Here is a 56353-nt window from a genome sequence, read left to right on the forward strand (position 1 = left end):
TACGTGGGTCAATTTTTGGTGCAAATTATGCGGCTAAGTGGATCCGTTTTCGATGCAAATCAACACGGCCGGCAGCAAACCGCGCGAAATGCGATACACACGCGTGTACGTATCGCATTCCAATGTCCTGCACATAGTTCTAACTAACCTGGTTAAACCATTCGACAGCATCCGCGCCGGCCGGAACGCGGAATGCGGTTGCCTCGTCTTGCACGACTTGCCACACCGCGTCGGCAACATCAATCGAACGCGTCACTGAACCGGTGTAATTCTGAAACCCGGACATCACCGCGTTCATCGTGGGCACGTAATCTTCAGGAAATGTCTGGATGACCCGCGAACCGGCATTGGCGGCAAACGCTGTCTCGGGCGCCATTCCGGGCAGCACCACGCCGACCCGGATGTTGAATTCCTTCAGCTCCAGCGCCAGCGATTCCGTGAATGCGACAATCGCCGCTTTGCTGGCCGTGTAGACGGGAAGCAGCGGCAAGGCTTTCAGCGTCACGGACGAAGCCACATTGACGACAACGCCCGCTCTGCGTGTCCGGAACTGCGGCAGAAATGCCTGCGTCATGGCCATCGTACCGAAGGTATTCGTTTCAAATACTTCGCGCACGGCATCCATCGACGTGCTTTCGAACGGCCCCAGCATGCCAATACCGGCGTTGTTGACCAGGACGTCGATAGGCCCGGCTTCTTCGACCGCACGACGGATGCTTTCTGCGTCGGCCACATCTAATTTCAAGATGCGCAAATGTTCAGACTTTGGCAGAACATCCTCATTCGGGGTACGCATGGTGGCGACCACGTTCCATTTGCGGTCCAAAAAATACCTGGCGATTTCCAGGCCGAATCCGGACGAGCAGCCGGTGATTAAAACGGTTTTCATGTGCATCCTTTCATTGTCGGGGGAAGCACGACAATAACCGGCATGGAAGAAACCATCTACAATCCAAAGTCTTAGATTTGTTTGCGAGAGTCCGAAATGCTTGATCCTTTGACCTCCGTTGTGACGCTTCTCCAGCCCAAGATGTCCTATACGAAAATAGTGACCGGTGCAGGACGCTGGGGAGTGCGCGGCACACTCGAAGAAGCGCCGTTGTGCTGCTGCGTCGTGCTGGAAGGAAAAATCCGCTATACGGTCGATGAGTTGCAACTGGTCGCCGAAACCGGCGATTTTTTGCTGATCCCATCCATGTCGACATTTTCAGCGACCAGCTTCGACATCCCTCTCGAGAATGAATGGCAGTCCGAACCCGTGGTGTTGGACAACGGCGAACATCGCAACGGTTCAGTATCGGCCGAGGCGGATGTGCGATCGCTGGTAGGCTTCTGTCACTTGACTTCACCGGACGCTACCTTGCTGTTGACGCTGCTGCCGAAGCTGGTCCACATTCGCGGCGACGTCCGCTTGTCGGCGCTGGTGCAGTTGGCCATCGATGAGGCGCGTTCGCAGCGCCCTGCCCGGGAAGTGGTGCTCGAACGCCTGCTGGAAGTCCTGCTGATCGAGGCCTTACGCTCATCCAGCAATGCCGTGACGGCGCCCGGCCTGTTGCGCGGTCTCGCAGATATCCGGCTGGCGGGTGCGATCCGCCGCATCCATGAAAGTCCCGAGGAACCATGGACGGTTGCGCTGTTGGCGAAAGAATCGGCGCTGTCGCGCTCCACTTTTTTCCAGCGATTCAGCGCGGCCCTGGGCGTCACGCCGATGGACTACCTGCTGTCGTGGCGGATGGCATTGGCAAAAAGTTTTCTTGAACAAAAAAAGGCGATCGCAGAGGTGGCGGCGCTGGTCGGATACAGTTCATCGAGCACTTTCACGGTCGCCTTCACCCGCCATACCGGCATGCCGCCGGGCCAGTATTCCAGATTGCGGCAAAACGCGGAGGCGGACAATGCCGGCAAGGCGCCTGCCATGTCGTGAATTTCGCTTACTTCCGACCACGGCCGGAAGTGGTTGTTGAGCCATTCAAAGGAACATGAACACATACGCGATTGCGAAACCGCGCCGCAGTCAGCGCCTCTGCATCAGATAGTCGTCAGAAGCCTCCATGCATTGACAGCGGCATAGATGCCGACTTCATGGTGCTCAATCCCGGCAATTGACAAGCCATCCCGGCAAGTAAGAGTAGTATCTGTTTCTTTCCTCAGCGTCGGCTCACATCACCATCAAAAAATGGAACAAAAATCCAGATTGCCCGACGTTCACATGGTGCAAATTCCTGCCGGCGTCATTGTCTTGCGGGACGACAGAATCCGTCGTACATGGAGCGTTGAACTCCAGGCCTTTGCAATCGGTCGCTATCCGGTGACCCGGGCGCAATATGCTGCACTGATGCCGCACCATCCATCGTCGCTCGCAACAGCACAGCGCCCGGTTGAAAACGTCTCGTGGAACGATGCAGCGAAGTTCTGCAATTTGCTTTCGGAGATGGCCAATCTCACGGCTTGTTATGACATGCACGATGACGATACCGGCGCAGCTATTGTTGCCGGCGGCACCGGCTATCGCCTTCCAACAGAAGCTGAATGGGAGTACGCATGTCGTGCCGGGAGCAATGGTCCGAGATATGGAAATCTCGGGGACATCGCCTGGTACCGCGAAAATTCCGAAGGCCGTACACATGACGTCGGCCAAAAGCAAGCCAACCAGTGGGGCTTGTACGACACGCTCGGCAATGTCTGGGAGTGGTGCTCGGATCAGTACGATCCGGAGGTCTATGGTGCGTATCGCCTGTTTCGCGGCGGCGGCTGGTCGGATACGGAAAGAGGATGCCTTGCCACGAATCGCCGCCGCAGCCATCCGACGTTTTCTATCGACGACCTCGGTTTTCGCGTGGCCCGGTCATTGACACCTGGCAGCCGATAAGGGCGCCATGCGTCAGGCCGGCGCATGTCCGCATCACACCGAAAACTGCGTGCGCACCCAGTCCCGAAGCAACATGGTCGAGGGGCGTTCGGCGGCGCGCGGGCTGTACACCAACGTGTAGTCATGGCTTTCAAGCGACAGCCCGAACGGCTGCACCAGGATGCCTGACGCAATTTCCTCCGCCACCAGCGTCAAACTCAGCAAGCCTACCCCCTGACCCGCCAGCGTTGCCTGCACCGCATGGATCTCATCGGTGAAGGAAAGCCCGGACTCGCTTTCAACGCCGGATATTCCTGCTTTAAAAAGCCAGTCCCGCCACATGGGTGCACGCTCGCCGCCCCGTGCGGCAAGACCCCAGTCGAAATGGATCAATGTCATTCCGGACAGGTCTTCCACGGTCTTCAATCCCAGATTGGGACTGCACACAGGCGCAACGCGGTCCCGAAACAACGGTTCTGCGATCAGGTCGGGATAGCGTCCGCTCCCATAGCGTATCGCCGCATCTGCATAAGAATCGAGATCGACCGGATCGTCTGACGCATCGAGTCGTAACGTCCAATCGGGATAGGCACTGCGAAACGAACCGGCTTTGGGGGCGAGCCGTCTTGCCATGAACGCGACCGTGGAAGACAAGGTTGCAACCCTGGCTTTGCCCGTGCTCGTGATTGCAGCAATTGCGCTCTCGAAACTGTCCAGCCCTTCGCGCAACGTCGGGAAAAGCGACCGCCCCGATGCCGTCAGGCGTACTTCACGCACGCCGCGCTCAAACAATTTGACGCCGAGAACATCTTCCAGCTGCTTGATCTGATGACTCACGGCAGTTGGCGTGACGTTCAACTCGCTGGCGGCATCCTTGAAACTCAGATGGCGCGCAGCGGCTTCAAAAACGCGCAGTGTGCCCAAAGGGGGGAGTTTTCTCATGCCTATAGATTAGATCATTTCATCTATCGGCTGAGATATTAACATTTGCGCCTCGCCCCTTCTGCCTCAATACTGGCTTCGAACCATTCATGAATGACATATTCTCAACCATAAAGGCTTCGCATGAAACTCGAACCGGTACACACAGATCCGGACCCATACGCCCCCTACCTTTTGTCCCAGGCAATCACCGCCGGCGGCTTCTTGTTTACCTCTGGTCAGGCCGCCATGGGTAACGACGGCGAAATCGTCGGCAAAGGAGATTTCGATGCCCAGGCTGAGCAAGCCTATCGCAACCTGGAGCGCGTATTGAATGCCGGCGGGAGCAGTTTGAACTCGGTGGTGAAAGTCACCGTATTTCTTACTTCCATGGCGCATATGCCGAAGATGACGGAATTGCGTCGCAAGTGGTTTTCCGCGCCTTACCCGGCTGAAACCCTGGTGGAAATATCGGCGCTATACTCGCCCGACGCCATGATTGAGATTGAAGCCGTTGCCATCGTCGCGGCAAGCCGGAATGAACATCGAGCGGACTCGATTTCCGCCTCATGATTCTGCAGCCGCAAGACGCCGCCAACCTGTTGCAAACTGCGAAAGCCAAAGATATGTCCCTCATTTTGTATGGCCATCCCTTCTCCTCCTACACGCAGAAAGTGCTCATCGCATTGTATGAAAACAGCGTTCCTTGCGAATTCCGTAGCCTTGCCCCGGACATGCCGTTGCACATGGAGGAATGGCGCCGGCGCTGGCCAATAGGAAAATTTCCGCTGCTGGTGGATGGCGAACGCAGCGTGGCGGAGACCAGCATCATCATCGAGTACCTGCAGCTCGCGCATCCCGGCCCGGTGCGCCTGTTACCGGCCGATCCGATGATGGCGCTGGACGTCCGCTTTCTTGATCGCTTCTTCGACCTGCACGTGATGAGCGCAGTCCAGCACGCGGTAGGCGGCGCGCTGACGGGCGACCCGCTGAAGCGCGAAGAGGGCCTGGCTTTTGCCGCGGAAAAACTGGAGCGCGCCTATCGTTGGCTAGAAGGACAACTGGACGGAAAAGCCTGGGCTGCAGGCGAAGATTTCACCCTCGCAGACTGTGCCGCGGCGCCTTCGTTGTTCTACGCGGATTGGACGCACAGGATTTCAGAGGACTTTCCATTGCTGCGCGGCTACCGTGCAAATTTGCTTGCCCGTCCGTCCTTTGCACGGGCGGTGGATGAGGCGCGTTATTTTCGGCCCTACTTTCCACTTGGCGCCCCCGACCGGGACTGATGTATTGTTCGCATGGGCAGCGACGGAATGTTGCTGCCGTGACCGCCGGACACAAACCCTGCTCACATTCCTGCTCCCGCAACATGAAACGATACCTTTCCCTTCCCTTGCTCCTTCTTGTCCTTGGCCAGACATACGCAAGCACGCTGACGACCCCGTCCTTCGTCATCGAAATTCACGAAAATTGCGAAGAAGGCTCAGTGGGCTGCGACAACGTGTCCTACCTCGGCACCAGCAAGAAATCCGGCAAGAGCATCAAGCTGCGCGGCAAGACGATGCATACCTTGTGTGCGGACGGCGTCACGCCTTGCCGCTTCCTTGGGTATGAATTCAGGAATGGCGCGACCTCTTACCAGGTGCAGGAAAACGGCGGCCTGCTGATCATGCAGGGCAAGAAAGTGCTCGTGGAAGAGGTCGGAACATGGGACTGGTAGCGGCCCTCCTGTCGCGCCTGCGCACCGCGCCAAACAAGGCATAGCGTCCGATTGAGATATACTGCCGCACATTCAGCAGACATGCTGTGAAAAATTCTCTCAATCAACTAAAGGAATGTCATGCGCAAATTGCGTCGTATCAAGAACATGGAATCGACTTACCGTATCTTCTTTGACAAGCTGGTCAACAGCATGCTGGAAGAGCTGGGCCTGGAAATGGCCGAGCAAGAAGCCGGCAAGTAAATTGCGTCGCCTGGCGCAACGCCGGGCATCGCGCATGTTGTTGTGGGCAGCCGGATTGCGCTGCTCACAAATCTGTTCAGCAGCCCTGTTGTTCCCTTCCAGCAATACCCTCCTCCGATCCCCGGCCTGCGTAACGTCCTGCACGTCGCATCCTTGCTCACGGCTGTATGCACTTGCCTACACGCACCGGCGCGTTTCCTCACACGCGCTATCGTCATCCGCCGATAGGCGCAGCCTTGCATTGCGCGCAGGATAAGCAATCGCCGCGGAACCTCCGGTCCAATCCGCCGGCGAGTTTGTCTGCGTTCCGGCAACGCCGCGCGCAGACGATCACGAGCAACATTCATGACCGCTCTTCAAGGAGAATCACGATGTCCAATCAAGACAACAAGCAGCAACGCGATAATCAACCTAACCAGCAGATGCAGGCGGGTCAATCCAACCAGGCCGGTCAGCAAAAATCTGCACAGCAGGATCAGGCATCCCAGGGCAAGAATCAACAACAAGGCGGCGCCGACCACAACAGCCGCAACCAGCAGGATCAGAAGAACGCCAACGCCGGTCAACAGCAAGGCGGCGCCGCGCAAAAGCAGCAGGATCAGCAAAATCGCGGCCAGAACCAACAGGCCGGCGGCAACGATCAAAAGACCAACCCAGGATCGAAGCCGCTCTGATATGTTGATGCGCTGACGCCATCATCCTGAGATGCATTGAGGCCGCCATCTTGCCGATGGCGGTTTTTTTCATTGTGCCGGCCTGACCGAAATTACCGCTGAAAAAAATAGCTTTCCTTGTTAGAGTGGCGATCCGCCGGATTTCAACTACATCGTCAGGAGCGCCATGTCGGCCGTACTCAACACCATCCTCATCTACGCGAAAAATCCGTCCGCCACGGCCGAGTTCTACCGCAAGTTCTTTGACTTCGAGACCACCGGCGAAATGGTGGAGGGGCTGATTGAATTGCACTCCCCGCACGCCGGTGCAAGCATCCTGATCCATCAGGCGGCCAAAAGCGTGAAACTTGGACAAGCGGGCGTGAAGCTCATGTTCAGCGTGCGCGACGTCGACGGCTTCAAGGAACAGAGCGCCCGGCGCGGGCTGATCTTCGGCAGCACGCATCAGGCCAACGGCTATGCGTTTGCCAACGCCAAGGATCCGGACTGCAACCCGGTCGCGATATCGAGCCGCGCGTATCGCGACGCAACCTGATGCCGGGCGCAACAACAAAATAAAAACGGCCTTCGTCGAAGGCCGTTTTTCGTTAACACGCCAATATCCTGCTTATGCCTTGGCGCTGGGACGCGCAGCGACAATCTCATACCAGCGCTTGAGTGCCGTGTGGTCTTCCGGAATCGGCAGCTTCGCGCCGCCGGTGGCAAAGTCGACCGTCACCAGCGCCGTGATATCCGCCACCGAAAACTGTTCACCCGCGATGAAGGGCGACTCTGCAAGACGCGCGTTCATGTCGGCATAAAAGTTCTTGATGCGCAGCAGGCTGCGTTCGGCCAGCGCCGGAATCTGCTCGTAGAGATGCGGACCGGACAAGGCGCGGCCTTGCAGACCCGGCACGGTGTTGCGTACCGCTTCCATCACGGCGGCGAAACCGTCGAGCTCGACGCGCCGCTCCCACATGGCGATCACGCCCTGCTCCTTCGCACTGCTGCCCAGCAGAGGATTCGCAGGGTGAATCAATTCCAGATAGCGCCAGATTGCCGGCACTTCAGCGATGGCGGCGCCGTCCTCCAGCACCAGCGCCGGGACTTGCAGGCGCGGGTTGATGGCGCGATAGGCGTCCGAGAATTGCTCTTTCGTGCCCAGATCGACCGGGACGACGGTGACTTGCATGTCCTTCTCGGCGAGGAACATGCGCACCCGGCGCGAATTGGGCGAACCGGACGATTGATACAGCTTGAGGGTGTTGCTGGTCATGATGAAACTCCTGAATGATTGAATGATGAGTTGCGGGTGGTGCACTCTGTTATGGGCGTGTGCGTTATTTACAGCTTCGAACCGCCGTCGACGCGCAAGGTGTCGCCGGTGATCCAGCGCGCCTGGTCCGATGCCAGGAAGGCGATCGCGGCGCCGATGTCGTCCGGCTGCGCCATGCGCTTGAGCGCTTGCATGCCGAGTGTGAAGTCGCGTCCGGCCTCGGTCTTGGCGAAGTTGGACATGTCGGTCGGCACCACGCCCGGCGCCACGGCGTTGACGCGGATGCCGCGTTCGCCCAGTTCCGCTGCGAAATGCTTGACCAGCGTATCGATCGCGCCCTTGGTGGCGGCATAGGCCGACAGCGTGCCGACCGATGCATGCGCCGCCAGCGACGACAGCAGGATGATGCTGCTGCCTGTACACAATGCCGGCAGCAATTGCTGCACCAGGAAAAACGGCGCGCGCACGTTGACCGCGAACAGCTTGTCGAAGTCTTCGACCGTGGTGTCCTGGATCGACGCTGCGTTGGCAACGCCGGCGTTGGCCACCAGCACGTCCAACCGTCCGCCGATGATGGCGCGCACGCGCTGGGCCAGTTGATGCGGACCGTCGGGCTGGCGCAAGTCGGCAGCGACCTTCTCCGCCTTGCCGCCGGCCCGGCGGATTTCTTCGACCACGGTCGCGGCTTCCTGCTCGCCGCTGCTGTAGTGCACCAGCACCTGGGCGCCGGCTTTCGCCAGCGCCAGCGCACTGGCGCGGCCGATACCGCGGGATGCGCCGGTCACCAGCGCGGTCTTTCCGATGAGTGTGTTCATGATGCGACTCCTTGATCGTGAGGTGGTGAATGGGGGAATCAGCCGGCGGTCTTGCCGCCGTCAACCGTGACGATCTGGCCGGTCACAAATGCCGCGCCTTCGGACGCCAGATACAGCACGGCGGCGGCGATGTCGGCAGGCTTGCCGACGCGACCGAGCGGTACGCGACCGGCCAGCGCGGCCTTGTTCTCAGGGGTGCCGGTAAAGCGATCCAGCATGCCGGTATCGGTCGGTCCGGGAGCGACCGCGTTGACGCGTACGCCGCTGGCGGCGACTTCCAGCGCCGCCGATTTGGTCATGCCTTCCACCGCATGCTTGCTGCCGGCATACACCGACGCGTAGGCGGCGCCCTCGTGTCCATAAGTAGATGAGATATTGATGATGCTGCCGCTCTTTTGCGCGCTCATGACGCGCAGCTCGTGCTTCATGCTCAGCAGCGTGCCCAGCACGTTGGTGTCAAACGTGGCGGCGTAGCTGTCGGCGGTCTGGTCCACGATCAGGCCGGGCTGGCCTTCGGTGCCGGCGTTGTTGACGGCGACGTCGATCTGCCCGAAACGCAACACGGCCTTGTCGACCAAAGCGCGCACATCGTCGTCGAGACGCACGTCGGCGCGGACGAAGAGCGCTTCGGCGCCGAACTGGCGCAGTTCTGCTTCGAGCGCCTTGCCTTCCGCTTCGCGACGGCCGGAAACGACCAGATGAGCGCCGTTTTTTGCAAAAGCCAGCGCGGTTGCGCGGCCGATACCGGTGAGCGCACCGGTGATGAGGACAACAGGATGAGCCATGATGCAATTCCTTCGAGGTATGTTTTTTAAACATGGGAAGACGATCCCATGACATCGGCGGGCTTGCGGAACAGATCCGGAATACGCCGCCACAGGAAGGAATATAAGAACTTATGGCAAAATGAAAAAAGACTTTATAAGCTGATAGGCATGCCTGAAAAGCATGGCTATGCAAGAAACAGGAGTAGCAAAATGGAATTGCGCCACCTGCGTTACTTCATCGCCGTCGCCGAAACCGGCAGCCTGACCGTCGCCGCCGAGCAGCGCCTGCATACGTCGCAGCCGTCCCTGAGCCGGCAGATCCGCGACCTGGAAGAACAGGTCGGCGCCGAGCTGTTCAGCCGCAGCGCGCGCGGCGTGGAACTCACGGCGGCGGGCAAGGCCTTTCTTGATCACGCCCGGCTGGCGCTGACCCAGGTCGACGCCGCCATCGAAGCGGCGCGGCGTGCATCCCAGCCGGCCAAGCAAAGGTTCGCGTTGGGATTTCTGACGGGACAAGAGATGAAATGGCTGCCCAGGGCGATGAGCATCTTGCGCGAGGAATTGCCGAACGTGGATGTCACCGTCTCCAGCGATTACTCGCCGGACCTCGCGGAGAGCCTGGCACGCGGCAAGCTGGATCTCGCCTTCCTGCGGGCGGAGCCGGGCTTTGACCTCGCCTATCACGCCGTCAGTCGCGAGCCGCTGGTAGTGCTCATGCCCAGCGACCACCACCTCGCCGCCCGCGAGAGCATTCGCGCGCAGGATCTGGTCGGTGAAAAATTCATCGCGATGGCGAACAAGGCCAAGGTGCTGCGCGCCGCCATCGATGATTATCTGCAGCGGGAAGGCGTGGATATCGTGCCGACCCAGGGCGTCGACAATCCGGCCATGGTGATGTCGCTGGTGGCGTCGACGCGCGGCGTCACGCTGATTCCCTCGTATGTGGAAAACCTGATGCCCTGGTCCGTGATCAGCCGCCCGCTGGCCGGCACGCCGCCGACCGTCGAGCTATGCGCCGGCTACAGCAAGGCGAATGCCTCGCCGATGCTGAAGCTGTTTGTGTCGCGGCTCAGTCAGTTGATCGATCAGGACGCTGCGTAAAGCATCCGCCAGCAAACCCCGCAGTCCCTGAGTCGCACTGCGCGGATGTTATTTGTCGTAGACCTGCGCCAGATCGGCAAACCCTTTTACTTCAATCGGATTGCCGGACGGATCGCTGAAGAACATGGTCGCCTGCTCGCCGGCTTCGCCCGCGAAACGGATGCTGGGCGGAATGACGAATTGCACTTTGCCGCTGGCAGACAAGGCGTCGGCCAGCTTGCGCCAGTCGTCCATCTGCAGGATCACGCCCAGGTGCGGCATCGGCACCATGTGCGAGCCGACCTTGCCGGTGTTCGTCACTTCAAACGGCTTGCCCAGGTGCAGCGAGAGCTGGTGTCCGAAAAAGTCGATGTCGACCCAGGTCTCGGTGCTGCGTCCTTCTTCGCAGCCGAGCAGCTTGCAGTAGAAATCGCGGGCGATATCCAGATCGTGGACGTGATAGGCGAGATGGAAGAGTGACTTCATGGGAATCCTTGGTGTTGAAACATGGGTTTTCGTGCAGCGGCATTGACGACCTTGCTCGGGCAAGCTGTGCCAGCGTATTGGTACGTAACGATACCGGATTTGGCGCAAGATGGCTTTCAGCGACCGGCAATCATGGGACACGCTCGTCGGCGTTCCTCTTCCCTGTTTCCCTGCATCAACACCTCCTCAGGAATTCCCCGATGAAATTGGCAAGCAAGTAAGGTTTCCCCCGATACCTGCGGGTATCCCTAAAAAGTAAAGTTCACCTGTGCCCGGCGAATTCCACATTCTCGTAATAGGACAAGAATGAAACGCCAAAAATCAGGAGAGACTGCCATGTTCACCATCAAGAAAAACCGTGTCATCTGCGCCACCCTCGCTGCCGCCATGCTGGTTTCCGGCGCGCCGGTTTTTGCTGCAACAGCGACCGGCACCCTGGTCGTCACCGCAACGGTTCTGGCATCCTGCACCGTAGTCGGCTCCACGATTGCTTTCGGCAACTACACCAGCTCGCAAGTCGATCAAACCGGCAACATCGCCGTACTGTGCACCAACGGCACTTCCTACACCATCGGCCTGGATGCAGGCGCCGGCACCGGCGCCACCACCAGCGTGCGCAAGCTGACCGGCTCGCTGGGCGGCACACTGAATTACGCCTTGTATCGCGATTCCGGCCGCACCAATAACTGGGGCTCGACCATCGGCACCGACACACAAGCCGGCACCGGCAGCGGCCTGGTGCAAAACCTGACCGTGTATGGCCGCATCGCCAGCGCACAGACTCCGCTGGCCGGCGTCTATACGGACACAGTGACGGTTACGCTGACCTACTAATCCGGTTTCACAGCAAGCAAAAAGCCCGGCAGATGCCGGGCTTTTTTCATGGTGCGACGAGGCGGCGGTGCCATCTGCCTTGCGTCAAGGCCGCGGCAACGCCTGCAGCGCTGCCTCCATGATGGTGCGGATCACCGGCGCCGATTGTTCCGCCAGGTCTGGCCGGTAACCGAAGGGCGGCGTTTCGTCCATGTAGGTCGACTGGCACATCTCCAGCTGCACCGCGTGGATGTTGTCTTGCGGCTGCCCGTAATGGCGCGTGATGTAACCTCCTTTGAAGCGGCCGTTCACCACCGAGGTAAAACTCCCGCCGACGGCGACGGATGCTGCACGCCCCACCGCGTCCTGCACCGCCGGCGCGCAGCTGCGTCCTTCGTTGGTGCCTAAATTGAAATCGGGCAGTTTGCCGTCAAACAGACGCGGCAAGCGGCTCGCGATGGAATGCGCATCCCAAAGCAGCACGGCGCCGTGCAGCGCGCGCAAGCGCGCGAGTTCCGCCTGCAACTGGTCATGGTACGGACGCCAGTATGTCGCCAGACGCCCGGCGATCTCCTCTTTGGAAGGCGCCTGGCCGTCCCGATAGATGGATTCGCCGGGAAAGGTTTCGGTCGGGCAAAGCGAGGTCGTCGCTTGTCCGGGATACAGGCTCTCGTCGCCGGGCGGGCGATTGAGATCGATCACGTAGCGCGAGTGCGTCGCCTGCAGAATGGTCGCGCCCATGGCTCCGGCGAAGTCGTACAACTGCGCCAGATGCCAGTCGGTGTCGGCCAGCAGATTCGCGGCCGGCGTCAGGCGGCCGGCGATCCCGTCGGGGATATGCGTGCCCATGTGGGGAATGGAAATGAGCAAGGGCTGCTCTCCACGTGTGAGATTGAAAAAATCGACTGCCATTGCTGCTCTCCGTTCATCATTCGGTCAAAGTGTCTTCCGGCTGGTTTGCCGGCAAAGACACTGCGCCAGTGTCGCCGGGCGCCGTTTGCTTCAAGCAACCTCCATGCCTCCTGCGGGCCGTCGCTTCACCGCTGCGCTCTCCGGCCATCGCCAGTTGCGACAGCACGCGCCTGACACACGACGCGTAGAGGTGTCAGCTCACTGCGATCAGTTTGATGATTTCCAGATCGGCGCGATCCTTCAACGCCTGGCCGAGCGTGGCCAATGCCGCGCCGTGTCCGTGGGCTTCCAGCGCTGCGGCGCTGCTCCAGCGTTCGATCATGATCAGCCGGTTGGGCTGATCGATATCCTCGTGCAACACATATTGTTCGCAGCCTGGCTCCAGGCGCACCGCGGCGACGGCTGTGCGCAGCGCGTCGATGACCGCGTGGCGCTGACCCGGATGGGCGGTGATGGTGGCGACGACGGCGATGGGTTGAGTCATGTCAGTTCCTTGGCTGGTGAGTACGTCCGGCCATTGTCGCTGATATTGCGATCCCGGGTAGCCGGCCGCGATTTGTTTCAGTTTCAACGGAAAATGAAAAATCGCCGCCCTCGGCAGGCGGCGATTCAGTGGTGATACCGCTCGCGATCAGACCGGAATCGGATTCTCAATCAGCGACAGGTTGAAGCCGTTGAACATGGCGTGTTCGCCCGGTCCCGGATTGGCGCGCAGCGGACGCACCGCTTCGACGATCACTTCTTCGGCGTCGCTCTCCAATGCGACCATGGTCTCGGCGATGAAGGCATCCAGCGGCATGGCGCGCGGATCGCCGCTCTTCTTGACCAGGTCGGTATCGACCCATGGCGGCGCGATTTCCTGCACGCGCACCGTGGTGTCGCGCAGCATGAAGCGCTGCGACATCGCATACGAATGCAAGGCCGCCTTGGAAGCGGAGTACACCGCCGTCGCCGCCAGCGGAATGAAAGCCAGCACCGAAGTATTGTGGATGATGGTCGCGCGCGGCTGGCGCTTGAGCTGGTCGATCAGCGCGGAGGTCAGGCGGATCGGGCCGAGCAGGTTGGTGTCGAGGATGCTGCGCGACACCTTGTCGTCGATCTGCGCGCCGGCGTCGTCGAACGGCATGATGCCGGCGTTGTTGATCAGCACGTTGAGCGCCGGATAGCGGGCCATCAGTGTCTTTGCCGCGGCATCGATGCTGGCCGGGTCGGCGATGTCGATTTCGATGGCGGCCATGCCGGGATTGGCGGCGACGACTTCGTCCAGCAATGCCTTGCGGCGGCCGCCGATGATGACGGTGTTGCCGCGGGCGTGCAGCGCTTCTGCCAGTGCGCGGCCGATGCCGGAGGCGCCGCCGGTGATGAAGATGGTGTTGTCGGTGAGTTTCATGATGGGTCTTTCGTTAATTGAGTAAATAAATTGGAGGAAATCAAAGATCACTTCGCAGCGATGTAACGCGGGGCGACGGCCTTGTTCGACAGGCGCGGGAGCATGACCTGGCGCGCTGCCTCGTAGGCTTCCCACTCGCTCGCATCCTGCAGCGACGGAATCGTGATCAGTTCGCCGCGATCGAAGCCGACCAGGGCGGCGTCGACCATGTTGTCTGCGGTCATGACGATGTTCGGATCGAGGTTCTCCACCGGCAGGCCGCCGATGTCCCAGAATTCGGTTGCGGTCGCGCCGGGCAAGACGGCTTGCACTTGCACGCCTTGTTTGGCCAGCTCGTGATGCAGCGATTGGGTGAAGGCGTAGACGAAGGCCTTGCTGCCGCCGTAGACGCCGTTGAGGATTTCCGGTCCGATGCCGACGATGGAGGAAATATTGATGATCCGGCCCTGGCCGCGCGCCACGAAGCCCGGTACGGCGGCGTAGGTCAGGCGGGTCAGCGCGGTGACGTTCAGGTCGATCAGTTGCGTCATCTTGTCGACGTCGCTCGACAGCAGCGGCGTGTGAGTGCCGATGCCGGCGTTGTTGACCAGCAAGGTGATGCTGGCGTCGCTGCGCAGCTTGGCTTCCACCTGCGCCAGCGAGGACTTGTCATTGAGGTCGGCGGCCAGTACTTCAACCGTGCGGCGGGTTTCGGTGGTGATGCGGTCGGCCAGTGCGTTGAGGCGATCCCGGTTGCGGGCGACCAGGATCAGGTCGTAGCCACGCTTGGCCAGGCGGTCGGCGTAGATGGCGCCGATGCCGGAAGAGGCGCCGGTGATGAGGGCAGTACCTTGGTGTGCCTGGGTCATGATGTTGCTCCTGTGTTGTCTGTTGAGATGAACCGGTCAATCCGGAATGTGCAAATGCATGGACGCATCATAGGAGTACTTGACGATGGCTCAAATGACGTTTATGGTCATGTTTTAGGACATGCGCCAAAAATCGAACAAGTCGGACAAGTCGGACAAGTCGGACAAGCCGGACAAAACAGACGAGGAACAGACATGCATCGCATCGGATACCTGCTTCAGGATGGATTTCAGATCATGGCGGTGGCGACACAGGCCGTGTTCGAGTACGCCAACATGGTGGCCGGCGAGCAGTTCTATCAGATCGAGAACTTCTCTCTGGCCGGCCGCGAGGTGCGCTCCTCGCTGGGCCTGAGCATCACGACCCGGGTGCCGACCGCGCGCACCCAGGTGGATACGTGGATCGTCAGCGGCGTCGGCGATCCGGTGAGTTCGCCTGCGTCGGCGCAAGAACAGGCCTTCCTGAAAAAAGCCGCGACCCGCGCGCGCCGTATCGCGGCCATCTGCACCGGCGGCTTCGTGCTGGCGGAATCGGGTCTGCTGGAAGGACGCCGCGCCACCACGCACTGGTACTTTGCGCGCGAGATGCAGAAGCGCTTTCCGGACATTCAGGTGGAAGACGATCGGATCTATATCGTCGACGGTCCGATCTGGACCTCGGCCGGCATGACGGCGGGGCTGGATCTGGCGCTGGCGATGGTGGAGAAGGATCTCGGCAGCGACGCGATGCGCTCGGTCGCGCACAAGCTGGTGATGTATCAGCGCCGTTCGGGCGGACAATCCCAGCATTCTGAAATCCTGGACCTGTCGCCCAAGTCGGACCGCATCCAGAATGCACTGAACTATGCGCGCAAGAATCTGGGCAAGGAATTGACCGTCGATGAGCTGGCGGAGTCGGTCAACCTCAGTCCGCGCCAGTTCAGCCGCGTGTTCACCGAAGAAACCGGCCAGTCGCCGGCCAAGGCCATCGAAGGATTGCGCCTGGAAGCGGCGCGCTTGATGATCGAGCAAAGCCGGCATCCGCTGGAAGTGATCGCCAGGGAAACCGGCTTCCGCGACCGGCGTCACATGCGGGAAGTGTTCATGCGCGGATTCGGCGTGCCGCCGCAGGCGATCCGACGCGATGTGCGCGAGGCCAGATAACGAGGACGGCTGAGCGCCCCGTCCGCCTCACGCGTGGGCTCACGCTGCAGCCATTGCCTCCGGCATGAACTGCGCAATGTTCGCCATCATGCGCGCCACGTATTCCTCTTTCTCGCCCACTGGCGCGACATAGTGGATGGCGCTTTGCGCGGCATCGATTCCTTCCAGCCGCGCAATCACCCACGCCGCCAGATAGCTGGACGCCAGGCAGCCGCCCGCCGTGGCGAGATTGCCTCTGGCGAAGAAAGGCTGATTCAATACCTCCACGCCTACCTCCTGCACCCACGGTTTGGTCGTGAGATCGGTGCAGGCAGGCACTTTGTCGAGCAGGCCGAGTTTTGCCAGCACCAGCGTGCCGGAGCATTGCGCACCCAGCAATTGCCGCGACGGATCCAGCTGCAAGCGCGCCATGATCGCTTCATCCGCCACCACTTCCCGGGTTTTCATGCCGCTGCCGACGAGGACGGCGTCGGCGCGTCCGGCCTCTTCCAGCGTGACGTGGGCATTGATCTCGAGACCGTTCATGGAGCGCAGCTGCTGGCTCGGCCCGGCGATCGAGACGCGCCAGTCCGGCTTCCTGATGCGGTTGAGGATGCCGAAGGCGATGAGCGAATCAAGCTCGTTGAAACCGTCGAAGGTCAGAATGCTGATGTGCATGGCGTGGTTTCCCTGTTCAAGTCTGGTGGCGATGAAGCATCATAGGATCCGCAATCAGTACAATCAAATTATTGTCATGGATACATAAGGCTTCAGGATATGGCCCACGCCCGCTACAAACAGCTGGTCGATCGCTTCGCCGCCGACATCCGCGCCGGTGCGCTCAAGCCCGGCACGCGCCTGCCCACGCACCGGCAGCTCGCCGTAAAACAAGGACTGGCGCTGGCGACGGCGACACGGGTCTACGCCGAGCTGGAAGCCATGGGCCTGGTCAGCGGCGAGACCGGCCGCGGCACCTTCGTCAGGGAAACCGCCCTGCCGCCGGATCAAGGCGTCGACCTGCACGCGGTCGCCGCCGGCGTGGTCGATCTCAACTTCAACTACCCTTCCCTGCCCGAACAAACCCGGCTGCTGAGCAGCGCCCTGCGCCGGCTGGCTGGCTCCGGCGACCTGGAAGCCTTGCTGCGCTACCAGCCGCATGCCGGACGACCGCATGAGCGCGCCACGGTAGCGCGGCATCTGCTGTCGCGCGGCTTGTCGGTCACTGCGGATCAGGTGCTCATCGTCAGCGGCGCGCAGCATGGCCTGGCGGCGACGGCGATGGCCTTGCTGCATCCCGGCGACGTGGTGGCGACCGATGCACTGACTTATTCGGGATTCAAGGTGCTCGCCGAAAACCAAAGGCTGGAGCTGGCGGCTATTCCGCTGTCGGAAGAAGGCCCGGATCTGGATGCCCTCGAAAAGCTGTGCAAGAAGCGCCGCGTGCGGGCGGTGTACGCCATGCCGACCTTGCACAATCCGATGGGCTGGGTAATGAAGCTGGAGCAGCGCAAGAAGCTGGTGGCGATCGCGCGGCAATACGGCTTGCTGATCATCGAAGACGCGGCCTACGCCTTCCTCGCGGAGAATCCGCCGCCGCCCCTCGCTGCGCTGGCGCCGGAACTCACGGTCTATGTCTCGGGACTCTCAAAGAGCGTCGCAACCGGCCTGCGCGTCGGCTTCGTCGCTGCGCCTTCCCACTGGGCGCCCAAGGTAGAACGCGCCATCCGCGCCACCACCTGGAATACGCCCGGCATCATGACCGGCATCGCCTGCGGATGGATCGACGACGACACCGTTGCCCGCCTTGAAGCGGAGAAACGCGCAGATGCGAGAAGCCGGCAGGCGATGGCCCGCAAAACGCTCAGGGGCCTGCACACCATCTCGCATCCGGCGTCCTATTTCCTGTGGCTGCCTTTACCGGAAGAGGTCCGCGCCGATCAGGTCGCCATGGCGCTGCTGCACCAGAACGTCTCGGTCTCGACTGCCGAGCCGTTTGCGGTTTCGGAACATGTGCCGCATGCGATCCGGCTCGCGCTGGGGTCGGTGGAACCGGAGGCGCTGCAGGCGGCGTTGAAGATCGTGCGCAAGGTGATTGAAGGCTATGCGTATTGAGAGCAGACTGGGATTTTTATTCCAAATTGGACAGAGATTTTTTACAAGGAGCCGCACATGGCGATGGTGAAAATGGTTGAAGATGGCGCTGCGCCGAAAGAGGTGCAGGCGGTGTTTGATGATATCAAGGCCGCCCGCAATACCGATTGGATAAACAATTTCTGGAAAGTCCTGGCCAGTTCTCCGACCACGCTCCAGCGTATCTGGTCCAACGTAAAGCAGGTGATGGCGCCGGGAGCGCTCGATCCGCTGACGAAGGAGATGCTTTACATCGCGGTAAGCGTGACGAACAACTGCGAATATTGCATCCATTCGCACACGGCGGCGGCGAAAGCCAAAGGCATGACGGACGAGATGTTTGCAGAGATGCTTGCGGTTGTCGGTTTGGCGAACGAAACCAACCGGCTGGCAAATGGTTACCGGGTTCCGGTAGACGAACGCTTCATTCCGGAAGTGTAGTATCGACGGCAAACCGCGGGTGATGTCGGCCGGAAGCGGGCGTTCAACACGGAAGAAGCCCGCTTGCGCGGGCTCCTCATCCGGCTTCAAGCGGCATCGCGCTCCCTCAGCAGCTCAACCCGCCGTCGGTCAGCAGCGGCAGGACGCGCCCCACGATCGGTTCCCAGTAATGCGCCGCTGGCCGGCTGCCGGCGCGCGAAAATGCGTGATGCAAGAGGAGTAAGGCGTCGCGCGGTTTGCTGGTGAGGTATTCGGTGACGTGCACCGGTCGGAACAGGCAGCGGCTGTCGCGCTGGCGGAGCGGTCCGGGCGGGTCCGGGCGATTTAGGTCAGAGGCCTTCCGCCTCACGGCGTGCACACTTCTTGGCTTCGTACTGCGCGCGCATCTGCCGCAAGCGCCGTCTGGCGACGACCTGACGCACGACGGCGCCCAGCCCGACGACCAGCATGCAGGCAGCGGCCAGCAGCACCCCCAGCAATGGCATTCCCATTTGATCCATGATTCCCCCGCGGCCCGTGATCGGGTCCGACGTTTACGCTTGTTTTAGGAACATTATACCGATCAGTTTGTAAATTCCAACAACGCCATGTTGTTTAGCCGCCAATAAGCAACAACGCAAGACGTCCCTCGGATCATGCAACTCGCAAGGCTGCCGGCCCGCATGACCCGGCGCGGCACAAAACCGGCGGCGGCGGGAGCGTTTGATATGATGCAATGGCTGCAGCGCGACATGCGTCTGCGCCATCCCACCTTTCCGAGTCCGCCATGATTTTTCGCCAGCTGTTCGACCCCGGTTCCTGTACCTACACCTACCTGCTGGGCGACGGCGGCGAGGCCTTGCTGATCGATCCCGTCTATGAACAGGTGCCGCGCGACCTGGCGCTGCTGGAAGAGCTCGGCCTGCGGCTGGCGGCCACGCTCGATACCCACGTGCACGCCGACCACGTCACCGGCGCCTGGCGTCTGCATGAACGCTGCGGCAGCCGCATCGCACTGGCCGAAGCGGCCGCTGCCGATACCGCACTGGTGGGACAAGCGCTGCGTCACGGCGACCGCATCGGCTTCGGCAGCCGTCATCTGAACGTGCGCGCCACGCCCGGCCACACCGGCGGTTGCCTGACCTACGTGCTGGACGATCAAAGCATGGCCTTCACCGGCGACAGCCTGCTCATTCGCGGCTGCGGCCGCACCGACTTCCAGCAAGGCAGCCCGCAGCAATTGTTCGCGTCCGTGCGCGAGCAGATCCTGAGCCTGCCGGCCGAGTGCCTGCTCTACCCCGCGCACGACTATCGCGGCATCACCGTCAGCAGCGTCGCCGAGGAGCGCCGCTTCAACCCGCGCCTGGGCGGCGATGCGGACGTCGGCGATTTTGCCGGCTACATGAACAACCTGAATCTGCCGCATCCCAAGCTGATGGACGTCGCCGTGCCGGCCAACCTGCGCTGCGGCAAACCCGAGGGCGATCTGCCGACGCCCGATACGCCGGCGTGGGCGCCGCTGACGCTGCGCTTCAGCGGTATCTGGGAAATCGAACCGATGAGCTTGCTGGAACACGCCGCCGACGTGCAAATCGTCGACGTGCGCGAAGCCGCCGAGTTCATCGACGGCATCGGCCACATTGCCGGCGCGCAACTGCTTCCGTTGTCTCAACTGAAGGACCGTTTGACCGAAATCGACCCGGCGCAGCCGGTCGTGGCGGTCTGCCGCTCGGGCGTGCGTTCCGCGCAGGCCAGCGCCCTGCTGGCCAAATCAGGTTTTGGCCAGGTCGCCAATCTGGCCGGCGGCATGCTCAGGTGGCGCAGCGAATCGCTGCCGGTGATGTCGGATGGCGAGCCGGATGGAACGGCAGCTGCGCCGACCGATGTCCAGGCCCGCCCCTGAGGCTGCCGCTGCCGCTGCCGCCACGAAATGCGCCGGGCAAAACCGGCTTTTCCCAGAACATCTACAATCGCCGCTGATACGTTGCGCAGCCAATCAACCTGAGAAAACCATGCCCTCCACCACCACCGATCTCCTTGCCCCGTTTCCACGCATGCGCCTCGTCGACGGCGCAACGCCCGTTTATCAGCTCAAGGAATTGGCGCGCGAGATCACCGACCTCGGCGACGTCAACATCTTCGTCAAACGCGACGACCTGATGGCGCTCGGCGGCGGCGGCAACAAACTGCGCAAGCTGGAATTCCTGCTCGGCGCCGCCATGGCCGAAGGCGCCGACACCATCGTCACCATCGGCGGCCTGCAATCGAATCACGCCCGGCTCACCGCCGCTGCGGCCGCCAAGGCCGGATTGCAGTGCGAGATCATCCTGGGACGCCAGGTGCCCAAGACCAATGAAGAATACGAACTCGGCGGCAACGTGTTCCTGAACAAGATCTTCGGCGCCCGCGTCGAAGTGGCGGAAGCAGGTACAACCCCGTTGGAGCGCGCCCGTGCGCGTGTGGCAGAGCTGATTCAGACGGGCCGCAAGCCCTACCTGATCCCGACGGGCGGATCCACGGAAATCGGCGCCCTGGGCTACGTCAGCTGTCTGTATGAAATCCTGGAACAGCAGAAGGAACTGCCGATCGAATTCGACCACATCGTGCTTGCCAACGGCAGCTCCGGCACCCATGCCGGCCTGGCGGCAGGATTGCTCAGCGCAGGCAAATCCCCGCGCCTGGTCCAGGCATTCTCCACCCTGCACGACGGCGACACGGCCCGCCAGAAAACCGCGCAGCTGACCGAAGCGACGCTGGCGCTGCTCGGCCACCAAGTCGCGCTGCCGGAAGACGACGTCCTGGTCGATGGCAGCCAGCGCGGCGCCGGCTACGGCATCCCTACCGAAGAAATGAAGACCGCCGTGCTGGCGTTGGCGCGCTCCGAGGGGATCTTGCTCGATCCGGTCTACTCCGGCAAAGCATTCGCCGGCATGCTGGCCTATATCCGGGAGGGCAAATTCAAGTCGGGGGCGAACGTGCTGTTCATCATGACCGGCGGCACGCCCTCGATTTATGCGTATCGCGATGCGTTTGAATGAGCCATCGGTTCAGCGCCGGCAGGCGCACGTCACGCCGCGCTTAATTCGATTGCCGATGCGTCCCGCAGCAAGGATTGCCGGGCAATGAATTCGCCGGCGCGACTGATAAATTCGCCGGCGCGATTTGCGGTCAATGGCTTGCTGTAGAAATATCCCTGAATCTGATCGCAGCGCCATGCGCCGAGCAGATCCAGATGCTCCTGCTCCTCCACGCCTTCGGCAATCACCGCGACATTCAGATTGTGTCCCAGCGTGATCACCGCCTGGACGATCGCGGCATCGCTCGATCCGGCCTGCAAACCCCGGATGAAAGACTGATCGATTTTCAGTTTGGTGATCGGGAAATGCTTCAGGTACGAGAGGCTGGAATAACCCGTGCCGAAATCGTCGATGGCCAGCTGGATGCCGAGGTGGCGCAGGTGTTTCATCAACAGCGCGGTCCTCTCGGGCCGCTGGACCATGATGCCTTCGGTGATCTCAAGCTCGATCCAGCTCGGATCGACGCCGGACTGCGTCAGGCTTTCATGCACCATCAGCATGAAACCCGGATGATTGAACTGGCGCGGCGAGATGTTGATCGCCATCAGCAGTTTTTCGTCGGCGCCCTCGTTCCAGATCTTGATCTGGCGGCAAGCCTCTTGCAAAATCCAGCTGCCGATTGGCACGATGAGGCCGGAGCTTTCCGCCACGGGAATGAAGTCTGCCGGCGACACCAGCTGCCCGTCCCGCCGCCATCTGACCAGCGCTTCGAAGCCGATCAGGCGGGCGTTCGCCACGTCGTATTGCGGCTGATAATGGAGTTCCAGTTCGCCCTGTTCGACGGCGTGCCCGAGCGCGGCTTCCAGCGCCAGCTTTTCCTGGGAGCGTTCGTTCAGCGATTGCGAATAGAAGACGTAGGTGTCGCCGCCCGCTTCTCTTGCCGCAGTAAGCGCGGCGTCGGCGTTCTTCAATAAATCGGCAGGATCGGCGCTGTGGATCGGATACTCCGATGCACCCAGGCTCAGCGTGACGTGCATCTCCTGGTTTTCCAGCTGGAACGGCGACGTGCCCAGCGCCTTCAGCGCATCGAGCGCGGCGTAAAAATCGGGATGGCCGTTCGACAGCCGATAGAGGATGGCGATGTTGGCGCCATCCATACGAAACACCTCGCCTGCGTGCCGGCGCGCCACTTCCTGCACGCGCCGGGTCATCTCCAGGATGAGCCGGTCGGCGCGCCGATGCCCGATTCCGCCGACGATCTGGTCGAAGCGGTCGGGGACGCACAAGACCACGGTGTAAGGCTTGTCGTCGAGGCGCGTTAACCGCTGTTCGAAGGCGAGCCGGTGCGGCAGTTGCGTCAGCGGGTCATGCCAGGCCTGAAACGCCAGCTTTCGTTCCGAAGCGAGTCTGGCTCTGAACTGATAGATCAGGAACAAGGCAATCAGCAGGGACGCTGCGGTATAGAGATGGACCAGGGAGGAAGAGTCGTTCACCTCCTTCACCACATCGCTGGCGCCGTCGACGGAGGTGCTTTCCAGCCGGCCCTGCAAGCGGTCGAGCTGCGTGCGGATATTGTTCGTGTTGGTGTTGAGATCGCGCAAAATCACGCGCGCCGCCTCCGCATTGACAGCCGGGCGCATCATTTCGGCCTCGAACTTCGGCCCCAGCGCCAGGACCGAAGCGTAGCTTTGCCTGATCGCCTGCATGTCGTCCGGAGTCTGCAATCTGTTCAGCAGATAGCCGAAGCGCATGTCCATCTCCATGCGGGCGTCGCGCTCGATGAGAAGGAAACGGTCTCTGGAAATCGACCTCGCGAAATACTTGTTGAGCGCGAGCTGGTAGCGCAGCAAGGCGCTCTCGAAGTCCGCCAGCCCGTTCAGCGAGGGGATTTTTTCCTTGAGCAGCGGCGTCACCTTCGCCCTTACCGAATTGGACGTGCGGTTGACGGCGATCGACAGTCAGACGCTCGCCACAATCAGCAGCGCCAGCAGTCCGTACATTCCCCATCGGTACGGCTTGCCCTTGACGGCCGGACCCGGTGCGGCGCTGGTGGATTTCATGACGGCCTTCGCTATTCGATTTTTCATGCCAAAAGACTAACGGATTGCCCCGCTTGAGGAAAATTGTTTGTCTGCATCGGATCGATAGCGAAAATAAAAGCGATCAGCGCGGCAGGGGGTAATTCACCGGATACAGCGATATCCCTTGCGTCGGGATCGTGCGAGATGCGCCGGGGGGAGTAAAACGATGGGGAGAATTTCAACGCAGCCCGGGCGCCGCCAGAAATATTTTGACGACTCGCCTGCGAACTCTCATTGAACAGGGCATACTGATCACCTGCCTCGGATGGCAGCGCCTGCCAGGAATAGCTGCCAACGCCCAAAGGGCGCCCGCTTGTCCCTGTGTTCATTGCCTTGTCGCAGTGGAGCGATGCGCAGGTCTTCCAGCCGGGCCAAACCAGTCTCGTCCCCTTGGATACCCAGAATATGCAAAAGCTTGCCCCGTTGGAAATCCGCGCAAGCGACGGCAGATTAATCGATATCGACAAAGTCCATCTCAGCTCGGGTCTCGGCACACCACGTGAAGAACTTCCATGAGCTCAGAGCCCCTCTTTGTTTTCGATGCACTGGCAGATCCCAAAACCGCCAGACCGGCGCAGAACGATATCAATGTTGTGCTGGACATTCCGGTAAGGTTGTCCGTGGAGCTCGGGCGAACGCGCGTCAACGTCAAACATCTGCTGCAGATGACCCTGGGCAGCGTCATCGAACTCGATGGCCTGGCAGGCGAACCGATGGACGTCCTGGTTAACGAATGCCTGATCGCCCAGGGCGAAATCGTCGTCGTGAACGACAAGTTCGGCATCCGCCTGACCGACATCGCGACGCCGGCAGATCGTATCCGCAGCCTGAAATAAGCGCCATATCGGACGACTGCGGTCGTCATCCCTTCCCCGCTGCCCATAAAAAAGCCGGACCTTCTCAGGTCCGGCATCGGCATCACACGAGAAGCCGACTGCGCACAACGTTGCGCAGCCTCACCTGCATCAGAATTGCATCAGAAGTCGACCTGGGCCGACAACACAAACGTGCGGCCGGAGGAAGTGCCGACATAACCGTTCTGCATCACCCAGTAGTTCTTGTCGAACAGGTTCTCGATGTTGGCGCGATAGGTCACGACCTGGCCGGCGGCCTTGGCGATATAGCGGGCGCCGACGTCCACGCGGGTCCAGCCTGGCACCTTCAGGGTATTGGCGTTGCTGTACCACATGGCGCCGGTGCGGGTGACGCGGGTGTTCAAGGCCAGTCCTTGCAGCCACGGGGCATCCCAGTCCAGTCCCAGGTTGAAGTTGTTGCTCGGGATGGCGCCGACATCCTTGCCGTCAGTCGCGCCGTTTGCCGTGTGATATTGCTTGGCGTCGAAGAAGGTGCCGCTGGCGTTGAAACGCAGGCCGCGCAGCAGTTCGCCATAGGCCGCCAATTCCAGACCGCGCACGCGATTGCGGCCGTCTTGCGTGGTGTAGGTGACGCCGTTGACGAGCGTGCTGGTGCGGCTTGCCTGCTCGATCTGGAACAGCGCCGCCGTGGTCGTCACGCGGCCCCAGTCGGCCTTCACGCCGGTTTCATATTGCTTCGACTTGTAAGGCGGGAACACCTGGTTCGGATTGCCGTCGCTGGCGGAGGTGAAGCCGCCGGTGCTCAGCGCTGCGGTGTAGTTGGCGTAGAGCGAGAGGTTGTCGATCGGCTTGACCACCACTCCCAGCACCGGCGAGACGGCGCTCTTGTTGGAGTTTTGCGGAACGGCGGCGAAGGTGTGCGTATACACCTGCTGGCGACGCAGGCCGCCGATCAGGCGCAGGCGATCATCGGCGAACGACAGCGTGTCGGTCAGCGCAAAACTGGTCAGACGGGTCTGGCTCTGCGGCGTCGGGTCGCCGCGGTTGATGGTGACCGCGGGCAGCGCGGTCGGGTTGTACAGGTTGGACGTGATGCCGGTACTCTGCGTAAGGAAGAAGTAGTCGGTCTGCTGATTGAGCATGTTCGCCCCCAGCATCACGGTGTGCTTGATGCCGCCCGTGTTGAAACGCGCACGCATGCCGACATCGGCCGAGGTCGACGTGACCTTCTGGTCGTAGTAACCGTTGGTCAGGACGTTGGTGTCGCCCTGCGCATTGAGGATGGTCGCGCTGGGCCAGCTCTGGGACGATTGCGCCACGTGGTAGCCGACGGCGCCATAGGCGGTCAGCTGGTCGTTGATATCGTATTCGAGACGCGTGGCGACGGCCTTGTCGTCGGATTGCAGCGTGGTGCCGGGGTACAGGTTGGTCTTGCCGGACGGCGCTTCAGGCATCACCAGGCTGCTGATGCTGAACTGCGGACGGAAGTTGCGGGCGTCTTCGTGCTGGGTGTAGGCGTCCAGGCTCCAGCGCACGCGGCCGCCGTTGTAGTCCAGCCCGACCGAACCCATGCTTTGCTGCTGGTTGCTGCCGGACAGGCCGGTGTTGCCGTCGGCGTACAGCGCATTGACGCGGATGCCCCACTCCTGGTTCTCGCCGAAACGGCGGCCGATGTCGCCCTTCAGGCCGAACTGGGAGTTGGACAGATAGGTCGCCGTCACGCTTGAGATCGGGTCTTCGTGCGCGCGCTTGGAAACCAGGTTGACCGCGCCGCCGACGCCGCCGGCCGGGCCCATGCCGTACATCAGGGTGCCCGGCCCCTTCAGCACTTCGATACGCTCGACCATCGCGATCGGCATGCGCGTGAGCGGCACCATGCCGTACAGGCCGTTGAACGCCACGTCGTTGGCCGACATCGTGAAGCCGCGGATCTGATAGCTGTCGCCGAAGCCGCCGTTGCCGTTGGTATTGCGCACCGAGGCGTCGTTGGCGATGACGTCGCCGATGGCGCGCGCCTGCACGTCTTCGATGCCTTGCGAGGTGTAGTTGGTGGTGCTGAACGGGGTGTCCATCACGCTGGCGGTACCGAGCACGCCCAGACTGCCGCCGCGGGCGACCAGGCCGCCGGCGTAGGGCGCGGTGGGGTCGGCGCTTTCGGTGATGGTGACGGTGGGCAGCACGGCGTTGCTGTTGCTGCCGGTGGCCGCAGCAGTAGTCAGCACGTAGCCGCCGTCGGCGTTTTTCACGGCCAGCAGGCCGGAGCCGGTCAGCAGGACCGAGAAGCCTTCCGCCACGGTGTAGCGGCCGGACAGGCCGGCGGTCTGACGGTCATGGGTGACGGCCGGGTCGAACGACAGCAGGACGCCGGCACGGCGGGCGAAGTTGTTCAGGACGCGGTCCAGCGGACCGGCCGGGATGTCGTAGGCCAGACGCTGGCTGTCGACGGCTTGCGCCTGCAGGCCGGCCACCGGCATGGAGAAGGCGGCCAGTACGGCCAGCCGCGCCAGGGTCGGGCGCGAAGGGAAACGGGTCAGGTTTTTCATACGGTTTTTACGTTGATTGGCAAAGGTGCTATCAGGTAAACCGAACGAGCCAAGAAAACCTGCAGAAGAAAATTGAAAAGATGTCCTGACCTGATTTCCAGCTCAGGCGCCGGCGCGCGGACGCAAGGTGATCCAGTAGGAAGTGAAGGTGTCGATCTGCACCGGCAAGGTCCGCGCAATCGCCGCCAGGATGCGCGCCGGCTGGTCCAGGGGAAACACGCCCGAGATGGTCAGCCCGGCGATAGCCGGATCGCAGCGCAGCTTGCCGGGCATGTTACGGTCCAATTCGGCCACCAGTTCGCCCAGCGGCATGCGGTCGGCGACGATGACGCCGTCGGTCCAGGCCACCGTTTCTTCCGCGGCCGGCGACAACTTGCCGACCAGTCCCCGGCGGTCGAACAGCCCCTGGCGTCCGGCGTCGATGCGGATGGACTGAGACGCGCCGGCCGGCTGAAACGCCACCGCGCCTTCGAACACCGCGACCCGCATGCCGGCCTCGCTGTCGCGCACCTGGAAACGGGTGCCCAGCGCACGCGCCTGCCCCAGCCGGGTCTGCACCACCAGAGGACGATAGGCGCGATTGTTTTCATGCGCCGTGGTCACCAGCACTTCGCCGCGGTGCAGGCGCAGCAGGCGGCGCTGCTCGTCATAAGCGGCGTCGACGGCGGTGGCGGTATTGAGTTCGACCACTGTGCCGTCGGCCAGCACCACGCGCCGACGCTCGCCGGCCGCGGTCGAATATTCGGCCATCAGCGCGCGCCACGGCACCATCTCGCTGCCGCCGGCGACCGCCAGGCCGACGCCCATGGCCACGCACAGCGTCTTGATGGCGAAACGGCGGTTGTAGCGATGCCGGCTGTCGCCGGCGCCGATGCTGCCATGGGTCAGCGCGCTGGGCAGGCTGGAAACGCGCTCGCTCAGCGATTGCAGCCGTTGCCAGGCCAGCTCGTGACGGGCCTCCGCGGCGCGCCAGCGGCGGCAGGCTTCGCGTTCCTGCTCAGTGGCGGCGCCCGATTGCAGCTTCACCATCCAGTCGATGGCGACCGTCACGATATCGTCGCCGGGGGCGACGGGATTGGTCGCCTTGTCAGCCACCCTGTCAGTCGCCATACTGCACGCGATAACAGGCCAGGAAGGCGCGCTTCATGTATTGCTGCACCGAACTCAGGGACACTTCCAGACGAACGGCGATCTCGGCATAGCCAAGGCCGTCCAGCTGGGACAGCAGGAAAGCGCTGCGCACCTTGGCCGGCAAGGCGGCCAGCATGGCGTCGATTTCGTTGAGGGTTTCCAGCACCAGCAGCCGCGCCTCGGGTGAAGGGATGTGTTCGGGCGGCAGCTGCGCCAGCATCTCCAGAAAGGCGGCTTCCAGCGCGCAGCGGCGGAAGTGATCAATCATCAGGCCGCGGGCGATGGTGGCCAGCAGGACGCGCGCTTCATCCAGGTAGAAATCGCGGCGCGACATCATGATCCGGACGAAGGTGTCCTGCGCCAGATCGGCCGCCAGCTCCGGATTATCGGTGCGGCGACGCAGCCAGCCCAGCAGCCAGCGATGATGGCCGGCGTAGAGGCCGGCCATGTCTTGGTGATGCGGTTGAACGGCGGCGGTCATGACAGCAAAAATAATGAGAATAGTTCTCATTATAATATGCATCGTTCTTCGCGCCAATGTGGATGCCTCCTTAGTTGTTTTTCGAACATCCGGCACTACGCTGCCTGGCCGCCCGATGTCGATGCAGATCCGACCGTTGCAAGAGCTGCACTACCCCGGCGATATCCCCATCCTCCCGATAAATGCCGCCACGCCAACTGCCTGAAAACAACACGGCGCAACCGCATTATTTCCCATTGATCCGGCAACACTGCGCTAGAATCATTCGGACAAGTATCTTGTTTTGATCAAATCAAATAACGGGGAAATAAGATGCCGCAGAACAAATATGCTTCCCGCCGGCGGCTGCTGTCCGCCTTGTTTGTCTGCAGTTTTTTGCTGCCGGCCGCGGCCTGTGCCGAGGATGACCGTATCGCCCGGCTCGGTTTTGTGGCGCGCATGCCGGATGTGCTGGCGCAAAGCGCCCGCCAGGGTGCGGCCATCGCGGTGGATGAAGCCAACGAGCAGCGCGCCAGGACGGCAGACGCCATCCGTTTCGAGCTGGTGCCGCAGGATGACCGCGGCAATCCCAACATGGCTGCCAACGTCGCCAGGTATTTCGTCAAATCCAGTGCCAGCGGCGTCATCGGCCATTGGAGTTCCGACGCAGCATTCGCCGCAGCAGATATTTACGAGCGGGCAGGCATCGCCCAGGTGAACTTCACGTCGACCAGCAGCGAACTGACCAGCCGTGGCTATAAAACGGCGTTTCGCGTGGTCGGCAGCACGGCAGGCGTGGCTGCCTCGCTGGCCGATGCGGCGATTGACGAGTTGCAAGGTCAACACATTGCGGTGATCGGCAACGATTCGTCGTCCAGCAAGGCGCTGACCGAGGCCTTTATCGGGCAGCTGACGGCGCGTTCGAAAAAAGTGTTGCAAACCGCCACGGTGGGCGCGACGACCTCGGATTTCAATACGGTGTTGAAATCGGCGACCGAGATGCAGGCCGACGTGATCTTCTTTGCCGCGTATGTGGCGCAAGTTCCGGCGTTTCTGGCGGCCGTCAAACGGCTCAACGTCAAGGCCAGGATCTTGCTCAACACGGGCACCACCAATCAGGATGTTTCCGCCGAGGACAACGGCCATTTTTATGCGCTGGAAGCAGACATTCCCCAGGACCAGTGTCCGTCCTGGAAAGCCTTCAATCAGAAATATCAGGCCAGGTACGGCCGCCCGCCCAGCACCTATTCGCGCTATGCCTACAACGCGGCGGGCGCGCTGATACAGGCCGTGCGCCAGGCCAATTCCACCGAGGCAGCGAAGGTGACCGCAGCCTTGCACGATATTCGCTATGCCAGCCTGAGCGGCGAGATCGCTTTCGACAAGGCCGGCAATCGCATCAACCCGCCCTACACGCTGTATCACGCCGAAGGGGCAAGCTGGCGGCCCATACGGTTTTTCTCCGCCGACAAGAACAGCAACGCCCGCTGCGCAAAATCGTGAACACTCGCCAGCCGTACGAATGAAGTCGATTGCATCTTGTTTTTCCTGATGCTGCCGGCGGCCTTGGCCGACACGTTCGTAGAAGCCGGCGCAGTGTCGTCATCTGTACCGGCTGAAGAATCAACGGCGATGAACAGCCGGCCTGCCGTGGTATATTGCGCGCCACCCGGTCCGGCCCGTCACTACACTTCCCTTGCCTTCCATGTCACCCCTGAAGTACCTGAGCGCCTACCCCGAACAAACCCGCGAGCAAGTGTCGCTGCTGCTGGCGCAGAATCGCCTGGGTGAAGTGCTGCTCAAACGCTATCCGAAAGCGCATGAACTGCGCACCGACAAAGCGCTGTATCAGTATGTCCAGGACCTGAAGACCGAATACCTGCGCAATGCCGAGCCGATCAACAAGGTCGCCTACGACAGCAAGATCCACGTGATCAATCACGCTCTGGGCCTGCACACCTCGATTTCACGCATTCAGGGCGGCAAGTTGAAAGCCAAGCACGAGATCCGCGTGGCAGCCTTGTTCAAAGAAGCGCCGCTTGAATTTCTGCGGATGATCGCGGTGCACGAACTTGCACATATCAAGGAAAAGGAACACGACAAGGCGTTCTACAAACTCTGTTCTTACATGGAGCCGAACTATCATCAGTATGAGTTCGATCTGCGTCTTTACCTCACGGAACTGGATGCCTCCGGACGACGGCTCTGGAGCGCAGAAAAACCGGAGCGTGCATAGACCTGCCGGTCGGCAACCGCATCGGATGCCCGGCGCTCGCGCCATCGTCCCGACTTTTTCGATCTCGTCAAATTGACGTACACTCACGCAATCGTTGCCCGCAACATGGTGTTGTGAAGCAACAAACATGCATCCCTCTTCTTGCATCATCGTCGTCGCGCCGGCATGCGCGCACGCTGATTCAACCTGCATCGGATCCAGCCATGCCGCGTGTGACCGGAGCACACAAACCTGGATTCAATTCTTACCCGCAAGTCCCCTGACCCTTTCCTGCGCCTGAGCGCGCAGGCAGGCGAATATTCGAGCGCCGGTGCGCAATGCGTCAAGAAAGAGCGACATGAAGCTGTACTATTTCATCACCAAACACATGAACGACATCCTGGCGGAGTGGGAACGCTTCGCGCATGTCTTGTCGGGTAACGCACATCAGAAACCCGATTTGGTCTTGCGCGACCATGCACGGGAAATTCTCCAGGCCATCGCCGTCGATATCGAAACGCTGCAAAATCCTGAACAGCAGCAATTGAAATCGCAAGGGCTGGCGCCGGGATTGTATTCGCAGCGCAGCGCCGCATCGATACACGGCGCCTTGCGCCAGGCCGGCGATTTTTCCTTGCTGCAGGTCAGTGCCGAATATCGCGCCTTGCGCGCGACGGTGTTGCGCCTGTGGCTGCCGCAGGTAGAGACGATGTCCGGCGAGACGATACAGCAGATGGTGCGCTTCAACGAAGCCATCGACCAGGCGCTGAGCGAATCGGTGCTGACGTTTTCCGCGCGCGCCGATCACACCAGGGAATTGTTCCTGGCCATTCTCGGGCACGACCTTCGGGCGCCATTGACCACGATGGGATTGACCGCCGACCTGATGATGCATGCCATCCTGCCTGCGGAAAAAGTCATGGAACTCGGCGCCCGCATCAAGCGCAGTGCGCGCATGATGAACGCCATGGTCGACGATCTGCTCGGCTATACGCGCACACAGCTGGGCAACGGCATGCCTACGCTCTGCCTGCCGACCGATCTGCTCGATGTGTTCCGGTCGGTGGTGGAAGAAGCCGGTTCCATGCATCCCAAGATGCGATTCGAATTGCACACCGACGGCGACCTGAATGGTTCTTTCGATGCGGTACGCATGCACCAGCTGTTTTCCAATCTGCTGCTTAACGCCGCCCAGTACGGCACCTCCGAGCGGCCTGTGACGCTCGATGCGCGCAGCAGCGACATCGGGATTGTGGTCAGCGTCAAGAATTACGGCACAGAGATTCCGTTCGAATCGCTGCAATCCATCTTCAGGCCGCTGGTGCAACTGCCGACCGAATCCGGCAACGACGGACGCCCGAGAACAAGCCTCGGCCTGGGACTTTTCATCGCGCGCGAAGTGGCGCTCGCGCATGGCGGCAGCATCAAGGTGGAATCGAGTACGGAATCGGGGACCATCTTTACGGTCGAGCTTCCGGCAAATCGCGCTTAAGGAATTGCGTCACGACGGACCGCGCTGCATATTTTGCAGACCGGCAAGCTTGACGAAGTGCAAAGCAAAAACGCGCATCAACTCCCTTGCCGATCTCAGCATGGCGAACGATACTGGATATGGCCTACTCTTCACGGAGGACATATGGAGCGGTCGCACGATGCATTGACGATGCAAATGCTGCATTGGATTGAACAAGGCAAGCCGTCTTACTCTGAAGTCCTGGAAGTCTGGAAAAGCACCTGTCCCCGGCTGACCATATGGGAAGACGCCTGCGCCGACGGCTTCGTCGACTCTGCTGCGGGAATGTCCGGCATGGTCTCGCTCACCGAAAAGGGACGCAGTTTTCTGTCCCGGCAGTCGCCGCCGGCATAGACGCCCTGCCCGTTTCGACGCAGCCGTCCAGCTTATTCCGTGCCGGCGCAGATCCTGAACAGGGATTCTGACATCTGAAAATCTGCGCCGGTCTTCACTCTTGGTTTTACGCCTGTTCCAGCGCAGCGTACGCATCCAGCACGCGCGCCGAATACGTCACGGCGGCGCCCGCATTCAATGCAATCGCCACGCCCAGCGCTTCGGCGATTTCTTCGCGCGACGCACCGTGCCTGACCGCCGCCTGCGTGTGCACTGCGATGCAACCGTCGCAACGGGTCGTGACGGCGACCGCCAGCGCGATCAGCTCATGCGTCTTGCCGTCGAGGTGGCCGGTTTTGGCGCCGGCGCCGTCGAGGGTCTGCAAGCCGCGCACCACATCCGGGCTCAGTTTGGCGAGATCGCCGACGCGCGCCAGCAATTGGTCGCGATAGCCGTTCCAGTTCATCATCATGTCGCTGCTCCTCTATCTGATCAGTTGCGGCCGGCAGTGACGCCGCCATCCACCGGCAAGACGGCGCCGGTAATCCACGAGGCATTGGTCGACGCCAGGAACAGCATCGCCTCGGCGACGTCGGCCGGCTGGCCGTTGCGCCCCAGCGGGTGGAAACTGTTGAAGGACGGCAGCGTTTCCTTGACCTGCTCGTCGCTCATGAAAGTGTTGTAGACCGGCGTCTCGACCACCGCAGGCGCGACGGTGTTGATGCGGATATTCAGCGGCGCCAGCTCCAGGGCCAGGTTGCGCGTCAGCGCATGCACGCCGGCATTGGCTGCCGAATACGCCGCCGACGGCGTCGCGCCGATGGCTTGCAATGCCCACAGCGAGCCGGTCTGGACGATGGCGCCGCCGCCGCGCAGTTGCATCGCCTTGGCTGCGGCCTGCGCCATGAAGAATTTGCCTTTGAGAATGATGTCGAGGAACCAGCTGTATTCCTGCTCGTTGACGTCAAGAAAGGCTTTCGGTTTGAACACACCCGCGTTGTTGATCAGGATGTCGACGCCGCCGAACGCTTCCGTCGCGGCGGCGACCAGCGCCTGCGCGGTTGCCGGTGCGGCGATGTCGCCCGCCACGTAGCGCACTTTAGCGCCGCTGGCGTCGATCTCTTGTGCCGCCTGTTTCAGTTTGGCGGCGTCACGGCCGCCGATGACCACCGATGCGCCGGCCGCTACCAGACGTTTGGCGACCTCTTTGCCGATGCCCGAGCCACCGCCGGTGACGATCGCGACCTTGGAAGAAAAACTATGCATTTGATGTATCCTTTCAGAATGAGTGTTTGCCTGTGCCTGGCAGAAATCGCGTCCGCTCAGGCTGATCTGTTGCAGTAACGGACACAGTATGAAATTTCGGCAAGACGCCGACAAATCAGATATTCCATTGCACCGACAAAGAAAAACTATCTCATCAGATGAAATACCCCATCTATCTCAACGCCCTGCGCGCCTTCGAGGCGAGCGCCCGGCACCAGAGTTTTTCCGCAGCGGCGGCGGAGCTGAACGTGACGCCGGCTGCGGTCGGACAACAAGTGCGCGGGCTGGAAGAGTGGCTGGGTGCGCCGCTGTTCTCGCGCAGCAGCAGCGGCAACGCACGGCTGGTGCCGACCGACACCGCGCAAAAGGCCCTGCCGGATATCCGCGCCGGCTTCGACCGTCTGGCGACCGGGCTGGGGTTGCTCAGGGAGGGGTCGACCAGCGGCGTGCTGACGGTAACCGTCAGTCCGGCGTTTGCCGCCAAATGGCTGCTGCCGCGCATTGAAGCTTTTCAGTCGGCGTATCCGGAAACCGATCTGCGCCTGGACACCAACCTGAAGGCGCTCGACTTCCTCGCCAACGGCATCGATGTCGGCGTGCGTTATGGCGCAGGCGCATGGCCGGGGCTGACGGCGGTCAAGCTGATGGAGGAAGAAATCTATCCGGTCTGTTCCGCCGGCTATCTGGCGCACCACGGCGCCATGCACGATCCCTCGGCGCTGGTCGGCCACACGCTGATCCACGATCTGTCGATGCAAAACCATCCCGGTTTTCAGACCTGGCGCAGTTGGCTGGATGCTGCCGGATTTTCCGGCGTCGATTCGGAACGCGGCCTGCAGATCAATAATTCCGCTGCCGTACTGCAAGCCGCCGTCGACGGCCATGGCGTGGCGCTGGGGCGCAGCGTGATGGTGCGCGACGACCTGGCCTCGGGCCGCCTGGTGCGTCTGTTCAAGACCGTCTCGTGCGCATCGCCGCTGGCGTATTACGTGGTCTCGCGCCCGGAATGCGCAAGCTTGCCGCGCATCGCGGCCTTCCGCGACTGGCTGCTGTCGGAGGCCGCCGCCATGACCACGGCGCGGTAAATCCGCCAGCTCCACACGCAAGCCCGCGGTGTATGCTCTCGCCATGGATTCCCTGATCGCCGCATCTGCGCGTGCGCTCGCCGCCGGCGATGCGCTGGGCGCACTCAAACACGTCGCCCTGCGCGACGACCCGCCGGCGCTGGCCTTGCGCGGCATCGCCATGGCCCGGCTGGGCGAACTGCTGCGCGCACGCGAGTTGCTGCGGCGCGCCGCGCGCGGCTTCGGTGCGCATGAAGAGCTGGCCCGCGCCCGCTGCGTCGTCGCCGAAGCGGAAGTGGCCCTGGCCGAACGCGACATCGGCGGCTCGCCGCGTACGCTGACGGCGGCGCTGGCCACGCTGGAAGCGCATGCCGATCGCGCCAATGCCTTGCAGGCGCGCTTGATTACAGCGCGCCGTCTGCTATTGCTGGGCCGTCTGGAAGAAGCCGAAAGTGCGTTGGCGCCCCTCAATACGCTCGATACACGCGGCCTGTCGCCGTCGCTGGCGGCCGTTGCCGCATTGACGGCGGCGGAACTGGCGCTGCGCTCCTTGCGCATGGAGCCGGCGCGGCAGGCGCTTGCGCGCGCGCACCTGGCGGCCCGCCATGCACGCGTGCCGGCGCTGCTGGCCGAAGTCGCCGATGTGCAAGCCATACTGGATCGCCCTGCCGCCCGGCGTCTGGGCGCAGACGGCGAGCAAACCCTGCGGCTCGATGAGGTCGCGGCGCTGCTGGCTTCCGACACGCTGGTGGTGGATGCCTGCCGCCGCAGTATCAGCATCGGCGTCGGCGCCGCCTGGCAATCGCTGGCGCGGCGACCGATACTGTTCTCGCTGGCGCGCGCACTGGCCGAAGCCTGGCCCTGCGAAATGACGCGGGAAGACCTGATCGCCCACGCCTTCCGCACCCGCGATCCGGATGATTCGCACCGGGCGCGCCTGCGCGTTGAAATCGGCCGCCTGCGCGCGCTCGTCGCCGCGCTGGCGCAAATCGAAGCGACGCCGCGCGGCTTCGTTCTCAGGCCGCTCGGTCAGCGCACCGTGGCGGTGCTGGCGCCGCCTGTCGACGGCGACCAGGGCGCGCTGGTGGCGCTGCTGTCGGACGGCGCCGCGTGGTCGACTTCGGCGCTGGCGCTGGCCCTCGACGCCAGCCAGCGCACCGTGCAGCGCGCACTGGCCGAGCTGGAAGCCGAAGGCCGCGTGCGCTCGATCGGCCGGGCGCGCACGCAGCGCTGGCTGTCGCCGCCGCTGGCAGGATTCACGACAATCTTGTTACTCCCCGCTGCGCTGCCGATGGCATAAAGTTGCCTCATGTTGTTTTGCAGCGCCGGGGAACGGCGCACACCACACTGCCGACAAGAAACCGAAGGAGCCGACGATGAGCCAGAAACGCAGCAAAGCTGAAGTAGCAACCCGACCCGCCGAGATCGTGCGCGAATACGGTCCCTTCCCCGGTACCGACCGCGTGGCCGGCGTGACGCACGACGGCAGCCAGGTCTGGGCCGCCACCGGCGCCGCGCTGATCGCCTTCGACCCGGCCAGCGGCGAAGCCACGCGCACACTCACGCATCCCTGCGACGCCGGCACCGCCTTCGACGGCACTTACCTGTATCAGATCGCCGAACAGCGCATCGACAAGATCGACCCCGCCAGCGGCAAGGTGCTGGCGTCGATCCCGGCCCCGGGCCATGGCAACGACTCGGGACTGACCTGGGCCGAAGGCAGCCTGTGGGTAGGCCAGCATCGCGACCGCAAGATCCACCGGATCAATCCGGCCACCGGCGCCATCATCCGCACCATCGATTCCAACCGCTTCGTCACCGGCGTGACCTGGGTCGACGGCGAGCTGTGGCACGGCACCTGGGAAGCCGAAGAAAGCGAACTGCGCCGCATCCATCCCGACACCGGCGACGTGCTGGAACGGCTGGCGATGCCGCCCGGCACCGGCGTCAGCGGGCTGGAATCGGACGGCGCCGATCTGTTCTACTGCGGCGGCGGCCTGAGCGGCAAAGTGCGCGCCGTACGGCGGCCGAAGGCAAACAGCGCCTGATCTTCCGTCAGCCGGGCGCAGAACTCTTCTGCCGACGCCCGCTGTCACTTTTTCCTCCAGCAACAACGATCTTGTCGGCCTCACGGCGGGATCGTGCACGTCCATCGACAAGCTTAAAGACTCTTTAAATCAGGAGAACACCATGAACAGCATCACCGACCAGGCAGTCACCCAACCCCACCCCGTCGTCTCCGCTGAACAATGGCTGAGCGCGCGCAAAGCGCTGCTGGCGCGCGAAAAAGAACTGACCCGCCTGCGCGACGAGATCGCCCGCGAACGCCGCGCATTGCCGTGGGAGCGCGTCACCAAAGACTATGTCTTCGACACGCCCGCCGGCCGGCGCACGCTGGCCGAACTGTTCGACGGACGCAGCCAGCTGCTGGTGCAGCACTTCATGTTCGGGCCGGGCTGGGAACAGGGCTGCCCGAGCTGCTCTTTCATGGCGGACCATGCCGACGGCATGAACGTGCACCTGAAGCAGCGCGACATCACGCCGGTCGCCGTCTCGCGCGCGCCGCTGGCCGAGATCGAAGGCTTCCGCCAACGCATGGGCTGGCAATTTCCGTGGGCATCCTCACACGACAGCGATTTCAATTTCGACTTCGCAGTCAGTTTCACGCCGCAAGAACAGGCCAAGGGCGAGGTCTATTACAACTACGGCGCGCGCTTCTTCCCTGCGAGCGAAGCACCGGGCATCAGCGTGTTTTACAAGAACGAGGCGGGCGAAGTGTTCCACACCTATTCCGCTTTCGGCCGCGGCGTGGAAGTGATGATCGGCGCCTACAGCATGATGGACCTCACGCCCAAGGGCCGCGACGAAGGCGACGTCGCTCACAGGATGGCATGGGTGCGCCATCACGACCGCTACGAATCAAGCGCGGCCAAACCGGCGGCAATGAGTGGCGCATGCTGCCACTCACGCACCTGACTTCGCCTTAGCGCGCGAGCATGTCATGTCGACATTCTGGCCATGGCTGGCGGTGGCAGGCGCAGGCGCCCTGCACGGATTGAACCCCTGCACCGGCTGGATGTTCGCCGTAGCTTGGGGCCTGCGCTCGCGCAACCGGAGGCAGGCCTTGCGCGCGCTGTTGCCCACACTGATGCCGATCGCCGTCGGACATGCCGCATCGGTCGCGCTGGTGGCCGTTGCGGTGGCGCTGGGCATGGAGATGGAGCGCATTACGTGGAAAGTCGCGGCGGGCGTGTTGCTGGCGGCCCTGGCGTTATACGCCGCCTGTCGCTTGTCGGGACACAAAGCCAGGCCGGCCCGGACGCCGTCGACGCATGCGGGACTGGCGCTCTGGTCTTGCCTGATGTCTACCCTGCATGGCGCCGGCTTGATGCTGGTGCCGGCGCTCGTGCCCCTGTGTCTGAGCAACTCACCGGCGCGTGAGATCACGGCATCCGGCTCGCTGCTGCTGGCGCTGGCTGCGGTAGGCGTGCACATGGCCGCGATGCTTGCCGTCACCGCTGCGATGGCTGTTGTGGCAACCGCTGCCGCCGCTTACCGGCCACGACACATCATCACCGAACTCGCCGCGCCCATCACCGGCACGCCGAACACCAGCAGGAAGTACGGCAACTCTTCAGCAAACGAATAGCCGGCGCCGTAGATCCCTATCGCCATGTTGACGACCGCGGCTGCAAACCACAGCGCGCAAAAGACGATGTACAGCGCGCCGTCGCCCGCGCGCAGGTCGCACATGCTGCGGGCGAGCAGCAGGCTGGTCCACAGGGCGAATCCGCCGAGGATGACTTGAACGCTGTGCATGTCGATCTCCTTCACTCAAGGCAATAGGGCTGCAATCGATCGGATGAAATCAGGCGATCACTGCGGGATGCAGCAGGTCGTCGATGCCGATGCGCTGTGCGAATTCTTCGCGCACGCGCTCGGCCACATCGGTCACCGCGCCGGCGCCGTCGTCGATGAAATCCACCACCGCGCGGAACGGACGCTGGCCGGCCGGCAAGTTGACGATGCGCGTCATCTCGTCGGCGACCGCCTGCGGATCCGCATCGGCGGGCGACAGCGCCGACAGCCGAGCGCCGACCTGATCCATCAGCCCGGCATAACGCGCATAGGCATCGGCGGTCTTCTGGTCGGCAGGCTTGCCGGCGTTGGGGAAATGATCGGTGCCATGCGTGAATGCGCCCGGCACCATGATCGAGGTTTCGATGCCGAAGCGCGCCAACTCATACGACTGCGTCACGGCGATCGAATCCATCGCGGCCTTGGCGGCGGCGTACGGCCCCATGAACGGCGGAAAGCCGCCGCGCACCGTGGTGCTGCTGACCCACAGCAGCAAACCCGACTGGCGTTCACGCATATAAGGCAGCGCAGCGCGGTTGACGCGCTGAGCGCCGAGCACGTTGGTGTCGAAGACCTTGATCATTTCTTCCGGCGTGAAGGCTTCAGTCGGACCGACCACCAGATGGCCGGCGTTATGCACGACCACGTCGATGCGGCCCTGCTCGCCGATGATTTTTGCCGCGGCGGCGTCGGCGGAATCTTGCGACAGCACATCGAGTTCCACGGCGCGCACATCGAGACCGAGCGCAAAACTCCAGTCTTGCAGTTCGCGCACCTTGGATGCGTTGCGGCCCTGGATGTCGCGCATGCTGGCGTAGACCGTGTGACCTGCTTGCGCCAGCGAGCGCGCGGTGAGCTTGCCGATGCCGGCCGAAGCGCCGGTGACGAGGATGATTGATTTGTTCATGATTTTTCCTTGAAATTCCGTCTCGGGTTTACACCAGGCCGCCATTGGCGCGCAGCGTCTGGCCGTTGATCCAGCTGCCGGGCGCCGCTAAAAAAGCCACTGCCTTGGCGATGTCATCCGGCGAACCCAGGCGTTCCAGCGGTGCAGCCTTGGACAAGCGCTCGACGAGTTCCGGCGTCTTGCCGTCGAGGAACAGCGCGGTGGCGGTCGGGCCAGGTGCGACGGCGTTGACGGTGATCTGCTTGCCGCGCAACTCCTTGGCGAAGATGTTGGTCATGACTTCGATCGCGCCCTTGGTAGCGGCGTAGACCGCATAGCCCGGCATCGCCAGGCCGATCACGCTGGTCGAGAAATTGACGATGCGGCCGCCCTGTTGCAAGCGGGTGGCGGCGGCGCGCATGGTGTTGAAGCTGCCCTTGAGGTTGACCGCGATCAGGCGGTCGAAGGTGGCGTCGTCGGTGTCGGCCAGCATCGGCAGCTTGGGCGGCATGATGCCGGCGTTGTTAACCAGCACGTCGACGCGGCCGAAGGCGGCGATGGCCTGGTCGAACAGGGCATTGACGGCGGACGAGTCCGCGACGTCGGCCTGGATGGCGATGGCCTTGCCGTTATCGGCAGCGATGGCGTCGACCACCTTTTGCGCTTCTGCCGCGTTGCCGGCGTAGTTGACGACGACGGCGTAGCCTTCCTTGCCGAGCTGTCTGGCGATTTCAGCGCCGATGCCGCGCGAGGCGCCGGTGACGATGGCGACTTGTTGTGCTTGTTCCATGATGTGCTCCTGATCGTGAATAAATGGGTGGATTTACTTCTTGTGACCGCTGCTTAGCGAGTCAGTGAAGCCATTGTGGACTCTGGTTGGTTTTGGATAAATATGCTTAAATTGCTATCACTATTCAAAATTCACCAACAATAAGCGCGAGGCTTGCCCATGGATCGTTTCGACGCAATGCGCGTGTTCACCCGTATCGTGGAGCTGGGCAGCTTCACCAAGGCGGCCGACGACCTGCACATTCCGCGCGCCACGGTGACCCACACCATCAAGCAGATGGAGGCGCGGCTGGGCGTGCGCCTGCTGCAGCGGACCACGCGCCAGGTCAGCGCCACGCTGGACGGCAACGCCTATTACGCGCGCTGCGTGCAGCTGATGGCCGATCTGGAAGAAACCGAATCGGCCTTCAGCGCCGCCGCGTCCAACCCGCGCGGCAAGGTGCGCATCGACTTGCAAGAATCGCTGGCGATGCATTTCATCCTGCCGCGGCTGCCGGAGTTCTGCGCGCAGTATCCCCAGATCGAGCTGGAAATCGGCATGGGCGACCGTGCCGTCGATCTGGTGCGCGAGGGCTACGACTGCGTGCTGCGCGCCGGCGAGCCGCGCGACTCCAGCCTGGTGATCCGGCGTGTGGCGCGGCTGCAGCAGGTCACGGTGGCCAGTCCGGCGTATCTGCACAAGCACGGCGAGCCGGATTCGCTGGAAAGCTTCGGCAGGCATCAGGCGGTCAATTACTTTTCGTCGGTCAGCGGCAAGATCCTGCCGTTCGACTTTCTCGCCGATGGCGAAACGCACAGCATCGGCCTGCCCGGCCAGGTCGCCGTGAGCCATGCGGAGGCTTATGTCAGTTGCTGCGAAGGCGGCCTGGGGCTGGTGCAGCTGCCGCGCTATCACGTGCAGCAGCAGTTGAATGACGGACGGCTGGTCGAAGTGATGGCGGCGTTCCGCCCGGCGCCGATGGCGGTGTCCATCCTGTATCCGCATCAGCGGCAGTTGTCGCGGCGCGTGCGCGTGCTGGTGGATTGGATGGCGAATCTGATGCGGCAGGGCGAGAGTGCGACCTGACACGCCGGCATCCCGGTTCGCGCCCTTCCCTTGATACGCTATTCCCTTGCGGAAAATTGGCGTTGCCAATCCCTTCCACAGCTTATATGATGTACGACAACATATAAGTATGGACGGGCTGGCCAAACGCCAAGACCTGCCACCCAGGAGACAGCCTCATCCCCTCTTTGCGACATGCCGCACCGGCATTGCCGTCGCAGCTCATGCCTATATGGAATAGCAGGATCAAGCCTGATTTCTCCGGATTGCCGGGCCCTCTCCGACGCCGGAAGAATCGGGTTTCTTTTCCCACATGGAGACAACGATGAATCAAGAAGACAAGAAGAAAACCAGCAATTTCGACGCAACTCGTCGTACAACATTGCTCGGCGGCCTGGCCATGGCCGCCACCGCCCTGACCGCCAGGGCCCAGAGTTTCGACTTCAAGGCCAGCCAGCGCTACCCCGATCCCAACGTGCAGGTGCTGGACAACAGCTTCCTGAAATACCGGCTGTACAGCTCGACGGTCGAGCAACTGGCGACCGGTTTCCGCTGGGTCGAAGGCCCGGTCTGGTTCGGCGACGGCCGCTATCTCTTGTTCAGCGACATCCCCAACAACCGCATCATGCGTTGGGACGAAGTCACCGGTACGACCTCGGTGTTCCGCAATCCGGCCAACTTCACCAACGGCCTGGCGCGCGACCGCCAGGGCCGCCTGATCGCCTGCGAACATCTGACCCGCCGCATCACCCGCACCGAATACGACGGCCGCATCACCGTCTTGGCCGACAACTACAACGGCAAGCGCTTCAACTCGCCCAACGACATCGTCTGCAAATCGGACGGCTCGATCTGGTTCACCGATCCGCCGTTCGGCATCGCCGGCGAATGGGAAGGCGACAAGCAGGCCTCGGAACTGCCGCACGCGGTCTATCGCATCGACGGCCAGAGCGGCAAGCTGAGCCTGATCACCGACGCCCTGGCCGGCCCCAACGGCCTGGCCTTCTCGCCCGATGAAAAAGTCATCTACATCGTCGAATCGCGCGCCACGCCGAACCGCGTGATCTGGGCGTATCAGCTGACCGACAACGGCACCAGGCTGGGTTCGCGCACGCTGGCGGTGGACGCCAACGGCCCGGGCGCCATCGACGGCTTCAAGGTCGACGTCGACGGCAACCTGTGGTGCGGCTGGGGCAGCAACGGCGCGCTCGACGCCAACGCGGCCGAGCTGGACGGCGTGCGCGTCTTCACGCCGCAAGGCAAGGCCATCGGCCACATCCACCTGCCGGAACGCTGCCCGAACCTGGTGTTCGGCGGCGCCAAGAAGAACCGCCTGTTCATGGCCAGCAGTCATTCGCTGTATGCGGTCTACGTGGATACGCGCGGCGCGGCGTAAGCCTCTGCGACATCGGTAATGTCCTTCGCGCTTCACTGCCTGAGTACTCAATCAGGCAGTGAAGCGCGGCTCCTCTTTTCCATCTTCCCTCCCCCCTGCCCGCATCGACGACGCAACATCCGCGAATAAATCCGCTGCGCCTCAGCGCAAGGCCGGACGGATAAACTAGAATGGCAGCCAGTAACGCATCCCTGCAGACGACGCAGCGCCAGACCCGATTCCAAACCGGCAATCCCACACACCACACATGCTGCGCTGCTCAACATTCGGCTTGCCGCATCGCTACCGATACCGGCGCCTGCGTTCCGTTTTTCTTTTGCTTGTCCTCTCTTCGTGCGGCGCGTTGCTGGCGGCCTGCCAACGCGTGCCGGATGTCCTCCCGCAGCAGGCTTATATCTGGCAGCGCCAATGGAGTCCTGCCGTCGCCGGCGCCATGCAGGCCAGCGATCAGCTGGTCGGCGGCTGGCGCGTGCTGGCTGCGGAACTGACTCCGCAGCGTCAGTGGAAGACTGCCTCCCCCGACTGGCAAGCGTTGCGCACGACCACGCATGCCGTCGTGATGGTGGTGCGGCTGGACGGCCAGACCGACAGGCTCGATGCCGCCACGCAAACCCGCGTCGCCGACCTGCTCACGCGCTGGCGGCAACAGAACGTGACGGTGACCGGCGTGGAAATCGACTACGATTGCCCGACGTCGCAGTTGCCGGCCTATCGCCATTTTCTGACCGGTCTGCGGCAAAGCCTGGATCGCGACACCACGCTCTCCATCACCGCCCTGCCGACCTGGCTCAACAGCCCCGAGCTCAGCAAGCTGCTGGCCGTGGCGGACGAATCCGTACTGCAAGTGCACGCCGTGATGAATCCACGCCAGGGCTTGTTCGACGCCGAGCGCGCGCATGCCTGGCTGAAAGCCTATGCAAAGCAGACCGCACATCCCTGGCGCGTGGCGCTGCCCTCTTACAGCACGCGCGTGAGCTGGGACGACAACGGCCGCATCAGCGCGGTGGAAAGCGAGCGCCCTCTGCTGGCTTCCGGCGAGACTTCGCAGGAACTGGCGGCATCGCCGACCGCGGTGAGCGCCTTCCTCGCGCAACTGGACAAGGATCCTTCGCCGGGCCTGATCGGCGTGGTCTGGTTCCGCCTGCCGACCGAGGACGATGTGCGCAACTGGAGCCCGACGACCTGGCAAGCTGTGCTGGCGCGCCGGCCATTGACGTCGTCCCTCACGGTTGAGGTAATGCCCAACGCGCAGGCCGGCCTGCACGATCTCACGCTACGCAACACCGGCAACGCCGACAGCGCGCTGCCGCCGGTGGTGCGCATCGATGCGGCATGCAGCGCCGCCGACGGCATCAACGGCTACGCCCTGGAGGCGGACGCCAAGGGCAAATATCTGCGGCGCACGCGCGAAGGCTTATTGCGCGCCGGTTACCAACGCAACATCGGCTGGGTGCGCTGCCAGCAACCAGACATCCAACTCCATGTGGAACGCTAACTTGAACATGAACGTGAACATCAAACACCTTCGTATCGCCGCTGCATTGGCGCTCCCTTTCGGCGCCGCGGTCGTGATCGCCTGCGGCCCTGAGTTTCCGCTGCAGGTGCTGGACGACCGTGCCGGCACGCTGAAGGCGACGCCGGCCAATTCCTTTGCTTACGAGGCTTCGCATCTGGTCAAGGTTAGCGACCAATTGCAAGTCAACGAAAATGAAAACGCCTACGCATCGCCCGACAAGCTCACCGCCGCCGACGCCGTCGATGCGACCTTCATGACGCCCGCGCAACGTGCGCAGCTCAAGGCCGTACGCGCGCTCAAGGACGGCGACGCTGCGTACGCGCAAGGCGCCGACCTGCCGCCGGCGGTGCGTTTGTATGCGGCCGGCGCCGTGGATTATCTTGCCGCAGGCGACAATGGCGCGCGTGCGGTGAAGCGCTTCCAGGCCGTGCTCGATCTGCCCAAGGCGGATGGCGACAAGCGCGCCGTGTGGGCCGCTTACATGCTCGGACAGAGCCATGCCGGCGCGATGTTCGGCGCCGGCGGCAAGCCAACCGAAGAACGTACGAAAGCGACGCAGGCCTACGCACTGGCGCGTACTCGTGCAGCCGACGGCGCGCTCGATCCCAACGGTCTGGCGGTAGCCAGCTACGGAGAACAGGCGCGCGTGTTTCTCGCCAGCAGCGCGGCCCTGTGCAGCTACACCGACTTCGTCAACGCCGCGCCCTGCGCCGACGCCATCCCCGCCGTCGATCTGAAGCAAGCCATCCATCTGTACGCCCAACAGGCGGCGCACAATTCCGACAGCGGCGTGCAATCGCTGCGCAGCATCGCGGCCTGGGCGCTGAGCGATACCGAGCGTGCGCAAAAGCTGATCGACGATCCGCTCTCGCAGCGTCTGCTGGTCAGCTATGCGCTGGCGCGCGTGGGCGACATGAGCGGCGACAACGCCAGCCAGCCCGCTGAATACGATGCCTCGTGGGGCGGCTACGGCTACGTCGACGCTGCCAGAGGCGACAAAGGCGCCAAGGTCAATCCGGTGCTGCCGTCGCTGGTGGCGGCATTGCAGAAGCAAGGCATCGCCCGCATCGCCGACGCCGACCGCGTAGCGGCGCTGGCCTATCGCAGCGGCTACTACGACCTGGCGCAGACGCTGGCGGACAAGCAGCACAGCGCGCTGGCCAGCTGGGTGCGCGCCAAGCTGGCCCTGCGCAAAGGCGACGTCGCTGCTGCGGCGCAGGCTTACGCGGAAGCATCCAAAGCCTTTCCGCAAACCGACGCCAGCGTCGAACCCGCTTCGCTGGGCCTGATCAAGGCCGAGCAAAGCGTGCTGACGCTATCGCGCGGACAATACGTCGAAGCCTTCGACCAGTTGTACAGCGTCACCAAGGCCAGCCAGAACCGCGACGGCAAGGACGCCAGTCTGAGTCATCCTCTCTACAGCGACTACAGCGGCGACACCTGGTATCTGGCCGAGCGCGTACTGACGGTCGACGAGCTGAAAACCTATGTCGATGCGCACGTCCCCGCTACACCGGTGCCGGCGGCGCCGCAGAATTTTCCGACGACGCCCGACAAGCAATACTACGAATGGCTGAGCGCGCATCCGGTACAGATCTCCGACTACCTGCGCCGCTTATTGGCGCGCCGGCTGGTGCGCGAAGGACGCGTCGCCGACGCCTTGCCCTACTTCCCCGACGACCAGGACATGCGCTACGCCCCGATGGAACAGAACTACAGCGACGGCAAGAGCACGCTGGCGAACTGGCGCTATCGCGCGACCGCCAAAGCCTACGGCGATGCGCTGGACGACGCTGCCCATGCATGGCGCGCCGTCAATCGCGCCAAGGCCTGGTACGAAGCGGCGACGCTGGCGCGCCGGCGCGGCCTGGACATCATGGGATACGAGCAGGCACCCGACTACGCCGGCATGGACGGCATGCTCGGCTTCGGCCCCGGCCGTCGCACCGTCGATAATCTCTACTATGGCGACGCCAAAAAAACCGTCACCATCGACACCCCGGCGCAACGCGCCGCACTTGAACTGCCCGGTTCCTTCGTCACCGACGACGAACGCAAACGCTACGCCGCCAGCGAAAGCAAACCCAACGTCCGCTATCACTACCGCAACATCGCCGTCGACTACATCATGAAATCGGCAGATGCCTTGCCGCCGCGCTCGCAGGCGTTTGCTGCGGTGCTGTGCCAGGGCACCGGCTTCGTCTACTACGACGCGACGCTGGCGCCGGCGCTGTATCGCCGCTACGTGAAAGAAGGCACGGCCGTGCCGTTTTCCGCAGACTTCGGGCAGAACTGCGTGGAGCCGGATTTCAAGGCCGCCAGCCGCTTCCCGTATGTGCAGGCGTGGAAGAAGACGCGGCACTGGGTGGCGACGCATCGCGCCGTCAGCGTCGCGCTGCTGCTGGCCTTCCTGGCCGGGATCGGCACGCTCGGCGTCATCGTGGTGAAACGCTTGCGATCACGCCGACCGGGCGACGCTATCAAGCAGGATTGAAACACGCTCCCGTCGCGCTACGGAAAAGGCCTGCCGGATTATCCGCGCAGGCCTTTTTTCATCGGAATAGCGAACCTCGCGGCAATGCTATTTCCGCAGGCTCTGCATACGGCGCACATCGTCCAGCACCGGCACCAGCGTGACCAGGATCAGCATCGCCGCCAGCGGCAGCGTGAAGGTGAAGCCGATGTGGCGAAAACCGAGCGCGCCCGCCACGCCGCCGGCGAAGAACAACAGCACCAGCGTCGACAGGTTTTTCAGTTTGCCGATGTCGGCATGGACGTGCAGATCGGGATGGCGCTTGCTGTTCCAGTAGAGCGCCTTGCCCAGCTCGATGCCGATATCGGTGACCATGCCGGTGACATGCGTGGTGCGGATTTCCGCGCGCGAGAGTTTGGTGATCATGGCGTTTTGCAGACCCATGATGAAGCACAGCAGCATCACCGTCACGGGCACGAACAGCCATTCGACGCTGGTGATGTTGCCGCCGAGCAGCGCGAAGAACAGCAGCAGGATCGCTTCGGCGATCAGCGGCATGGCGTATTCCGCTTCCAGCCGCCGCTTGCGCGCCCAGTTGATCATCACCGCCGAACACGCCGCCCCGGCGATGAAGCAGAACATGCTGGCGGCGCCCGCCATCAGCAATCCCACCGCCCCGATCGCGACATCCTCCGCCATCAGCGACAGAATGCCCGACATATGCGAAGTGAATTGCCCCACCACCAGAAAGCCGCCGGCATTGATCGCGCCGGCGATCGCGGAGAGCACGAAGGCCAGGTGCCGGTTGCCGGTCAGGGTGCGGTTTTTTCCTGCAAGGCTTCTGAGGTAGGAGACTGGCATGGCGGCTCTCTCGGACGAAGTGAGGTGGAAGTGGAAAACACCGACAGTGCGCCGGCCCGGTGAGTATAGATGATGCGACGCATGGTCCGCTGACCGGCGACTCCGGCAATATTGGCGTTCAAACGGCGCTCCATCCGCACCTGCTATGCAGCGTGGATAAGCGGACCGAGTATCAAGATGCCGGCTCTTTATCGGCTGGCGCATCCAACGAACTACTACCCCGCATGTTTGATTCCATGTGCAATTTTTTCTCAGACTTCATGCAAATGCATGAGGCGCCCGCCTCAACAGCTTGCTAACCTGAGGTCGTGTCTCATAGGGGTATGAAGATGGCCCCTTCTGCATCTCGCAACTTTCGTTAGCCCGATTCTTCGTGTTCGCGATCTACCTCTGGAGAACACCACATGCCCAATCATCCAACGCTTATTGTCGACTTGCATACGCATCTGTTCAATGCCCGCTGTCTCCCGCTTGCCGGCATCATTGCCAATGCCATGGAAAAAGACGCAAGTGAAAGCCGTCTTGCCAGGGGTGCTGCAAAGCTGCTGGAACGATTGACCGAATCCGAATATCGGCCTCGGATCTATTTCAAGCAATTCGATGATTCGGTCAACGCCTATATTGAAGCGCTATCCGACTTATCCGCGAAGACGCTCACAACGCCGTTCGCACAGAATTTGTCGCAGGCAAAAGAATCCTCTCCGGCCACGGCGTCGGCGATGGTGCAAATTTATAGTGATGAACTCTATGCCGATCTGCGCGAACTCGAAGACATACTCATCGAAGAAGGTGGCCTGGATTCCTCACAACATTCATTTGTCGGCGTTGACGATATCAGCGAGTGGGCAAAGAAAATCGTCAGAGCCACCTTTCGTCGGCTTGAAGAGCTGATTACATTGCGCGACGAGATCGAGAACTATGCAGAGTTCTTCTTCAACATGCTGCATGCAGAAGAACATATGGCGCAGACTTTGATAGACGACTACGGCGATGACCTTCCGCCATTGCAGTTCGTGCATCATATGATGGACATGCAGATGGCCTATGTCGTCAATCAGACGCCGGCGCAAATGGTAAAACCAAAATACGATTTTTATGGCGTTCAGCTAGGACGAATGCAAGATCTTGCCGACCGCTATCAGACACGTGTTTTTGGTTTTTCGGCCTTTGATCCGCGACGTCCAGATTGGAGGGAAATAGTTGAAAGTTCCTGCGCCAAAGGATTCAGAGGATTTAAGTTCTATACCGCCATGGGTTACCTGCCTATTGGAAATGAGGACCCGGCAATCGAACAGCGTGTACTTGAATTCTTTCGTTTGTGCATTGCACGTGACATCCCCGTATTTACCCATTGCACACCGGTCGGTTTCCAAACAAGATTTCGAAAAGGCTTGAATGCAGATCCTAGAAATTGGGAAAAATTACTCGCCGCCAATAACGGTGAATTTGCAAAACTCAGATTGTGTTTTGGCCATGCCGGTGGCGGTCGTGCCGATAACAACGGTTTCAGCTCGCCAGGATGGGTGGCCAGTGAGGCTGAATGGAACTCACCGGGTAATTACGCATGGAATGTTGCGCGTCTCTGTCGGAAATACGAAAACGTCTATTGTGAATTCGCCTATATCACCGAGTTGATTGAAGGATCTGCGGCCGAGCAGAATGCCGCATACGCACGCTTCGAAGCAAATCTATTGAACGCATTAACCAGCAATGATGGCGAATCCTATGATTTTTCTCAAAAGATTGGTTACGGCTCTGATTGGCACATGCCCTCCATGGTCGATCACCCTCGCGCTTACTTAAACGTCTTCCTGAAAATGTTTGATGACAATCGGCCTTTGGCAGCCTATCGCGAGAATTTTTTCTGGGGAAATGCCTATCGCTATCTGAAGATATAGAACTCATTTCATAAATAGGCGTGAGTGCGAGCTTGCCATGTTTGGGATGAAGTGCAAGGCGCGACTCGGGGTCAAGACTGGGCGTCTTGACCCCGAGTCGTAACGCGGCAATTCGCCCAAACAGGCCGCTCCCTCCGGGTTCTTTCCAGAAAGGGCGCTGGCCGCGTTGCGCTCCTTGCGCGTGGCACCGCCACGCGACGCGTCGCACGCCTTGCCAGCACCCTTTCTGGGAAGAACGCATCTCATGCCTATTTATGAAATGAGTTCTAGTAATGGCGACAAATGGCCGGTAAAGAAGAGGATCGTTAATGCAGTCATCCTCCTTGGAGAATTTTTCCGGATTTATTTCTTGCCGCCGCTTTTTACGCGGCAACCAGCCAGGGACGCGAGTCCATGTAATCGTTTTTGTTTTAAAGGCTTTCCGGCAACGCATGCTTCTTAAGTTTGCGGAAACCGCTCAGGTATAATCGCGCGGCCTTTGTACTTCTGTGCGGCTTGTCTGTGGATGTGTCGACACGATAGAGAAAGAACGCATTTCACGCCTGTGGATGGCATGCGTTCCACATGACAGGTCCGCAACTTGAAACGCATCTCCGCCGCTTTATCTGTATTGTCAGCGATTGCTGTCGCGCTCAGCCTGAGCGGCTGCATCGCGCCGCCGATCGCGCTGACGCCGCTGACCGAACAGCGCCTGCACGTGCAGGCGCCGATTCGTTTCCTGCTGACCTTTGACGACGGCCCCAGCGCATCGAGTTTTTTCAATCCGACGCTGTCTATCCTCGACGACCTCGCCAACAACCCGATACAAGCCGGCATCAAGGCGGTGTTTTTTGTACAGACACGTGCGCACGGCGCCGGCGGTAGCGAACTGGGCCGCCGGATCATGCAGCGTGAGCACAACGAAGGCCATATCCTGGGCTTCCACACCAGCACGCCGGGACATACCAATCACCGGCATCTGAACCCGCAGGAGCTGGAGCAGTCGCTCACCGACGGCAGCGCCGATATTGCGTCCATCACCGGCGCAGCCCCGGTTTTTCTACGGCCGCCTTTCTGGAATTTCGATCAGCGCACTTTCGCCGCGTATCAGCAGCATGGCTTTCACGTGCTGATGACCGATGTCAGCCTGAACGACGGCAAGATCTGGGGCTACAACTTCAGCCTGCGCCGCCGCTCGAATATCGTGCGGCAGTTGTCCGAGGTGCGCGAACGCATTGCCGACGGCGAATTGCCGACGGTCGACGGCGTGATCCCGGTGGAAGTCACCTTCCACGATCTCAACCGCTACACCTCGCGCCACATGCAGGAATACCTGCAGATCCTGCTCGACAGCGCCCAGGAGACCGGCCTGACGGTGGCCGCGAAACCGTTTTACGACGACAGCGCGGCCTTGCAGCGCGCGGTCATGGCGCGCACCGTCACAGACCGCTCCAAGCCGCTGCATTTGCCGGGGCTATGGGCTTGGATGTGGGATGGCAATTCACACTGAGCATGCTGAGCATTGCGATGTGAAATCTGAAGCACAATAAAAAAGGTCTGGTTCATTGAAGAACCAGACCTTTTTTTATTTTTCTCTTACATGAAAGATCTTTAAAGACTCAAGAGAAAGATAGATCTTTGTATCTATCCAGAACGTTGTACATTCCATCAAAATTGATATGCCGTCGCCAATTCCACATTCGAATATCGCCAGCACACTGCGAGTATAAATATCTCAGAAATTGTGAAGGCAACAGTGGATCGTTACACATGTAAGACTGACTGTCGGTATCTCGATACCAGACATAACCGTGAACCAAATCCGCATCCGGGTAATGCTCTCCTTTTATCAACGTAAAAGTAATCTCTTCGAATATGCGACGTCGAAATTCATCCGACTCAATCAAACAATGAATATGCGCATGCACAATACAACCACCCGCGTGAGACGTTCCTGTACCTGACCCACTTTCAAAGAAAATAAGACGTTGATTAGAAATTAATTCTGTATAGCGCTGCAGCTTCTCAATTATGTGCATAGCCTCATCAACCAAAGAAGGAGGCAATATTGCGAATGAATTTACATGCAGTTTTGGAACTAACATTACGTGAGAGTCATTAAGCGGCCCAGCACTGGGTACAACTACAAAATTATCGGACTCAACAATCTTGTTTTTTCCGGCACTTACCAATCCCTTATAAATTCCGTCCCAATCATCTGGAATCTGCCCTGATAACTCTGAGCATAAATTGCATTTATTGATCATGATTCGTTGATTTAGGAATAATCTTTTCTGCCCACGCTGCAAGTCGACTTAAGACCAAATCAGAGAAATAACCAAGTAGAAAACTTGTCGCGAATGCAGCACGTGCTGAGTCTTTATGTTTTATTGAAATCGGTAAAAAATCCGAAGTGGCTAAGAAGAAAGTTGCGAGTGCAACTAACCCCGAGAGGAATGGCGTAAGAACTCTCCAATAGAACTTATGGGGCTGCCATCGAAAGGGATATTGATTGTTTTTCCCTCTTGCGGTCACTCGATAAAACCATTTGGTGTCATAAACCCATCCGCCTAAGAAACCACCGAGATACGCAAACACTACCAGCTTGTCATCGTGCCTTATCCCAAGCCAATTGTTACCAAACTGCAAAAATAACATCGCGCCAACTGACAATAGGAAGATGGCCACTAAATACCAGAACTCAAATTTTATTTGAGCCTCGTCCGTTGAAAAGAATGGCACGCAGTCTCTCCCTGCCAATCCTTCATCTGTTCTCGTTTCTCCGGCCATTTCTCTCTCTTATTTTTTAGGTTTTGGCGTGATGTAAGTCCGTAGATTATTACTTCTATAGCCCACTACCGATTTTGAAACTTCTACGTTGCTTTAATAAGCTCGTTGCGCTGTCGAAATTACTAAATATGTCTTACGACAAAACGGCCTGGTTCACTGAAGAACCAAGCCGTTTTTTTACGCCGTCACTACTGGCAAAAAGACTCAATGTGAGAGGCGATAAGAAAATGAGAATTTTTGTTTTGTTTTATCGCAATCTTTCTACAAGTTAATGAGATTTTTTCTATGAGTTGGTGAGATGTTGTTGGGAGCATTCTATGTCACGGCATCAGGTTTTTTGAAATTCCCGGTCGCAGCTCTTCCTCGGCAGCCTTGTGTTCTGAGCTTCTGCGGTTGGTCATCAATCATCATCTACTAGGCCTAACCATTTGAGCTTCATTTCAGACCTAGATAGGTCCGAACATGCCTGTGTAAATTAGCGCTTCCCAAACCTTCTTTATTGTTGTCCCGTTTCTCGCGTCACAAATAAAGATGAACGGCTACCGTGGGGCTCACCAAGAAAGTAAGGCCGCATGCTCTCCCATGTTTCTGCCACTTCCGACTATTGCTAGCAGGGAACTTCCTTTTCCAGAATAAGGGGCACAACTTCTGATGCCGGGATCATTCCATCTAAAGGAATAGATTTATGCCATTCATACTCGACCAATATAGGCGTAGCGTCTATGTTGTAGAACTTTACGTTAAGCCTTGTCGCGGTGATGTTTGCAGCATGGTGATGAGGCATCTTGGTCACGGAATCGCGAACTTCCTGCCAATCGCCATAAGGACAGGTTATAAATCCGTTAGCGAAATATCTGATGTGATCGAGGCTCTGATATCCACAGCGCTTATCAGGGATATTCCGTGTCGACAGTATAGGGAGCGGTTATTGATAATGGCACACATCATTAGCAAAACAACAAGATTACTCACGAGAGAGAAAATATCGTCGCCAATCAAAAAATTAATTGGCGCAAAAAACAAATATAACCCTATGATTTTAAATATATATTTTTACAAAAATTAAACTATCATTAAACATATGTGTGCAGGCACGAAAAAAGGGTAGAATCAAGTCGTCGTAGGTCTTCCGGAAGAAGCCTTCCTGCGGCAAATTGAACAACACCACCCTTTAGAGAGAGTTTACCATGGGAAAAGAAGCTGAACGCGACTACCGCATTCAACAGTTGGAACGCAAGGTTACCGGCTTGCAACGTCAAGTCGGTGTAATGAATGCTCGTTACGAGGTTGACTCCAGCAAGATGTCTCGCAAGATTCGAGACCTAGAAATCAAAACTGCTGTGCAACAAGGTGTTCCACAGAAAAAAGTTGCGGAAATCTACGAAATCAGTACTGGCCGTGTCAGTCAGATCATGAAAAAAATTGCTTGATAAAAAACGGGCTACTTCGGTAGCCCGTTTTTCATTGTTGGATCAGGGGAACCAGTACGGCAGCGATGCCTGGCGACGCTTCTGTAAGGCGAATTGTTGATTTTCATCAGGAATTGACTCACGTTTAAAACACAATTCTGCTTATCACCACAAGCAGGAGATCGGAGTGATCGACGTGGCATTACTTGGAATTATTCGACGCTGGCACCTTCGTGACCAGGTCCCATTGCGAGAGATCGCCAGGCGTTTAAGCATCTCACGCAACACCGTCAGAGGGTATATCCGCGCGGAAACCATTGGGCCAGCTTATGCAGACAGGCGTCCCCAGGGGCTCTCGGGACGAGTACACCCTCAAACTCTCGACCTGGCTAAAGACCGAAACGGTCAAGTCACGCAAGCAGCGCCGTACCTTACGCAGCGGCACTTTGAGCTGCGATCCTTGGGTTACGAGAGGTCGTACGATCGCATCGCTGCCTTCGCAAAGCGCTAGAAGGTGGATCAATTGGAGAGGGTCAATTCCGCGAGAAAATCAACATTTTCATGGCGCCTACTTTCGTCTAGCCTTTATCTTCGTTGAAACAATGGACGTTCATGAATTTTACAAGGGACTCTGGTAAAGTGGCCTGTCCGGAAGAACCAATACAGATCCAAGCGTCAGCACTGTAATAGACCCTTAACATGTGCCCTTCGGATTGAAGTATAAGCGCAGGCTGGGTGTCATCATAGGTTTCCGCATAGTAGTAAGTCATTCCCGGTAATGCGTACTTTGATCGTTGCAATGCAAGAAAGAGCGCATAACTCCTTATCTCTGCGTGATATCCAGAAAGCCGTTTTCGTGACAACAAATAAATGTCACCCGCCCCTTTACGATGTACGAGACGTTCTCTGCAATAATCGATAAGTTGAGGCTCTGCCACGACATACTTTCGCCAATCATTGCAGACAGCAGTATCAATGATTTCCTGTAGCGAGATAATGGCGTTGTTCCCAACGCGATCGAGTAAATTTCGAAACTCACGCCGGCCGATTATTCTTAACCAGTTCTCTGACCTATCGCGGTAAGTACCCGCATCGGGCTGGCAGAATGAGAATTTTGACGAACCGCGCTCGATCAAGTAGTCACTCATGGACAATAATGCACGCTCCAGGATGTGCTGCGTAGAGTCACGTATACCTGTAGCAAGTACAGCTCTTGCTCGCTCCGAGTAATAGGCAAATGCATCATGGTCAAGAGATCCTTCGGACGAAGTGCTAAAGTCAAGCAAAAATCCTATCTTTCCTTGCAGATAGGGATGTATCTCGGCCTCAATGAACAGGGCTTCCCGTGCTGGATCTTCTAAAATAAGTCGCGCTTTGCGGACTTCTTCTTTTGCCTGTTCACCACTGAAGCCGGAAGGAGGTACTGATGCTTTCGATAATGATTCATACAGATTTCCGATATAAAGATTTAGTGCCTGCACGCCCTTGATTGCCAGGATAGCTGTATAGATATCATCGATGCGCTGATTGGCGAGAAGGTTTGACGTGACACGGTCCCACCGGGAGCGCTCTTTCTCTAGACCTGCTACTTCCGACTTCACGACAGGGCTGTCAATCCATCCAACGAGGCAGAAAAACTTTATAAGATCGAGGTAGTCACTAGTGGGCCCCAAGGCTCGCTCTAGCGTTGTCAAGTCCGCCGTAGAGACAGAGCCGCTGAAGTGGTCCAACACCTTTGTGGTGATTAGCGCAGTAGTAGGGCTAAAGGCTCCATGGCTCTCGAGCTCTCGTAGGGGGATGTAGCCACGCGCTTGGCGTAACTTCATGATCCACTCAATGACCGACCTTGGCGCGCTATAAGGATGTTCGATTCGATTGCAAGCATCGAAGAATGCCATCAGGTACATGAACCGTAGATAGAAATCATCAACCACCTGTCCAACGGGTACATCCTTCTTCTTGGAGGCGAGGCGCCAGAAAAGATCCATCCACTTCTGGTCCATCGCCAAATCAAAGCCCTTTGCCCAAGGTTCTGGCGCCACACGTCTGACAAGCCAAGCTTTAAAGTTTTCAAACGGAGTAAGCGGTTTGCCCCGAGCATTCATTTTGATATACAAATCATCGGTCAGACCGAAGCGCTCCAAGTCGAGAAAGTGGAACGTGATCCTAGGCTGATGCTCGTCTACAAGGAGCGCATACATGCCCTTGGTGACGCCAAACATCTGGGCAATGGCATTGAGCGTGACCAGGCATGATTTAACCGTAGGGTCGCCGCGCCAGGAAAGGAAGAACCAGTTGCTGTCGGCCAAACTGGCGGAGAGCCCACCAGCCCGCAACTTCTCTTCAGCCGGCAACACAACCAAAGCATTTGCAAGTGCATCAAAAAACTCAGCAGAGCTTGGCCGCGTGGCGTAGGTGAACCTAGAGCGTCCATCTCTTGTCCAGCGAGCCTTAAAGTCTTCAGACTGTCCCTCGCATGTTGCGACATACCAGTGAAGAAGAAATAGACTTGTTAGACGCTGTTGGCCGTCAAGCAGAGAGAGTACTCTGCCTGCGCCGTCTTCAAATGTC

The 56353-nt window shown here is 60.4% G+C and carries 56 protein-coding genes and 2 pseudogenes (1 of these 58 cut by a window edge); 32 read left to right on the plus strand and 26 right to left on the minus strand.

The window, feature by feature from the left end:
• Positions 1-139: 139 nt before the first annotated feature.
• A complete protein-coding gene (locus AKL25_RS21805; protein ID WP_050479826.1) occupies positions 140-889 on the minus strand; it encodes an SDR family oxidoreductase in 750 nt (249 codons plus the stop codon).
• 96 nt (positions 890-985) lie between these two features.
• Between AKL25_RS21805 and AKL25_RS21810 the strand changes: the two genes are divergently transcribed.
• Together AKL25_RS21810 and AKL25_RS23945 are read left to right on the plus strand one after the other, a co-directional pair.
• Positions 986-1924, plus strand: coding sequence for a helix-turn-helix transcriptional regulator (locus AKL25_RS21810; protein ID WP_050479827.1), 939 nt, complete (start codon positions 986-988; stop codon positions 1922-1924).
• 252 nt (positions 1925-2176) lie between these two features.
• Positions 2177-2869: a formylglycine-generating enzyme family protein gene (locus tag AKL25_RS23945; protein WP_083444830.1), complete on the plus strand. Its 693-nt coding sequence runs from the start codon at positions 2177-2179 to the stop codon at positions 2867-2869.
• Positions 2870-2902: 33 nt separating this feature from the next.
• Here the strand turns inward: AKL25_RS23945 and AKL25_RS21820 are convergent, their stop codons facing one another.
• A complete protein-coding gene (locus AKL25_RS21820; RefSeq protein ID WP_050479829.1) occupies positions 2903-3790 on the minus strand; it encodes a LysR substrate-binding domain-containing protein in 888 nt (295 codons plus the stop codon).
• A gap of 123 nt (positions 3791-3913) precedes the next feature.
• On the opposite strand from AKL25_RS21820, the gene AKL25_RS21825 reads away from it, so the two are divergent.
• From AKL25_RS21825 to AKL25_RS21845, 6 genes are all read left to right on the plus strand, one after another.
• On the plus strand, positions 3914-4342 hold the full coding sequence (locus tag AKL25_RS21825) for a RidA family protein (RefSeq protein ID WP_050479830.1): 429 nt from the start codon (positions 3914-3916) through the stop codon (positions 4340-4342).
• Between the two features lie 53 nt (positions 4343-4395).
• A complete protein-coding gene (locus AKL25_RS21830) occupies positions 4396-5055 on the plus strand; it encodes a glutathione S-transferase family protein (protein ID WP_050479880.1) in 660 nt (219 codons plus the stop codon).
• Between the two features lie 83 nt (positions 5056-5138).
• Positions 5139-5489, plus strand: a complete 351-nt coding sequence (locus AKL25_RS21835) for a hypothetical protein (RefSeq protein WP_050479831.1) — start codon at positions 5139-5141, stop codon at positions 5487-5489.
• 120 nt (positions 5490-5609) lie between these two features.
• Positions 5610-5732: a hypothetical protein gene (locus AKL25_RS24785; protein WP_276203021.1), complete on the plus strand. Its 123-nt coding sequence runs from the start codon at positions 5610-5612 to the stop codon at positions 5730-5732.
• 371 nt (positions 5733-6103) lie between these two features.
• Positions 6104-6406, plus strand: a complete 303-nt coding sequence (locus AKL25_RS21840) for a hypothetical protein (RefSeq protein WP_050479832.1) — start codon at positions 6104-6106, stop codon at positions 6404-6406.
• A 166-nt stretch (positions 6407-6572) separates the two neighbouring features.
• A complete protein-coding gene (locus AKL25_RS21845) occupies positions 6573-6941 on the plus strand; it encodes a VOC family protein (RefSeq protein WP_050479833.1) in 369 nt (122 codons plus the stop codon).
• Positions 6942-7013: 72 nt separating this feature from the next.
• Here AKL25_RS21845 and AKL25_RS21850 read toward each other — a convergent pair whose 3' ends face one another.
• The 3 genes from AKL25_RS21850 to AKL25_RS21860 form a co-directional block, all read right to left on the minus strand.
• Entirely contained in the window at positions 7014-7661 is a 648-nt protein-coding gene (locus tag AKL25_RS21850; protein WP_050479834.1) for a glutathione S-transferase family protein, read from the minus strand.
• Positions 7662-7729: 68 nt separating this feature from the next.
• Positions 7730-8476, minus strand: a complete 747-nt coding sequence (locus AKL25_RS21855; protein ID WP_050479835.1) for an SDR family NAD(P)-dependent oxidoreductase — start codon at positions 8474-8476, stop codon at positions 7730-7732.
• A 38-nt stretch (positions 8477-8514) separates the two neighbouring features.
• Positions 8515-9261, minus strand: a complete 747-nt coding sequence (locus AKL25_RS21860; protein WP_050479836.1) for an SDR family NAD(P)-dependent oxidoreductase — start codon at positions 9259-9261, stop codon at positions 8515-8517.
• A 192-nt stretch (positions 9262-9453) separates the two neighbouring features.
• On the opposite strand from AKL25_RS21860, the gene AKL25_RS21865 reads away from it, so the two are divergent.
• The gene (locus AKL25_RS21865) at positions 9454-10344 is read left to right on the plus strand and encodes a LysR family transcriptional regulator (protein WP_050479837.1); all 891 of its coding nucleotides are present in this window, start codon (positions 9454-9456) and stop codon (positions 10342-10344) included.
• Between the two features lie 48 nt (positions 10345-10392).
• Here the strand turns inward: AKL25_RS21865 and AKL25_RS21870 are convergent, their stop codons facing one another.
• Entirely contained in the window at positions 10393-10809 is a 417-nt protein-coding gene (locus tag AKL25_RS21870; protein ID WP_050479838.1) for a VOC family protein, read from the minus strand.
• Between the two features lie 336 nt (positions 10810-11145).
• On the opposite strand from AKL25_RS21870, the gene AKL25_RS21875 reads away from it, so the two are divergent.
• Positions 11146-11643 carry a Csu type fimbrial protein gene (locus tag AKL25_RS21875; protein WP_050479839.1) on the plus strand — a complete coding sequence of 166 codons (498 nt, stop codon included), beginning with the start codon at positions 11146-11148 and terminating at the stop codon, positions 11641-11643.
• A gap of 84 nt (positions 11644-11727) precedes the next feature.
• Here AKL25_RS21875 and hutG read toward each other — a convergent pair whose 3' ends face one another.
• The 4 genes from hutG to AKL25_RS21900 form a co-directional block, all read right to left on the minus strand.
• On the minus strand, positions 11728-12534 hold the full coding sequence (gene hutG / locus AKL25_RS21880; RefSeq protein ID WP_050479840.1) for an N-formylglutamate deformylase: 807 nt from the start codon (positions 12532-12534) through the stop codon (positions 11728-11730).
• A 193-nt stretch (positions 12535-12727) separates the two neighbouring features.
• Positions 12728-13018 carry a putative quinol monooxygenase gene (locus AKL25_RS21890; RefSeq protein ID WP_050479842.1) on the minus strand — a complete coding sequence of 97 codons (291 nt, stop codon included), beginning with the start codon at positions 13016-13018 and terminating at the stop codon, positions 12728-12730.
• 147 nt (positions 13019-13165) lie between these two features.
• Complete coding sequence (locus AKL25_RS21895; protein ID WP_050479843.1) at positions 13166-13924, minus strand: SDR family oxidoreductase; 759 nt, start codon at positions 13922-13924, stop codon at positions 13166-13168.
• Positions 13925-13971: 47 nt separating this feature from the next.
• Entirely contained in the window at positions 13972-14772 is an 801-nt protein-coding gene (locus AKL25_RS21900) for an SDR family NAD(P)-dependent oxidoreductase (RefSeq protein WP_050479844.1), read from the minus strand.
• 195 nt (positions 14773-14967) lie between these two features.
• Between AKL25_RS21900 and AKL25_RS21905 the strand changes: the two genes are divergently transcribed.
• Positions 14968-15915, plus strand: coding sequence for a GlxA family transcriptional regulator (locus AKL25_RS21905; RefSeq protein ID WP_050479845.1), 948 nt, complete (start codon positions 14968-14970; stop codon positions 15913-15915).
• A 39-nt stretch (positions 15916-15954) separates the two neighbouring features.
• On the opposite strand, the gene AKL25_RS21910 is transcribed toward AKL25_RS21905, so the two are convergent.
• Positions 15955-16572, minus strand: coding sequence for a DJ-1/PfpI family protein (locus AKL25_RS21910; RefSeq protein ID WP_050479846.1), 618 nt, complete (start codon positions 16570-16572; stop codon positions 15955-15957).
• Between the two features lie 99 nt (positions 16573-16671).
• On the opposite strand from AKL25_RS21910, the gene AKL25_RS21915 reads away from it, so the two are divergent.
• On the plus strand, positions 16672-18006 hold the full coding sequence (locus AKL25_RS21915; protein WP_050479847.1) for an aminotransferase-like domain-containing protein: 1335 nt from the start codon (positions 16672-16674) through the stop codon (positions 18004-18006).
• 57 nt (positions 18007-18063) lie between these two features.
• Complete coding sequence (locus tag AKL25_RS21920; RefSeq protein ID WP_050479848.1) at positions 18064-18465, plus strand: carboxymuconolactone decarboxylase family protein; 402 nt, start codon at positions 18064-18066, stop codon at positions 18463-18465.
• A gap of 329 nt (positions 18466-18794) precedes the next feature.
• Here AKL25_RS21920 and AKL25_RS24345 read toward each other — a convergent pair whose 3' ends face one another.
• On the minus strand, positions 18795-18965 hold the full coding sequence (locus tag AKL25_RS24345; protein WP_157050729.1) for a hypothetical protein: 171 nt from the start codon (positions 18963-18965) through the stop codon (positions 18795-18797).
• 266 nt (positions 18966-19231) lie between these two features.
• Between AKL25_RS24345 and AKL25_RS21925 the strand changes: the two genes are divergently transcribed.
• Both AKL25_RS21925 and AKL25_RS21930 read left to right on the plus strand, forming a co-directional pair.
• Positions 19232-20347: an MBL fold metallo-hydrolase gene (locus tag AKL25_RS21925; RefSeq protein WP_050479849.1), complete on the plus strand. Its 1116-nt coding sequence runs from the start codon at positions 19232-19234 to the stop codon at positions 20345-20347.
• A gap of 109 nt (positions 20348-20456) precedes the next feature.
• Positions 20457-21482 (plus strand): D-cysteine desulfhydrase family protein, encoded by a 1026-nt coding sequence (locus AKL25_RS21930; RefSeq protein WP_050479850.1) that lies wholly within the window; start codon positions 20457-20459, stop codon positions 21480-21482.
• A gap of 29 nt (positions 21483-21511) precedes the next feature.
• Here the strand turns inward: AKL25_RS21930 and AKL25_RS21935 are convergent, their stop codons facing one another.
• Positions 21512-23374, minus strand: a complete 1863-nt coding sequence (locus AKL25_RS21935; RefSeq protein ID WP_050479851.1) for a putative bifunctional diguanylate cyclase/phosphodiesterase — start codon at positions 23372-23374, stop codon at positions 21512-21514.
• A gap of 170 nt (positions 23375-23544) precedes the next feature.
• A complete protein-coding gene (locus AKL25_RS24350) occupies positions 23545-23871 on the minus strand; it encodes a hypothetical protein (RefSeq protein ID WP_157050730.1) in 327 nt (108 codons plus the stop codon).
• Between the two features lie 231 nt (positions 23872-24102).
• Between AKL25_RS24350 and fliN the strand changes: the two are divergent.
• Positions 24103-24378: pseudogene (fliN, locus tag AKL25_RS21945) on the plus strand (flagellar motor switch protein FliN); the annotation flags it as partial.
• A 140-nt stretch (positions 24379-24518) separates the two neighbouring features.
• On the opposite strand, the gene AKL25_RS21950 reads toward fliN, so the two are convergent.
• From AKL25_RS21950 to AKL25_RS21960, 3 genes are all read right to left on the minus strand, one after another.
• Positions 24519-26900: a TonB-dependent receptor gene (locus AKL25_RS21950; RefSeq protein ID WP_083444832.1), complete on the minus strand. Its 2382-nt coding sequence runs from the start codon at positions 26898-26900 to the stop codon at positions 24519-24521.
• Between the two features lie 102 nt (positions 26901-27002).
• Positions 27003-28010, minus strand: coding sequence for a FecR domain-containing protein (locus AKL25_RS21955; RefSeq protein ID WP_050479853.1), 1008 nt, complete (start codon positions 28008-28010; stop codon positions 27003-27005).
• Positions 28000-28512, minus strand: a complete 513-nt coding sequence (locus AKL25_RS21960) for a sigma-70 family RNA polymerase sigma factor (protein ID WP_050479854.1) — start codon at positions 28510-28512, stop codon at positions 28000-28002. The genes AKL25_RS21955 and AKL25_RS21960 overlap by 11 nt, the downstream gene beginning before the upstream one ends.
• 312 nt (positions 28513-28824) lie before the next feature.
• On the opposite strand from AKL25_RS21960, the gene AKL25_RS21970 reads away from it, so the two are divergent.
• The 4 genes from AKL25_RS21970 (at position 28825) to AKL25_RS21985 (ending at position 32573) form a co-directional block, all read left to right on the plus strand.
• Positions 28825-29994 (plus strand): branched-chain amino acid ABC transporter substrate-binding protein, encoded by a 1170-nt coding sequence (locus AKL25_RS21970; protein ID WP_050479856.1) that lies wholly within the window; start codon positions 28825-28827, stop codon positions 29992-29994.
• A gap of 202 nt (positions 29995-30196) precedes the next feature.
• Positions 30197-30727 carry a M48 family metallopeptidase gene (locus AKL25_RS21975; RefSeq protein WP_050479882.1) on the plus strand — a complete coding sequence of 177 codons (531 nt, stop codon included), beginning with the start codon at positions 30197-30199 and terminating at the stop codon, positions 30725-30727.
• A gap of 337 nt (positions 30728-31064) precedes the next feature.
• Complete coding sequence (locus tag AKL25_RS21980) at positions 31065-32198, plus strand: sensor histidine kinase (RefSeq protein WP_050479857.1); 1134 nt, start codon at positions 31065-31067, stop codon at positions 32196-32198.
• A 144-nt stretch (positions 32199-32342) separates the two neighbouring features.
• Complete coding sequence (locus AKL25_RS21985) at positions 32343-32573, plus strand: hypothetical protein (RefSeq protein ID WP_050479858.1); 231 nt, start codon at positions 32343-32345, stop codon at positions 32571-32573.
• Between the two features lie 106 nt (positions 32574-32679).
• On the opposite strand, the gene AKL25_RS21990 is transcribed toward AKL25_RS21985, so the two are convergent.
• Positions 32680-33021: a carboxymuconolactone decarboxylase family protein gene (locus AKL25_RS21990; RefSeq protein WP_050479883.1), complete on the minus strand. Its 342-nt coding sequence runs from the start codon at positions 33019-33021 to the stop codon at positions 32680-32682.
• Positions 33022-33044: 23 nt separating this feature from the next.
• A complete protein-coding gene (locus AKL25_RS21995; RefSeq protein WP_050479859.1) occupies positions 33045-33818 on the minus strand; it encodes an SDR family NAD(P)-dependent oxidoreductase in 774 nt (257 codons plus the stop codon).
• 158 nt (positions 33819-33976) lie between these two features.
• Here AKL25_RS21995 and gcvA point away from each other — a divergent pair, with 158 nt between their 5' ends.
• The 5 genes from gcvA to AKL25_RS23950 all read left to right on the plus strand — a co-directional run bounded on the left by gcvA (position 33977) and on the right by AKL25_RS23950 (position 38531).
• Positions 33977-34903, plus strand: a complete 927-nt coding sequence (gcvA, locus tag AKL25_RS22000; RefSeq protein ID WP_050479860.1) for a transcriptional regulator GcvA — start codon at positions 33977-33979, stop codon at positions 34901-34903.
• Between the two features lie 43 nt (positions 34904-34946).
• Positions 34947-36182, plus strand: coding sequence for a hypothetical protein (locus AKL25_RS22005; protein ID WP_050479861.1), 1236 nt, complete (start codon positions 34947-34949; stop codon positions 36180-36182).
• Between the two features lie 76 nt (positions 36183-36258).
• Positions 36259-36930, plus strand: a complete 672-nt coding sequence (locus AKL25_RS22010; RefSeq protein ID WP_050479862.1) for a Vgb family protein — start codon at positions 36259-36261, stop codon at positions 36928-36930.
• 142 nt (positions 36931-37072) lie between these two features.
• Positions 37073-37858 carry a DUF899 domain-containing protein gene (locus AKL25_RS22015; RefSeq protein WP_050479863.1) on the plus strand — a complete coding sequence of 262 codons (786 nt, stop codon included), beginning with the start codon at positions 37073-37075 and terminating at the stop codon, positions 37856-37858.
• Positions 37859-37883: 25 nt separating this feature from the next.
• Positions 37884-38531: a hypothetical protein gene (locus tag AKL25_RS23950; RefSeq protein ID WP_240475830.1), complete on the plus strand. Its 648-nt coding sequence runs from the start codon at positions 37884-37886 to the stop codon at positions 38529-38531.
• On the opposite strand, the gene AKL25_RS22025 is transcribed toward AKL25_RS23950, so the two are convergent.
• The 3 genes from AKL25_RS22025 to AKL25_RS22035 are packed head-to-tail and all read right to left on the minus strand — an operon-like array spanning position 38435 to position 40416.
• A complete protein-coding gene (locus AKL25_RS22025; RefSeq protein WP_050479865.1) occupies positions 38435-38701 on the minus strand; it encodes a hypothetical protein in 267 nt (88 codons plus the stop codon). The genes AKL25_RS23950 and AKL25_RS22025 overlap by 97 nt on opposite strands.
• Positions 38702-38750: 49 nt before the next feature.
• Positions 38751-39647 carry an SDR family oxidoreductase gene (locus AKL25_RS22030; protein ID WP_050479866.1) on the minus strand — a complete coding sequence of 299 codons (897 nt, stop codon included), beginning with the start codon at positions 39645-39647 and terminating at the stop codon, positions 38751-38753.
• Positions 39648-39675: 28 nt separating this feature from the next.
• Positions 39676-40416: an SDR family oxidoreductase gene (locus AKL25_RS22035; RefSeq protein WP_050479867.1), complete on the minus strand. Its 741-nt coding sequence runs from the start codon at positions 40414-40416 to the stop codon at positions 39676-39678.
• A 159-nt stretch (positions 40417-40575) separates the two neighbouring features.
• Between AKL25_RS22035 and AKL25_RS22040 the strand changes: the two genes are divergently transcribed.
• The 4 genes from AKL25_RS22040 (at position 40576) to AKL25_RS22055 (ending at position 46866) form a co-directional block, all read left to right on the plus strand.
• Positions 40576-41481, plus strand: a complete 906-nt coding sequence (locus AKL25_RS22040; protein WP_050479868.1) for a LysR family transcriptional regulator — start codon at positions 40576-40578, stop codon at positions 41479-41481.
• A 304-nt stretch (positions 41482-41785) separates the two neighbouring features.
• A complete protein-coding gene (locus AKL25_RS22045; protein WP_050479869.1) occupies positions 41786-42856 on the plus strand; it encodes an SMP-30/gluconolactonase/LRE family protein in 1071 nt (356 codons plus the stop codon).
• 364 nt (positions 42857-43220) lie between these two features.
• A complete protein-coding gene (locus tag AKL25_RS22050; RefSeq protein ID WP_240475831.1) occupies positions 43221-44351 on the plus strand; it encodes a DUF3142 domain-containing protein in 1131 nt (376 codons plus the stop codon).
• A gap of 7 nt (positions 44352-44358) precedes the next feature.
• Positions 44359-46866 (plus strand): hypothetical protein, encoded by a 2508-nt coding sequence (locus tag AKL25_RS22055; RefSeq protein WP_240475832.1) that lies wholly within the window; start codon positions 44359-44361, stop codon positions 46864-46866.
• A gap of 111 nt (positions 46867-46977) precedes the next feature.
• On the opposite strand, the pseudogene AKL25_RS22060 reads toward AKL25_RS22055, so the two are convergent.
• Positions 46978-47706, minus strand: a pseudogene (locus AKL25_RS22060) (YoaK family protein); the annotation flags it as partial.
• 404 nt (positions 47707-48110) lie between these two features.
• On the opposite strand from AKL25_RS22060, the gene AKL25_RS22065 reads away from it, so the two are divergent.
• Both AKL25_RS22065 and AKL25_RS22070 read left to right on the plus strand, forming a co-directional pair.
• Positions 48111-49604 (plus strand): amidohydrolase family protein, encoded by a 1494-nt coding sequence (locus tag AKL25_RS22065; protein ID WP_050479873.1) that lies wholly within the window; start codon positions 48111-48113, stop codon positions 49602-49604.
• Between the two features lie 580 nt (positions 49605-50184).
• Positions 50185-51093, plus strand: coding sequence for a polysaccharide deacetylase family protein (locus tag AKL25_RS22070; protein WP_050479874.1), 909 nt, complete (start codon positions 50185-50187; stop codon positions 51091-51093).
• 109 nt (positions 51094-51202) lie between these two features.
• Here the strand turns inward: AKL25_RS22070 and AKL25_RS24355 are convergent, their stop codons facing one another.
• Positions 51203-51850, minus strand: a complete 648-nt coding sequence (locus tag AKL25_RS24355; protein WP_157050731.1) for an HIT family protein — start codon at positions 51848-51850, stop codon at positions 51203-51205.
• Positions 51840-52373, minus strand: a complete 534-nt coding sequence (locus AKL25_RS23955) for a hypothetical protein (RefSeq protein WP_083444834.1) — start codon at positions 52371-52373, stop codon at positions 51840-51842. The genes AKL25_RS24355 and AKL25_RS23955 overlap by 11 nt, the downstream gene beginning before the upstream one ends.
• Positions 52374-53560: 1187 nt before the next feature.
• Here AKL25_RS23955 and AKL25_RS22080 point away from each other — a divergent pair.
• The gene (locus AKL25_RS22080; protein ID WP_050479876.1) at positions 53561-53803 is read left to right on the plus strand and encodes a hypothetical protein; all 243 of its coding nucleotides are present in this window, start codon (positions 53561-53563) and stop codon (positions 53801-53803) included.
• Positions 53804-54360: 557 nt separating this feature from the next.
• Here the strand turns inward: AKL25_RS22080 and AKL25_RS22085 are convergent.
• Positions 54361-56353: the 3' portion of a DUF262 domain-containing protein gene (locus AKL25_RS22085; RefSeq protein WP_050479877.1), read on the minus strand. 194 nt of this gene lie beyond the right edge of the window; 1993 of the gene's 2187 nt are visible here — the last part of the coding sequence; its start codon lies beyond the right edge, outside the window — the gene reads right to left on this strand; its stop codon occupies positions 54361-54363.

The organism is Herbaspirillum rhizosphaerae, from assembly GCF_001189965.1.
GTDB lineage: Bacteria > Pseudomonadota > Gammaproteobacteria > Burkholderiales > Burkholderiaceae_D > Herbaspirillum > Herbaspirillum rhizosphaerae.

Coding starts and splice junctions, on each gene's coding strand:
- AKL25_RS21805 (WP_050479826.1), bottom strand. CDS start 889: ATGAAAACCGTTTTAATCACCGGCTGCTCGTCCGGATTCGGCCTGGAA.
- AKL25_RS21810 (WP_050479827.1), top strand. CDS start 986: ATGCTTGATCCTTTGACCTCCGTTGTGACGCTTCTCCAGCCCAAGATG.
- AKL25_RS23945 (WP_083444830.1), top strand. CDS start 2,177: ATGGAACAAAAATCCAGATTGCCCGACGTTCACATGGTGCAAATTCCT.
- AKL25_RS21820 (WP_050479829.1), bottom strand. CDS start 3,790: ATGAGAAAACTCCCCCCTTTGGGCACACTGCGCGTTTTTGAAGCCGCT.
- AKL25_RS21825 (WP_050479830.1), top strand. CDS start 3,914: ATGAAACTCGAACCGGTACACACAGATCCGGACCCATACGCCCCCTAC.
- AKL25_RS21830 (WP_050479880.1), top strand. CDS start 4,396: ATGTCCCTCATTTTGTATGGCCATCCCTTCTCCTCCTACACGCAGAAA.
- AKL25_RS21835 (WP_050479831.1), top strand. CDS start 5,139: ATGAAACGATACCTTTCCCTTCCCTTGCTCCTTCTTGTCCTTGGCCAG.
- AKL25_RS24785 (WP_276203021.1), top strand. CDS start 5,610: ATGCGCAAATTGCGTCGTATCAAGAACATGGAATCGACTTACCGTATC.
- AKL25_RS21840 (WP_050479832.1), top strand. CDS start 6,104: ATGTCCAATCAAGACAACAAGCAGCAACGCGATAATCAACCTAACCAG.
- AKL25_RS21845 (WP_050479833.1), top strand. CDS start 6,573: ATGTCGGCCGTACTCAACACCATCCTCATCTACGCGAAAAATCCGTCC.
- AKL25_RS21850 (WP_050479834.1), bottom strand. CDS start 7,661: ATGACCAGCAACACCCTCAAGCTGTATCAATCGTCCGGTTCGCCCAAT.
- AKL25_RS21855 (WP_050479835.1), bottom strand. CDS start 8,476: ATGAACACACTCATCGGAAAGACCGCGCTGGTGACCGGCGCATCCCGC.
- AKL25_RS21860 (WP_050479836.1), bottom strand. CDS start 9,261: ATGGCTCATCCTGTTGTCCTCATCACCGGTGCGCTCACCGGTATCGGC.
- AKL25_RS21865 (WP_050479837.1), top strand. CDS start 9,454: ATGGAATTGCGCCACCTGCGTTACTTCATCGCCGTCGCCGAAACCGGC.
- AKL25_RS21870 (WP_050479838.1), bottom strand. CDS start 10,809: ATGAAGTCACTCTTCCATCTCGCCTATCACGTCCACGATCTGGATATC.
- AKL25_RS21875 (WP_050479839.1), top strand. CDS start 11,146: ATGTTCACCATCAAGAAAAACCGTGTCATCTGCGCCACCCTCGCTGCC.
- hutG (WP_050479840.1), bottom strand. CDS start 12,534: ATGGCAGTCGATTTTTTCAATCTCACACGTGGAGAGCAGCCCTTGCTC.
- AKL25_RS21890 (WP_050479842.1), bottom strand. CDS start 13,018: ATGACTCAACCCATCGCCGTCGTCGCCACCATCACCGCCCATCCGGGT.
- AKL25_RS21895 (WP_050479843.1), bottom strand. CDS start 13,924: ATGAAACTCACCGACAACACCATCTTCATCACCGGCGGCGCCTCCGGC.
- AKL25_RS21900 (WP_050479844.1), bottom strand. CDS start 14,772: ATGACCCAGGCACACCAAGGTACTGCCCTCATCACCGGCGCCTCTTCC.
- AKL25_RS21905 (WP_050479845.1), top strand. CDS start 14,968: ATGCATCGCATCGGATACCTGCTTCAGGATGGATTTCAGATCATGGCG.
- AKL25_RS21910 (WP_050479846.1), bottom strand. CDS start 16,572: ATGCACATCAGCATTCTGACCTTCGACGGTTTCAACGAGCTTGATTCG.
- AKL25_RS21915 (WP_050479847.1), top strand. CDS start 16,672: ATGGCCCACGCCCGCTACAAACAGCTGGTCGATCGCTTCGCCGCCGAC.
- AKL25_RS21920 (WP_050479848.1), top strand. CDS start 18,064: ATGGCGATGGTGAAAATGGTTGAAGATGGCGCTGCGCCGAAAGAGGTG.
- AKL25_RS24345 (WP_157050729.1), bottom strand. CDS start 18,965: ATGGATCAAATGGGAATGCCATTGCTGGGGGTGCTGCTGGCCGCTGCC.
- AKL25_RS21925 (WP_050479849.1), top strand. CDS start 19,232: ATGATTTTTCGCCAGCTGTTCGACCCCGGTTCCTGTACCTACACCTAC.
- AKL25_RS21930 (WP_050479850.1), top strand. CDS start 20,457: ATGCCCTCCACCACCACCGATCTCCTTGCCCCGTTTCCACGCATGCGC.
- AKL25_RS24350 (WP_157050730.1), bottom strand. CDS start 23,871: ATGAACACAGGGACAAGCGGGCGCCCTTTGGGCGTTGGCAGCTATTCC.
- AKL25_RS21950 (WP_083444832.1), bottom strand. CDS start 26,900: ATGAAAAACCTGACCCGTTTCCCTTCGCGCCCGACCCTGGCGCGGCTG.
- AKL25_RS21955 (WP_050479853.1), bottom strand. CDS start 28,010: ATGGCGACTGACAGGGTGGCTGACAAGGCGACCAATCCCGTCGCCCCC.
- AKL25_RS21960 (WP_050479854.1), bottom strand. CDS start 28,512: ATGACCGCCGCCGTTCAACCGCATCACCAAGACATGGCCGGCCTCTAC.
- AKL25_RS21970 (WP_050479856.1), top strand. CDS start 28,825: ATGCCGCAGAACAAATATGCTTCCCGCCGGCGGCTGCTGTCCGCCTTG.
- AKL25_RS21975 (WP_050479882.1), top strand. CDS start 30,197: ATGTCACCCCTGAAGTACCTGAGCGCCTACCCCGAACAAACCCGCGAG.
- AKL25_RS21980 (WP_050479857.1), top strand. CDS start 31,065: ATGAAGCTGTACTATTTCATCACCAAACACATGAACGACATCCTGGCG.
- AKL25_RS21985 (WP_050479858.1), top strand. CDS start 32,343: ATGGAGCGGTCGCACGATGCATTGACGATGCAAATGCTGCATTGGATT.
- AKL25_RS21990 (WP_050479883.1), bottom strand. CDS start 33,021: ATGATGAACTGGAACGGCTATCGCGACCAATTGCTGGCGCGCGTCGGC.
- AKL25_RS21995 (WP_050479859.1), bottom strand. CDS start 33,818: ATGCATAGTTTTTCTTCCAAGGTCGCGATCGTCACCGGCGGTGGCTCG.
- gcvA (WP_050479860.1), top strand. CDS start 33,977: ATGAAATACCCCATCTATCTCAACGCCCTGCGCGCCTTCGAGGCGAGC.
- AKL25_RS22005 (WP_050479861.1), top strand. CDS start 34,947: ATGGATTCCCTGATCGCCGCATCTGCGCGTGCGCTCGCCGCCGGCGAT.
- AKL25_RS22010 (WP_050479862.1), top strand. CDS start 36,259: ATGAGCCAGAAACGCAGCAAAGCTGAAGTAGCAACCCGACCCGCCGAG.
- AKL25_RS22015 (WP_050479863.1), top strand. CDS start 37,073: ATGAACAGCATCACCGACCAGGCAGTCACCCAACCCCACCCCGTCGTC.
- AKL25_RS23950 (WP_240475830.1), top strand. CDS start 37,884: ATGTCGACATTCTGGCCATGGCTGGCGGTGGCAGGCGCAGGCGCCCTG.
- AKL25_RS22025 (WP_050479865.1), bottom strand. CDS start 38,701: ATGCACAGCGTTCAAGTCATCCTCGGCGGATTCGCCCTGTGGACCAGC.
- AKL25_RS22030 (WP_050479866.1), bottom strand. CDS start 39,647: ATGAACAAATCAATCATCCTCGTCACCGGCGCTTCGGCCGGCATCGGC.
- AKL25_RS22035 (WP_050479867.1), bottom strand. CDS start 40,416: ATGGAACAAGCACAACAAGTCGCCATCGTCACCGGCGCCTCGCGCGGC.
- AKL25_RS22040 (WP_050479868.1), top strand. CDS start 40,576: ATGGATCGTTTCGACGCAATGCGCGTGTTCACCCGTATCGTGGAGCTG.
- AKL25_RS22045 (WP_050479869.1), top strand. CDS start 41,786: ATGAATCAAGAAGACAAGAAGAAAACCAGCAATTTCGACGCAACTCGT.
- AKL25_RS22055 (WP_240475832.1), top strand. CDS start 44,359: ATGAACGTGAACATCAAACACCTTCGTATCGCCGCTGCATTGGCGCTC.
- AKL25_RS22065 (WP_050479873.1), top strand. CDS start 48,111: ATGCCCAATCATCCAACGCTTATTGTCGACTTGCATACGCATCTGTTC.
- AKL25_RS24355 (WP_157050731.1), bottom strand. CDS start 51,850: ATGATCAATAAATGCAATTTATGCTCAGAGTTATCAGGGCAGATTCCA.
- AKL25_RS23955 (WP_083444834.1), bottom strand. CDS start 52,373: ATGGCCGGAGAAACGAGAACAGATGAAGGATTGGCAGGGAGAGACTGC.
- AKL25_RS22080 (WP_050479876.1), top strand. CDS start 53,561: ATGGGAAAAGAAGCTGAACGCGACTACCGCATTCAACAGTTGGAACGC.